Genomic DNA, 54,495 nt, shown 5'->3' on the forward strand with positions numbered 1-54,495 from the left:
CGCGCTTCCAGTTCGCGGCGGGTCTTGGCCTCGAAGGCGATGCGCTGCAAGTAGTGGCGACGGCGTTGCATCATCAGTCCCAGCAGCAACATCAACACCAACAGCGTCGCCCCACCGATGGCCACTACTGTGCGCACGGGGCGGTCGATCAAGGTTCTGGGCGCGAGGATGCTGACGCTCCAGCCGGTTTCTTCGATCTGCTGAGTCTGGATCAGCCAAGCGTCCGGGTTGAGGTTCAGCGGTTGCGGATCACGGGTCGGGTAGGGCTGGACGGCAGAGATCGCGTGGCGTTCTTCGTCAGTCAGCGGTCGGGTCGCCCTGAAGCGCCACTCCGGGCGTGAGGTGATGATGACCACCCCGTTGTGATCGGTCAGCAGCAGTTGCTCGGGGGTTTTACCCCAAAGGCTTTCAGTGTGGTCGAGGTCGACCTTGACCACCAGAACACCAATGATCTGCTCGCCATCGCGCACGGCTCCGGCAAAGAAATAACCGCGTTTGGCCGACGTCGTGCCCAGGCCGAAAAAGCGCCCGAGGCGGCCTTGCATGGCTTCGCTGAAATACGGTCGGAAGGCAAAGTTACGCCCGACAAAACTATCGTGTTTGTCCCAGTTGGACGCCGCCAGGGTCTTGCCGTGGGTGTCCATCAGGTACATGACTTCGGCGCCAGTCTGGGCGCGGATGTCCTTGAGCAGGCGATTGGCGTTGTCGGTGGCCTGCGGCTCATATGGCGCGGCGAGAACGGCACGTAGGGCCGGTAGATCACCGAGGATCTGCGGCAAGACTTCATAGCGGTGCAGGGTCCCCAGCAGGTTGGCGACGTAGAGGTCCAGCGTCTGGCGGTTTTGTCCAACCAGCTCGCTGCGGTAATAACGCTCGGCCAGGTGCTGCAGTGGCCACAACAACGGCGCCAGGCACAGGGCGAGCAGCGCCAGGCTGCGCCAGCGGGGTCTGCGGGGGAGTGTTGGGGTCATAAGCATCGGGCGCCTGAAGGTACAGGCGCATTATGCCTAGGCTTGTTCGGCAAGACACTCGCGCAACGCGTCGCGCCAGTCGGGTTGGCTGACCTGCCATTGCTGTTGCAGAAGGCGGCAATCCAGACGCGAGTTCAGTGGGCGAGTGGCGGGTGTCGGGTAGTCGCGGCTGGGGATCGCCTCCAGGCTGGCGCAGGTTTTGTGCTGCGTCTGTAAATGTTCGGCGATGGCTTGAGCAAATCCAAACCATGACGTTTCGCCCTGAGCGGTCAGGTGGTAAGTGCCCCAGGCACCGGCTTGCCCCGATTGCCAGCGCTCGATCAAGGCGCGCGTGCTGGTGGCGATGGTGCCGGCCCAGGTCGGTGCGCCGATCTGGTCGGCGACGATGCGCAAGTGCGGTTTCTCTTGCAGTAACCGTTGCATGGTCAGCAGGAAGTTGCGCCCGTGGTTCGAGTAGACCCAACTGGTGCGCAGAATCAGGTGCTGACCGTTGACGGCGCGGATGGCCTGCTCGCCGGCCAGTTTGCTGGCGCCGTAGACGCCCAGCGGGTGGGGTTCGTCGGTCTCGGTATAAGGCGAGGCTTTGCAGCCGTCGAACACGTAGTCGGTTGAGTAGTGAATCAGCGGGATACCCAGTTCCAGGGCCTGCTCGGCGAGCACTCCCGGCGCTGTGGCGTTTATCGCGAACGCCAACTCGGGTTCACTTTCCGCTTGATCGACGGCTGTGTGTGCGGCGGCATTGATGATCAGATTCGGACGTAAAGCGCGAATCTGCAGACGGATCTGCTCTGGATATGCCAGATCGAGCTGATCGCGCCCCAGCACGATCAGTTCGCCGAGCCCTTTGAGGCGGCGTTGCAGCTCGATGGAAACCTGACCGTGCTGGCCGTTGATGAGGATTTTCAGGGGCGTGCTCATGCAAATACCTGCGCCTCGCGCAGAAGCTTGCCGGCCTGGTCCTTGGCCGACAGCTGTGGTGTTTGCGTGAGTTGCCAGTCGATGGCCAGATCGGGATCGTCCCAGCGAATGCAGCGTTCGGCCGATGGGGTGTAGTAGTCGGTGGTTTTGTAGAGGAACTCGGCGTAGTCGCTCAGCACGACGAATCCATGGGCAAAACCTTCGGGAATCCACAGTTGGCGATGGTTTTGTGCAGACAAGCGCACGCCCACCCAGCGTCCAAAATTCGCCGAGCTGCGGCGGATGTCGACGGCGATGTCGAGGACTTCCCCATCAGTGACCCGCACCAGTTTTCCCTGGGTATTTTCCAGTTGGTAATGCAAGCCGCGCAGCACACCTTTCTGCGAGCGTGAGTGGTTGTCCTGAACGAACGTTGTGTTCAGCCCCGTCGCTTGCTGAAAATCCCTGGCGTTGAAGCTTTCGTAGAAAAATCCACGCTCGTCACCAAACACTTTCGGCTCGATGATCAGAACCTCGGGCAATTGGGTGGCGATGACCTTCATTGGTGTGTTCCGGCGAGGCTGAACAGGTACTGGCCGTAACCGGTCTTGCCAAAGTATTCGGCGTGCTTGAGCAAATGATCGCGATCGATCCAGCCCTGGTAGTAGGCGATTTCTTCGAGGCAGGCGACTTTCAGGCCTTGGCGATGCTCGATGGTCTGCACGTATTGCGACGCTTCCAGCAGGCTGTCGTGGGTGCCGGTATCGAGCCAGGCAAAACCCCGGCCGAACCGCTCGACGCGCAAGTCGCCACGCTGCAGGTACGCATTGTTGATGTCGGTAATTTCCAGCTCGCCACGAGCCGATGGTTTGACCGCTTTGGCGATCTCCACCACCGAATTGTCATAGAAATACAGGCCGGTGACCGCGTAACTCGATTTGGGATGCAGGGGTTTCTCTTCGATCGACAACGCGTTGCCCTGATCGTCGAAATCAATCACACCAAAACGCTGCGGGTCTTTGACCCAGTAGCCGAAAACTGTGGCGCCTCCGGTGTGCTCGGCGGCACGTTGCAACTTTTCGGTGAAGTGCTGTCCGTGAAAGATGTTGTCGCCCAGGATCAGGCACACCGAATCGTCACCGATAAACTCCTCGCCAATCAGGAACGCCTGGGCCAGGCCGTCTGGAGACGGTTGCTCGGCATAGCTGAAATGCACCCCGAACTGACTGCCGTCGCCCAACAGATTGCGGTATTGCGGCAGGTCCTGAGGGGTGGAAATCACCAGGATTTCTTTGATGCCCGCGAGCATCAGCACCGAGATCGGGTAATAGATCATCGGTTTGTCGTAGACCGGCAACAGTTGTTTGGACACCCCGAGTGTGATCGGGTGCAGGCGGGTACCAGAGCCGCCTGCCAGAACAATTCCCTTCATCATGCGATCAAGTCCTTGAAGTCAGTGAAACCCAGGCGTTGGCCTTGATAGCTGCCATCCTGGACTCGTTGGCACCAGTCTAGGTTATCGAGGTACCACTGCACGGTTTTACGCAGGCCACTGGCGAAAGTTTCTTCGGGAACCCAACCCAGCTCGCGTTCGATTTTGCTGGCGTCGATGGCGTAACGCTGGTCGTGGCCGGGGCGATCCTGGACAAAAGTGATCAGGTCGGCGAAGTGCGCGACGCCTTCAGGTTTTTGCGGCGCCAACTCCTCCAGCAGGCTGCAGATGCTGCGGACTACGTCGATGTTTTTCTGTTCATTGTGGCCGCCGATGTTGTACGTCTCACCGACCACACCGTTGGTCACCACGGTGAGCAGTGCGCGGGCATGATCCTCGACGAACAGCCAATCACGCACTTGCAGGCCGTTGCCGTACACCGGCAGTGGCTTACCGGCGAGGGCGTTGAGGATCACCAGCGGAATGAGTTTCTCGGGGAAGTGGAACGGCCCGTAATTGTTCGAGCAATTGGTCAGCAGCACCGGCAAACCGTAGGTGCGTTGCCAGGCGCGGACCAGATGGTCGGACGCAGCCTTGCTGGCGGAGTACGGCGAGCTCGGCGCATAAGGTGTGGTTTCGGTGAACAGGTCATCGACGCCATGCAGGTCGCCATACACCTCGTCGGTCGAAATGTGGTGAAAGCGAAAGGCGCTTTTCTCAGGTTCGGCCAGGCCGTTCCAGTAGGCGCGGGTGGCTTCCAGCAGGCTGTAGGTGCCGACAATGTTGGTCTGGATGAAGTCCGACGGGCCATCGATGGAACGGTCGACATGGGACTCGGCCGCCAGGTGCATGATCGCCTGCGGCTGGAACCGCGCCAGTACCGCACTGACGGTGGCCTGGTCGACGATATCGGCCTGCACGAACTCATAGCGGGTGTTGGTGGCGATACTGCTCAGTGACTCTAGATTGCCGGCGTAGGTCAGCTTGTCCAGGTTGAGCACTTCATGTTCAGTGTGGCGGATCAGGTGGCGAATCAGCGCCGAGCCGATGAAGCCGGCACCGCCGGTGATGAGAATGCGCATGTGGAGTTGCCTTTTTCGTCGAACGATTATGCGTATGGATCATAGCTTGTCGGCAGGAGGGGGGCGGCACAAGAGGGGTGTTGGTCGGATTTGGAAAAGATCCGGGATTGAGGTTCTCTTTTATCCGGCTTTCACCATTGATCCCTATAGGCGAATCCTAATTGATAGTCGTGAGCGCTCAGATCAATGGTGTGGTTAAAGTAAGGTTGAATGAGTGCTACCCACTCAGGCAGTAAATTGAAAACCCCCTGATTGACTGTGTTTTCAGGCTGCAGGCCCAATGACTCGATGACTGCGCCGTCGTCCCCGAAGTCCTGTGAGTAAATTTCCCCTTCACAAAACTCGGTAGTTTTGTTGAACCAGTGCAACTTCAATTTCAAACCCATATCGACCTCACATGTATTTTTTGATATTCCGGCCTTTTTTTGCCGGTTTAAACTGCTCGCCAGTGATGTAGTCGAATGACCCTATGTGACTGCCATCACTGGCTCGGTACGCCTCAAGCTCAGCATGCTGTGAATCCCACTCATAGATGATCCGATCCTTTGTATCTTTCCAGCGCTCGCGTATACCCGCTCCTCCTTGTTTTGGTGTTTTGCCAGGAACCCTTCTAAGCCCTGGAATTCCGGTTATCAGAGCCGTGGCAGGCGCGTCGTGATATTTGCGACCAGGCTCAAGAACACCCTTCCTCGTAGGCGCATTCACCACCACATAAAGCGGCCGCACCCCCGAGTCCGCCGGGAATACCAGGATGAAATCCTGATACTCCGGTGGATAAATCGGGTTCACGAGGATGCTGTTGCTCGCCTCGGTCGGAGGATAGACCCAGATGTTCGGCGCTTGCGGCGCGGCCTCCAGTGCCGGGATGCCGAGGGTGTCGGCGGGGTCGATAGCCGGGGTCCAGATCAGTTCCAGACCTTCGCCGAATACGGCGACCTGTTGCGCCCCGCGTGCCTGGAACTGGATCACCGGAATCCGTTGCCATTCGGCGTTGTTGCCGGTGTAGAAGCCGTAACCCATGAGGGTGCCGTCAGCCTGTTGCTCGACGCGCAGGCGCACCCGTGAGTTGGCGTGTTCAAGCGAGCGCAGTTGCTCTTCGCTATAGAGGGCGCTGTCGCCCAGTTCGGAGGGCCAGAGCAGGGCGACCAGACCGGTTAGCAAGCCGGCAGCAACAGTGCCGCCGACTGCTGTGACAGCACTGACCGATGACCCGCCCAGAGCAAGGCCGCCAAGGCCGATTGGCAATGCACTGCCACTGATTTTCTTCAGCGGCACGGCGCCAGGACTGTCGGTCTCTCGCCCGCCCAGCAGGGCGAAGTTTCCGTAATCCTTCAACGAATCCAGCGGCACGAAACCGGACGGATTGGCGTAATTGATGATGCCGTCCGGCAACTTGCAGGATTTGGCGAAAACGCAGCCCAGCGGTTTGTTGGGGGCGGGATCAGCGGGTCGATTCACCGGCAAATCGGGAATCGGCGGATACAGGTTGGGTGATGGCGGCGGCTGCAAAATACGGCGGCGCAGCTGTTCTTTGTACGTCAGCGGGTATGAGCGTTCTGGCATGTGCGGCGGGCTTCCCTGTCCATGGGAGGCAGCCTAGGGGCGTGAGAACGCGCCGAACATTCCTCGGGTTCGACACGTTTCGTGGGAAAGTTCACCGCTGTGTGGCGTGGCTTGAAGCCTCCCGCCGTTATCCATCACTGACCGGTATAAGGGGGTTGCGTATCGCGGTCAGCAGTGGCGATATAGACGCCTTATAAAAATTCCAGGGGTCGTTGTATGTCGCTCGCCACGTTGATTCACCGTGCCAGTCTGCCCAGCCCGCAAGTCACCGTGCAGCAAGCGCTGGAGCTGTTGCGCGAGCACTACGGCCTGAGCGGGACATTGCAGTCGCTGGGCAGCCAGCAGGATCTCAACTACCGGCTCGACAGCGACCAGGGCCGTTTCGTCTTGAAAATCTGCCGGGGTGACTACGCGGCGCTGGAGCTGCACGCCCAGCACGCGGCACTCAAACACCTGGGCTCGCAGCCGGGTTTGCATGTGCCACGGGCGATTCCGGCGAAAAACGGCGAGGACCTGCTGACCCTGGAACTCGCCGGGCAAGCACTGCATGTGCGTTTGCTCGATTACATCGAAGGTCAATCGCTGACCCACCTCAAGCACCTTGGCCATGAACTGGTTGCCGGCCTCGGCCAGCTCTGTGGCGAAATGGATCTGGCGCTAGCCGGGTTCGAGCATCCGGGGCTTGAGCGTGCCTTGCAGTGGGATGCCCGGCACGCCAATGCGTTGATCAATCACCTGCTGCCGGTGATCCGTGATGAGCGGCAGCGAGCATTGATCGCCGAGGCCGCGCAACAGGCCGAGCGGCGTTTGCAGCCGCTGATGGTGAAGTTGCCGGTGCAGGCGATTCACATGGACATCACCGATGACAATGTGGTCTGGAAACGGGATAAGCAGCGTCACTGGCGGTTGCAGGGCGTCATCGATTTTGGCGATCTGATTCGTACCTGGCGCATTACCGATCTGTCGGTGACCTGCGCTGCGCTGCTGCACCATGCCGATGGCGATCCACTGTGCATTTTGCCGGCGGTGCAGGCTTATCACGCGGTCAATCCGCTGAAGCACGAAGAGTTGCTGGCGCTGTGGCCGCTGATCGTCGCGCGTGCAGCGGTGCTGGTGCTCAGCGGTGAGCAACAGATCAGCATCGATCCGCAGAACCAATACAGTCGCGACAATCTGAACCACGAGTGGGAGATTTTCCGCGTTGCGACTTCAGTGCCATTTGAACTGATGGAAGCGGCGATTCTGATAGCGGTCGGCCAGTCGTTGCCGGCAATTGCCAGTCAGGGTTTTGCGCCATTGCTGCCGAGCCTGGTCGGCCGCGAGTTTGCCTTGATCGACCTCGGTGTCTTGAGCCCGCATTTCGAAGCGGGCAACTGGGAGCAGGACGGCATCGATCAACGTCTGTTGGTCGAAGCGGCGGCAGCCCATGGTTTGGCGGCCAGTCGTTACGGGCAATACCGTTTATCGCAGACGCGTCCGGACAGTGCCGTCGAGCCGGACACGTGCCCGCTGCACGTTGACTTGCAGGTGCCACAGGGCACAACGGTTGAAGCACCCTTTGCCGGTGTCGTGCACCTGTGCGCCGACGGCCGCGTGCAACTGGACAGCGCACAATTGAGTGTGCGCCTGTGGGGTGTCCATCCCTCGCTGCACACCGGTGCGGCCGTGCTCAAAGGGCAGGTGCTGGGTGAAGTCAGCGGAGCGTTGCGGGTTCAGCTCAGCCGTGGCGCGGAACTGAATCCACCACTGTTTTGCTCACCGTCCCGCGCATCTGCCTGGCAGGCGTTGTGCCCATCGCCCGCGGCGTTGTTGGGGCTGGCTTGCGACGCAGAGGCCGAACTTGATCCGCATACTTTGTTGGAACGCCGCGATGCGAGTTTTGCCCGCTCGCAAAAACACTATTACGTCGATCCGCCGCGCATCGAGCGGGGCTGGCGCAATCATCTGATCGACATGCAGGGCCGCTCCTACCTGGACATGCTCAACAACGTTGCGGTGCTCGGTCACGGTCACCCGCGCATGGCCGCCGAGGCCAGCCGTCAGTGGTCGTTGCTCAACACCAACTCGCGTTTCCACTATGCGGCTATCGCTGAGTTCTCCGAGCGTTTGCTGGCACTGGCGCCGGACTCGATGGATCGGGTGTTTCTGGTCAACAGCGGTACCGAGGCCAATGACCTGGCGATTCGTCTGGCGTGGGCCTACAGCGGCGGTCGCGACATGCTCAGCGTGCTTGAGGCGTATCACGGCTGGTCGGTGGCCGCCGATGCGGTGTCGACTTCAATTGCAGATAACCCCAAGGCTCTCAGCAGTCGTCCGGACTGGGTGTACCCGGTGACGGCGCCGAACACCTATCGTGGCGAGTTCCGTGGCCTCGACAGCGCGCCGGATTACGTGCGCAGCGTCGAACACAACCTGGCGAAGATTGCCGAGCAGAAGCGACAACTGGCCGGTTTTATCTGCGAGCCGGTGTACGGCAACGCCGGTGGAATCTCTCTGCCACCGGGTTACCTGAAACAGGTGTATGCGCTGGTCCGTGCCCAAGGTGGCGTGTGCATCGCCGATGAAGTGCAGGTCGGCTACGGTCGCATGGGCAAGTTCTTCTGGGGCTTTGAAGAGCAGGGCGTAGTGCCGGACATCATCACCATGGCCAAAGGTATGGGCAACGGCCAGCCATTGGGCGCGGTCATTACCCGTCGCGAAATCGCCGAGGCGCTGGAGGCAGAAGGCTATTTCTTCTCGTCGGCAGGCGGCAGCCCGGTCAGTTGCCGCATCGGCATGGCGGTGCTGGATGTGATGAAGGAAGAGAAACTCTGGGAAAACGCCCGGATCGTTGGCGGGTATTTCAAGGAGCGGCTTGAGGCGTTGATCGAGCGCCATCCTTTGGTAGGCGCGGTGCATGGCTCCGGTTTCTATCTGGGCGTGGAGTTGATTCGCAACCGCGAAACCCTGGAACCGGCCACGGAAGAAACCACGGCGTTGTGCGACCGCTTGCGCGAATTGGGCATTTTCATGCAGCCGACCGGCGATTACTTGAACATTCTCAAGATCAAACCACCGATGGTGACCACGCGACACAGTGTGGATTTTTTTGTCGATACCTTGTCGAAGGTGCTGGACGAAGGCCTCTAAACACACTCCCACGGGATTGCTATAAGTTCGATTGATATCGGGATTTAAAGGAGTATTTTCGACTTCGTGATTATATATCGCTTTAAAAGCCGATTTTTATCGGTTATAAAGTCGCCTAACGCAACGGCGTAGATCACCGCGCCTGGCCGTTCCCATTTCTGTCATCGGTCGATGCCACAATCGACCCTCTGAACCCGCCCGGGAGATGATTCATGAGCCGTATCGTTACCGTCGCCGCTACCCAGATGGCTTGTTCCTGGGACCTTGAAGCCAACATCGAGACCGCTGAGAAGCTGGTCCGTGAGGCCGCAGCCAAAGGCGCACAGATCATCCTGATCCAGGAACTGTTCGAGACCCCGTACTTCTGCCAGAAGCCGAACCCGGATTACCTGCAGCTGGCCACTTCAGTTGAAGACAACGTGGCCATCAAGCATTTCCAGAAAGTCGCCAAAGAACTGCAAGTCGTGCTGCCGATCAGCTTCTTCGAACTGGCGGGTCGCGCACGTTTCAACAGCATCGCGATCATCGATGCCGATGGCAGCAACCTCGGGATTTATCGTAAAAGCCACATCCCGGACGGTCCTGGCTACCATGAAAAGTACTACTTCAACCCGGGCGATACCGGCTTCAAAGTCTGGAACACCCGTTACGCGAAAATCGGCGTGGGCATCTGCTGGGATCAGTGGTTCCCGGAATGCGCCCGCAGCATGGCGTTGCAAGGCGCGGAAATCCTGTTCTACCCAACCGCCATCGGCAGCGAACCGCACGACAAGAGCATTTCATCCCGCGACCACTGGCAGCGCGTCCAACAAGGCCATGCCGGCGCCAACCTGATGCCGCTGATCGCCAGCAACCGTATCGGCAATGAAGAGCAGGACGGCTACGACATCACCTTCTACGGCTCCTCGTTCATCGCCAACCAGTTCGGCGAGAAAGTCCAGGAGCTCAACGAAACCGAAGAAGGCGTACTGGTTCAGAGCTTCGACCTCGACGAACTGGAGCACATCCGTAGCGCCTGGGGTTCGTTCCGTGATCGTCGTCCAAACCTGTACGGCGCAATCAAAACCCTCGACGGTTCCCTGGAGTCCTGATCACTATGACTACTTTGCACAGCACGCCTCGCGCTGACGGTTTTTACATGCCCGCCGAGTGGGCAACCCAAACCCAGACCTGGATGGTCTGGCCGGAGCGCCCGGACAACTGGCGCCTGGGTGGCAAGCCGGCGCAAGCCGCTCACGTTGCGGTGGCCAAGGCCATCGCGCGTTTTGAACCGGTGACCGTTGCCGTCTCGGCGGCCCAGTACGAAAACGCCCGTGCGCGTCTGGATGTGCCGAATATCCGCCTCGTCGAGATGTCCAGCGACGACGCTTGGGTCCGTGATACCGGCCCGACCTTCGTCATCAATAACAGCGGCGAAGTCCGTGGTGTCGACTGGGACTTCAACGCCTGGGGCGGCTTTGATGGCGGTCTGTATTCGCCGTGGAATCGTGACTCGCAAGTGGCCGGCAAGATCCTCGAGATCGAGCGCAGCCCACGTTACCGCACCGAGGGTTTCGTGCTCGAAGGCGGTTCGATCCACGTCGATGGCGAAGGCACGCTGATCACCACTGAAGAATGCCTGTTGAATCGTAATCGCAATCCGCACATGAGCCGTGCCGACATCGAAGCGGTGCTGAGCGCACAATTGGCTGTGGATAAAATCATCTGGCTGCCGGACGGTTTGTTCAACGACGAAACCGACGGTCATGTCGATAACTTCTGCTGCTATGTGCGTCCCGGTGAAGTGCTGTTGGCCTGGACCGACGATCCGCAGGATCCGAACTACCCGCGTTGCCAGGCTGCAATGAAGGTCTTGCAAAGCACCAAGGACGCCAAGGGCCGCCCATTTAAGGTGCACAAAATGCCGATTCCGGGGCCGCTTTACGCGACCGAGGAAGAGTGCGCCGGTGTCGACCCGGTAGACGGTACTCAGGAGCGTAACCCTTCTGTGCGTCTGGCCGGTTCCTACGTGAACTTCCTGATCGTCAACGGCGGCATCATTGCGCCGAGCTTTGACGATCCGCTGGACGCGCAAGCCAAGGAAATCCTCCAGAACCTGTTCCCGCAGCACGAAGTGGTGATGGTGCCGGGGCGTGAACTGTTACTGGGTGGCGGTAACATCCATTGCCTTACCCAACAACAGCCGGCACCGCACAAAGGTTGAGTGAAGTTGTAACAATCGGTGGCGCTGGATTGATCCGCGTTTTATCCGGTTCATGTGAGTGACCCCTTATCTAACCCGCAGCTCCTATGGACTGCGGGTTTTTTTATATCCACATGCTGGCCTGGCAGGCACTTTGGCATAGCTCTTGTATCTGTCTGAGAGCAATTCTCGGGAATGTAGAACCGCGTTGTTCTGTCATAAACCTTGGATAAGTTAGCCGCTCACGAACCAGGAGAGAGCGCCGGAAATGAATATGGTCAGCGAGCGGACATCGCATCCCTTGGCAATGAATGGCGAATCGCTTCAGGTGCTGGCGCAATGGTTGAAATCCAACGGAACGCGACAGGTCAGAGAACCTGACCCGCGCAGGATGATGATCGAGCGTTATCCCGCTGGTTTATTCAGTGAGGCAGAACTTGAAGCCTTGTGGGATGTGATTGAAGGATAGAAAGCAAAGGATTGGTAAAGCGCTGCCCGGATGGCAGCGCTTTTTTTTTTTGCCCTTGGAAAAGCGGGTTCAGGTTTGGTCCAGCCTGTCGTAGCCCAAACACACCATTTGACCGATCTGCGAAACAGACTAAAAGCCATTACGGCGTTTTTCCCTCTCCGTCATAGGAATAGTCTGCCGGCATCGAATTCCTACGACTTTGCTGGAGCTTTCCATGTCTACCGCGACCCTTCATTACATCTACGACCCACTGTGCGGCTGGTGCTACGGCGCCAAACCATTGGTGCAAGCGGCGCAGGCTGTTTTGCCGGTGATCGCCCATGGCGGCGGCATGATGACCGGCGCCAACCGGCAGACGGTTTCACCTCAACTGCGTGATTACGTGATGCCTCACGACCGACGCATCGCCGAGTACACCGGGCAGCCATTTGGTGAGGCGTATTTCGAAGGCCTGTTGCGCGATCACACTGCCGTGTTTGATTCCGCGCCACCGATTGCTGCCGTGCTGGCCGCTGAACAACTCGCCGGACGTGGGCTGGAACTGCTGGGGCGTTTGCAGAGCGCGCACTACGTGGAAGGTCGGCGGATTGCCGATGAAGCGGTGTTGTTGGAACTCGCTGCATCGATTGGCCTGGAAGCTGAGTCTTTCAAGCGCGAGTTCAAGGACGCACTGGCGAACGAAACCCAAGACCACATCAAGAAAAGCCGCGCACTGTTGGCGCAGGTTGGTGGCCAGGGCTTCCCGACCTTGGTGCTGGAGCAGGACGATCAATTCACCGTGGTCGACATCAGTCCATGGCTCGGTAAGCCTGAAGCATTTGCGGCCTGGTTGAGCCAATCAGTCGTCGCCCATCCGAACGAATCCACTTCCCCGGTTCAAGCCTGTGGCCTGGACGGTTGTGCTCACTGATCTCATCGACTACGCGGAGCGACCCATGGATAACCTGAGCCTGATCAAAAGCACCTATGAAGGTGCCAACTCCCAGGAGAACGCGCGCAACACCGCCGCAGCGTTAGCCACTGATGCACAGTGGACCGAATCGGCGGGGTTTCCGTATGCGGGGACGTACGTTGGTTTCGACGCCATCGTCGAGAATGTCTTCAAGCGACTGGGCACTGAATGGGAAAATTTTCAGTTCAAGGTCGAGAGCTACGTCGCGCAGGGTGACAAGGTATTCGCCTATGGAAATTACAGCGGAATCTACAAGGCCACGGGTCGTTCGATGAACGCCCGAGTCGCGCATTTGTGGACTTTGGCGAACGGTAAAGTCACTCATTTCGAGCAGTTTGTGGACAGCCACACGGTGCAATTGGCGATTGCCGAGCAGTAAGTTCTTAGACGATTTTCGCCTAATTACAGAAGATTCACGAAATTGACACATGCTTAAGGGCGCGGCTAGGATTCGCCCCAACGCCTGTGGCCAACCGCCACGACTCCAAAAAATAATAAGGGCCTGCCTCGCTTTTGCGTGGGCGGGCCTTTTGTTTTGGAGTGAAAAAAGAGCGCAATAGCAGCCATTTCAGCCAGCGGTCACAGCGCGTATCAACCCGTAATAAGGAAAATAACATGTTGAATAAGCGGATCGGTCTGATCGCTCTGGGGATTTTTAGCGCCACTCAAGCCATGGCTAACGACCAGGCGGAGTCCAAAGGTTTTGTTGAAGACAGCAGCCTGAAAGTGCTGTTGCGCAACGCCTACATCAATCGTGATTACAAGAACGGTAAAGAAGACAAGGCCGAGTGGGGCCAAGCTGCCATTGGCACCTTCTCCTCGGGTTTCACCCAAGGCACCGTGGGTGTCGGCGTTGATGCCTTCGGTCTGTACGCCCTGCGCCTCGATGGCGGCAAGGGTCGTAGTGGCGCCGGCGGTATCGACTTCTTCAAGCAAGGCGACAGCGGCGAAGCTGCCGATGACTTGGCCAAGGCTGGCGCGGCGGTAAAATTCCGCCTGTCCAACACCGTGCTGACCTATGGCGACCAGATGCCGGAGCTGCCGGTGCTGAACTACGACAACTCGCGCCTGCTGCCTGAAAGCTACACCGGCACCTTGATCACCTCCAAGGAGATCAAAGGCCTGGAGCTGAACGCTGGTCGTTTCACCGCCGAATCGCGCAAGAGCGCCGAAGGTCGTGACAGCGGTGGCCTGAAATCGATCAACGTCTTGGGCGGTCGCTACCAGTTCACGGAACAATTCAAAGGTGCGTTCTACGCGTCCAACGTAGAAGACGTTCTGAAGAAACAGTACGTGAACCTGAACTACGTGTTCCCGCTGGCCACCGATCAGTCCCTGACCTTCGACTTCAACGGCTACCAGACAAAGCTGGACAAGTCCTACGCCCTTGATAACAAAACCGAAGGCCAGGACAACAAAATCTGGAGCCTGGCAGCGACCTACGTCACTGGCCCGCACTCGTTCACCCTCGCGCACCAGCGCAGCACCGGTGACAGCAACCTCGGCTACCCGTACGGCGGCTACCAGAACGATGGCAGTCGTTTCGGTGACGGTGGCAACACCATCTACCTCGCCAACTCCTACTGGTCCGACTTCAACGCTGAAGACGAACGCAGCTGGCAGCTGGGCTACGGCCTCGACTTCGGCGCTTTCGGTGTGCCTGGCCTGACCTACAACGTGGCGTATGTGCGTGGCGACAACATCACCACCGCCACCAGCACTGGCGGCACCGAGCGCGAAATCTTCAACCAGTTCAAGTACGTGGTCCAAAGCGGCCCGGCCAAAGACTTGAGCGTGAAAGTACGCAGCTCGGTCCTGCGCGTGTCGCAGAAATCCAGCGACTACAACGTCAGCGGCAACGAAGTCCGTGTGTTCGTGGATTACCCGATCAACATCTTCTGATGATCGGTTGCGTGGTTGAGGCCTGAAGCAAGGCCGAAATGAGAAAGCCCCGACTGGTTCGGGGCTTTTTCTTGCGTGCGGATCAGGTTCAGACAGCGACGTTACTGGCTGCGGTTGTTACCTGGCGCGGCCAACACCTTCACCACGTCATCGATCACCGCCTTACTCATCTCCCGCAAATAGTGCGACGCCCAGGCATCGCGGTCCGTATTGCGCTCCATCGCCGCGTCTTCGGCCAGCAGTTTGGAAAGGTGGAGCAAGTCGGAAACGTGGGACAGGGCTTCGCGGATCGGGACGCCACTGTTGACGCGGAAGAGGGGTTGGTCGGAGTGGATGGAGAAGGGCCGCAAGCGTGGCGAATTGGAAGCTTTGGTCGGGGGAGTTTTAGTGAAAAACCTGGCGACGACCTTATCAGTGCGAGTAAACCGGGCATTGGATATGGCCCATAAACACGCTCAAAATCAGCGTTCTTCCAGGGGTTTTCAGGGGCGGAAAGTTGGTTTAGACATATCAATATCCTGCCTATATTCATTACATCACGTCACTAATGATGTGCTTGAACCCATCTTTATCCCGCCAAGGCAACGCCATACAGTCGACTCCACCACCTGCCCATCATCCCGAAGGGAAGGTCACTGGAGAGTCGTCATGCCTTTCGTCAGCGTACGCATTACCCGCGATGGCGTTACCTCGGAGCAGAAAGCTCAGGTGATCGCCGAAATCACTGAAACCCTGGAGCGGGTCCTCAACAAACGCCCGGACCTGACCCACATCGTGATCGAAGAAGTCGACACCGATAACTGGGGCTATGCCGGGATCACCACCACCCAGTACCGAAAACAACTGGCAGAGGGGCAGTCATGAGTCAGCCCGTCACCATCGATTTCATCTCCGATGTGGTGTGCCCGTGGTGCGCCTTGGGTGTGACGGCGCTGGAGCGGGCTATCGAGAATCTGGCCGGTGAAGTATCGGTCAAGCTGACCTTCAAACCCTTCGAGTTGAACCCGGACATGCCGGCCGAAGGTGAGAACGCGGTCCAGCACTTGATGCGCAAATACGGGCGCAGCGCCGAGGACATCGCGGCCGGCAAAGCGATGCAGATCGCCCGTGGTCAAGCCATCGGTTTCACGTTCGATCTGCAGAAACGCAGCCACTTCTACAACACCTTTGATGCTCACCGCCTGTTGTTCTGGGGATTGCAGGAAGGGCGGCAGATTGAACTGAAGAAAGGCTTGCTGCGCGCTTATTTCAGCGACGGCCAGAACCCGAGCGATCGCCAGACGCTGGTACGCCTGGCGGCTGATGCGGGCCTGGATGCGGCGCGTGCGCGTGAGGTGCTGGCGTCCGGAGCGTTTGCCACAGAGGTGCATGAGCTTGAAGCGTTTTACCGCGATCACGGCATCAACTCAGTACCGGCCATGATCCTCAACGATCGTCACCTGGTGTCCGGTTCGCAATCGGTCGAGTACTACGAACAGGTGCTGAGGCAAATGACGCAGGCTCCTGCCGAAGCCTGATTGATCACGTTTAAAACTCCATTATTTTGTAGAGGTTCATCATGAGCAATTCGAAAAAAGTCATTGTTATTACCGGCGCATCCCAAGGTCTCGGCGCGGGCATGGTCAAGGCTTTCCGTGATCTCGATTACCGGGTGGTTGCCACCTCGCGCTCGATCAAACCGTCCACCGACCCGGACATCCTCACCGTGGCGGGCGACATCGGCGACCCGGCGATCGCCGAGCGGGTGATTCGTGAAGCGATCGCACGTTTTGGCGGTATCGACACCCTGGTCAACAATGCCGGGATTTTCGTTGCCAAACCGTTCACCGCCTATACCCACGAAGACTACGCCGCTGTGCTGTCGGTGAACCTGAATGGCTTCTTCTACATCACCCAACTCGCCATCGCGCAGATGGAAAAACAAGGCCGCGGCCACGTCGTCAACATCACCACCAGCCTGACAGACCACGCCGTCGACGGCGTGCCGTCGGTACTGGCGTCGTTGACCAAAGGGGGCCTCAACGCCGCAACCAAATCCCTGGCCATCGAATACGCCAAGCGTGGCATTCGAGTGAACGCGGTCAGCCCCGGCATCATCAAAACGCCAATGCACGCCGAAGAAACCCACGAAGCGCTGGGCAATTTGCACCCGGTCGGGCACATGGGCGAGATCAGCGACATCGCCCAGGCCGTTGTGTATCTGGACTCCGCCGGATTCGTCACCGGCGAAATCCTGCACGTCGATGGCGGTCAGAGTGCCGGTCACTAAGACCTGCTTTTCCAAACCCCGGAAACAACAAAGCCCTCGCATTACTGCGGGGGCTTTGTTTGATAACTCCAAGCATTTAGTGGTCTGTCATTGCGCCAAAAAAGTCTAAATCCATCCTGTTGTTTCTACGATATTTAAGGATTCCTTGCCTGGAGTTGTCCTGCTGCCGGCTCTGGCATGGCCGCCAGCGAACTAAACTAAGTTGTACCTCTGGTGTAGATGTCTCCAGAGAGGTAAGGAGGTGCCAAATGGCCATTCGTGATACCTATCGGGAAATTGAGCAGACCCTGGGTCAGGTACCGGAGTGGATCAAGCAGATGCCGGAAGGTGCAGCGAACGGATTCTGGGTCGTAGCCAAGGATTTCTGGCTGGCAGAAACCAAGATTCCTAACAAGTACAAGGAGTTGATAGGTCTGGCAGTGTCCGGGGCGACTCGTTGTAAGTATTGCGCCCTGTTCCATACCGAAGCCGCGCGCTTGTTTGGCGCGACTGACGAGGAAATTTCCGAAGCCAGCTTTATGGGGTCGCTGACCATGATGGGCAGCACCTTTATTAACGCCCAGCAGATCGACTACGAGCAGTTCCGGCAGGAAACGCTGAGTATCGTCCGGTATGTCAAAGAACACTCGCAACCCAAAGCCGCATAAGCCGTTGCGGGAACCCGCCCTTCGCCAACTGACGGAGGATAAGTTGATTGCAATCACCGGCGATGGTCTTAGGACCACCGCTCGGTGGCAAGCGGCAGTGATGCGCGCCATCAGCGAACTCATGCAATACAGCGACAGCGCCCACGAAGAAAACCAGGACTTGCGCATTCCCTTCGCCAAAGCACTGCATGACCTCTATGCGGGACAGAAGTCCGACGCCGAATTGACGGAAATGGTGTTGCTGATGCTGGAAGTGGAAACTGCGCCTTTTCTTGGCAAAGGGGTCTAGGCGGGAGCGCGGGTTTTTCCAAACCCCGGAAACAACGAAGCCCTCGCATCGCTGCGGGGGCTTTGTTTGTAGGAGGCGGAAGAAAAAATTGGGACAGACCACGATTTATTCAGCATCTGCATATTCATTTAAGTCAGAAATCGTGGTCTGTCTCCGAATTACTCGTCAATCAGGAGCATTGTCAAGGAGGTGTCCATAGTGAGTGTCACTCGACAATCATATCAAGCTCGTTGTGAGCTTTTGATAGAGGCTTACTCGGCGGGTAGTGAATGCCGCATGTATAGTCAATAAGCAAATGCTCTGAATTTTCTTGTTGGGCAATATTATATTTTTGAAAGGGGAACATTGCTCTGCGCACAGGTGACTGATTCAATATGTTTTTAAATGTGACTTGTGAATCATCAGCAATCCAAAGTCTTCTTACTTTTCTTTTCTTGCTGCCATCAACGAACTGATGGCGTGCGTGTAAAACTCTAAGGTTATCCATGACCAGAATGTCCCCAGGGTCAAGGCTTATATTAATGATGTAGTTCTCGTTAGTGGAGTAATTGTTTTGGATGTAATTGAATGCAGCGCTAGCCCACTGAGGAATAAAGGCAGTGCTGTCATATCTATAACGAATTCTTAACCGGTTATCATTAATTTTTTCGAATACAGAACAATCCATGGATAATAAGTCGTCTCGACAGTAGGTGACACTGCCGCTGGTCATCAATACCTTTAATATGTCAGCTTGATTTGCAAGCAAATCATTGTAGATTTTTTGCCCGTCAATCAAAAAATTATCTCCGCCAGTCTCCGGCTTTGATACGCATTGGAGAATTACAAATTTGGGAGGTGTGATTTTTCTTGCCACGCCGCCAACGTAAGCCATCCCATTCAAAAAAGACCCATCAGTATGAGGAAAAAAATCACTTGATAATTCACCGTGGTAATCATCTTTGAAGTTTTGCCAGTCCTTGTTTATTGATTCTCCACCTCCCACCACTCCATTTTTATCGGATTTTGTATGGAATTGAATTGATCCAAACTTGCCGGCGATATCCCTAAATGCCTCCAAAGAGTTATCTTGAGGTTTGACAACACAATATCCATGCTCATTAAGAAAAGCTGAGATTCCTTTGATGTCAGAACAATCGATTTTTTTGCTTTTCGCCATTTCACACTCCTTGTTGTGATGAGATAAATTTCAAACGCTCTGAATGAAATGATCCAGAATCATTTTAAAACCAAAAAACGTAACGCCAACTTTCAAAAGCATGGCGCCTACACGCTGCGATATTCGATCTCTAAGAAATCCACCGAAATACGAGCCGCCAGTGGAGGCTATGATCATGATGGTGATGAGGTATGCGTAGTCCATGAATGCAAAGCCAGCCATAACAAAAGCAGCGACCTTCAAACCGTGCAGTACACTCATTTGCATTGCATGGGTGACGATCACTTCATCTTTTTTAATATTCATCCTCATCAAAATAGGCTGTGATATCAAACCGGTTACAGCCACAAAGAGTGAAAGAAATGTTTGAACAAACCCAACGATTGCAAAGTTTTTAAATATGAACCCCAGGTGTGACACGATCTTGGTCCATGTTATTGCCAGAATGAAAAAACCAAGCGCGAGTGATAGATATTTCTCAGGGAATTTCCCTATAAAGAAATATCCAATGAGTGCTCCCGCCAGACAGCCGATGATGTATTTAGGAAGAATTTCTATTTTTGCACTCTTGTAATCAAAAGCAAATCGACTGGCATTGCTCACCATTTGAATTAAACCGTGAACCGGTACAACCGCTGATATAGGTAAAAATTGAGGCATCACTGCAAGCAATCCAATTCCGCCACCAACGCCAATGGCGGCAGTCATAAATGAAGTTATAAAGCTGACGCCCACCAAGACATATAAGCTGGAAAAGTGTTCAATCATTTTTAATTCCTGTTGAGTTTTCTTAAAATTACAATGTGTATCTCGGTGCGGTGGCTTCTCGCATGGCTGTTTTTTCACTGCATAAGTGTCTGTGGACGGTCATAACATAATGATGAGTTTTCAGTTGGCCTCAGTCGTCATTGCTTTTAAAGGCAATAAGATGATCACGCGTGCACAGATCATCCGTCTCACCATTTGAGCTGCATGCTTTTTCAAGGGTGATAAAATTCTGCCCCTGCTCAAGGGCTCGTAGATAACAATGAGTAAAGTCGGGCTAGTACGTGAGTGCTGGGGCTGGTGTAATAAACAGCTGGCCGATCACTTCTTTCATAGGGAAAATTTTGATGTCATAAATAATTAGGCCGGTGGTGCGCTGCAGTGAAGCGCTAAAGAGCTGACTCCCCTTGCGGGTCATGATCTCCTTTATATCAATATCCATCCAGTTCGCCGAGGCGCCGTCTGCTGTTTAAGTTGCTGGGAGACGGTGTCTAGGACACTATTGGATTTTTGGTAGTTGCTATCGCTCTTTGCGAAAAGTTTCTGAATGCCGGCGTGATAGTGTGCCAGTTCTTATAATTTGGTAAGGGCGTTGATGCATGAGGGTCAAGGTGTTGGAGAGCTTGCCTTCGAAAGTTCTTGAGGTGTTACCAGGCTCTCCACCATCACTGAAGCTTTCCTCGTTACCAGGCGAGGCTATTCGAATATCCATATATTTACCTCCCTGTCCGACAGTGTTACGGAGAGTCTTTTCAGGCGGAGTGCGATTTACTTCTCGGGCAGGGCCCAAGCGATGATGCTGTCACCCAACTTGGTTGGAATTCGGTCATGACCGCCGACTACTGCCACGACGTACTGTCGGCCCTGGCTCATGTAGGTCAAGGGTGAAGCCTGATTGCCCGCGGGAAGGCGTTCTTCCCACAGTAGTTCTCCACTTTCACTGTCGTAAGCCCGCATGAAACGATCAATGGCGGCACCGATGAACGTCACGCCCCCAGCGGTTGTTACACCTGTTGCGTCACTCGGCGTGCCGATTTCGAAGCGCGTACGAGAGGCGATTCCCCAAGGCCCGCTGTCGTACCCCGTACCGAACGGACGACTCCAGACTACGTCGCGTGTACGCAGGTCTATGCCAGCAATGAAGCCCCAAGGTGGCGCAATGCATGGTTGGTCAAGGGATGACATCCATGGATCTTTGATGGCGCCGTAAGGCAGTCCGGCCTGGACGCGAAAGCCTTGGCTTTTACCCGGCGCTTCTTGGAATGACTTGGCATTGATGGCGTCGAGTTGTTCGCGAGGAACTAGCCCCTGCATGTAAGGGATCCGCTGGTTATTAATGATCAGTAGGCCTCGTTTGAGGTCTACCATCACGCCTCCCCAGTTCAAGCCGCCATGATGGCCGGGGAAAATCAGGCTTTGTTGGCCTACGACTGGCGGTGTGAAGATCCCTTCGTAGCGTGCCTGGCGAAACTCGATGCGACATTGCAACTGATCGAATGGAGTTAAGCCCCAGGCATTTGCCTCCGTCAGTACTTCCGGCGTTTTCGAAGGGCGTCCCATGGTGCTCGGCATATTGGGCGAAAGCGGCTGGGTGGCCGAAGTGTAGTCTCCAGGAGCGGTTCCCTGTGGGACGGGAGATTGCACGATATCCACCAAAGGCTCGCCGGTGGCGCGGTCAAGTACGAACAGCTGGCCGGATTTGGTAGCTTGAATGACGGCGGGGCGTGTGCCCGTTGATGTGGGGAAATCAATCAGATTGGGTTGTGGGCTCAGGTCGTAGTCCCATAGATCGTGGTGAACTGTCTGGAAATGCCATCTGACCTTGCCTGTGGCCGCATCCAGTGCAACCAGGGAGGAGCTGAACGTGTCTTCTTGTTCCGTGCGAGTACCCCCATAGAAGTCGCCGGCAGCGTTGCCGGTGGTGACATACACCAATCCCAGTTCATCGTCGGCGGATAGCGGTGCCCAGGAGTTGGGTGTGCTGAGCGTGTAGGTTTCGTCGTCGCGAGCGGGGGCATTGGTGTCTGGACGGCCTAAGTCCCAAGCCCATTTTTGTTTGCCGGTAACCGCGTCGTAGGCACGAACCACTCCCGAGGGTGCTGGGCGCACATCTGAATCAAGGACTCGGCCTCCGGTGATCACCACCCCGCGGATTACAATGGGGGCGGAGGTAATACCGGTCGACCCTTTTCTGAAGGTGCCTAACCCGTCTTTCAAATCCGCAAAACCTGCATTACCGAAGCCGGGGCACGTTTGGCCAGTCAAGGCATCTACCGCTCCCAAGCGAATATCGTTGGTGCCCCAGATAATGCGCGAAGCGCACAGGCCACTGGCATTTGGCACTTCGAAATAGGAGACACCGCGACAGTATGCGCCGCCATTGTCGAAGTAGGCTGGGTCGACTTTGGAGTCAAACCGCCAGTTTTCCTTCCCGGTGGTGGCATCCAGAGAAATGATGATTTGCTTTGGGGTGCAGGTATAGAGCGAGTTACCCACCTTGATCGGAGTGGCCTCGTTCAAGTATTTGGTTTTTTCACCTGGTTGCTTCACGTCGCCGTGGTGGTATTCCCAGGCTTTCACCAAGCCCGACACATTCGAAGGAGTGATTTGCGATGCTGCGGAATAGTGGTTGCCCAAGTTGGAGCCTGCATAAGCGGTCCAGTTGGTTTCGTCGTGTGACGCGGCAACATTACCGTCCGGTGACGTCACCGTGTTGCGACTGAAGGGTTGTTCGGGGCGCGTCGTTGCAAGCGTCGAGTCGGCAAGGTGAACGGCTGTCGGGAAGAACAGGGGCACCAGGATGGTGACTGCCATGAGTATCGGCAGTAGACCCATGATGGTGAAGTAATGACTTCTTCTGGCGTTTGCAAAGTCACGACGCACCAAGGGCCAAAAAGCCAGAAATGGAACGCTGAGAACAGCCAGCCAGGCTAAGCGTGGAATGAAGGCCCAACCATCGTACCCGGACTCCCAGATCGCCCAAGCGTAGGTGGCCAGGGAGGCCGCACCATAGAGGTAGATGCCGAGAGACTGTTTCAGGCCAATGAGAATGGCCGATAGCAACAGGGCGGTGCCCATCATGGCGTAATAGGGTGACCCGCCTGCTGCCACCAGAGCGCCCCCTTGATAGGCCAGTGTCACTCCAAGCAGGGCAACACATATTGTGTACACACCGAACAGAAGGTTCGAGACTCCCGCTCCTCTACTCAACGTCCTTCCGTTCATTACGATCATCCCTGTGCGTTTGGATATGGCTTCGCGTCCGAGCGGTGCGCATAATTGATCATTGTTGCAATGAAATACAATATCCGAAGTTAATATTAACTATTTAGTGCGGATGAAATGTGTTTCTGTATATTACGTCGATGAAAAACAATCGTGCCAAGCTGATCAGAGAACTATTGGAGCGCGCGCTGACGAAGCTTCGATCAGTAATAGGGGGCTAGTGGTGCGCTCTATATCCCATCATCTTCTGGCATGACGTCCTGATGGGTCTTGAGTCGGCCCACTTCGTCCAGATGCCTCCAGAGAAATTGCGCGGCTTCTTCACGGCGATCAGACTCGATGAGGTCGAGCAAATGGATGTGTTCCTGGCATTGCGCCATAAGACGCGTGCGATCGACGTTGGCTTTGTAGCCCACGAAACGTCTGAGTTGGTTTTGCTGGCGGATGGCATCGATGAAAAAGACATTTCCGGAGCACTGCACGATCAGTTCGTGAAACTGGGCGCCGACTTGGAACAGTTGGGCACGTGACAAGGTGTGGATATCCCCATCGAGCATGGCCTGCTGTTGCTGCCTGGCCTTGGCAAACGCGGCGTGATTGATCTGATAACCGGGCTCAAGCAGAGCGGCCGGCTCGATGGCCATACGGAAGCGGTAGCTTTGGATGTATGTCTGGGCGTTATGCACGAAGTCCTTGAGACCCCATCCTTGCCCTGGCTTGCGCTCCACCATGGCTTCGCTGGCCAGCCTGTTCAATACCTTGAGCAATTGTCCACGGGGCACTTCGTAACGGCGCAACAACTGCGCTTCGAAAAAGTGGGCCGGTATTTCGCCGCCAAGAATGTCGTCGACTACACGAAGGTAAAAGTCTTCGAAAGGATCACTGGCGAGAGGGAATGTTGTTTCCTGAATCTGCCCAGCGCCTTGTTTCAGAAAGTAGCCACGATTGGGTTCCTGGATGGCGAGATCCCACTCGGCGAGCAAGGCAAAAACCCGCCGAATAGGCGAGCGCGAAACACCAAGCGCTTGTGCGAACGTCTGCTCGCGCAACGGCTCACCGGCTTTCATCGACCGGGCGCGAACCATGTCGATGACGCGTGGGGCCAACTGCAAGGCGAGGTCTTTCTTGATCACAGGCTCTATCTCGAATGGTTAGCTTCAGTCCGTTCCCGTTGGGGTAGATACCCCCATCGGACTGGAGTTGGAAAATACCATACGAAGAGGATGTGGGTGTCTGTACAAAGAGCGTTGGTGGACTTGTCGAACAACCTTGTCGAGGCACATGAGCATGAAGGCTCCACGCATTTTTCTGATCCACGCGACCGCGTTGGCGATCGATCCCATCATGGCGGCCTTTGCCCGGCAATGGCCGGAGGCACAGATCATCAATCTGCTCGAAGACTCGTTGTCCCGAGACCGAGTGGAGGAGGGAGAATTAACCACGAGTATGAAGGCGCGTTTTCTGACACTTTCCCAGTACGCAGTACAATGCGCAGCGGACGCCATACTTTTTACCTGCTCGGCTTTTGGCGATGCCATCGACCTTTGCAAGCCTGACATTGCCATTCCAGTACTCAAGCCGAACGAAGCTATGATCAACCTGGCTCTAACGCAAGCATCGCGTGTTGCCGTGCTGGCGACGTTCGAGCCTACCATCACCTCGATAATCACCGAGTTCAAGCAAGTGGCTGAGCGTAGTGGTCGGGCGATGGAGGTGGTGCCCTATTTTGTCCCTGGTGCAATGCAGGCATTGAGTGAAGGGAACAAAGACGGTCACGATACCGCCATCGCGGAAATGGCTGCTCAGGTCGGAGCCTGCGATCTGATCTGTTTCGCACAGTTTTCGATGACGAGCGCCGCAGGGCAAGCACAGGCTCGATCGGGTCTACCTGTATTGACCACTCCCGATAGTGCAGTGCTGGAGCTGCGAAAGATGTTCCAGGCTGATGATTTTGTTTCTTTCCAGGATGGATGGTTACCCAATGCTTAAGTTCAATGCTCATCTCGGTTTTCAATTCAATGAGTTGCCTTTTCTGCAACGCATCGAAGCCGCTGCCGCAGCTGGTTTTCGGGCGGTGGAGTTCCCGTCGCCCTATGAATTCGACGCGAGTCTCCTGGCCGACAACCTGGCTCAATACGGTCTGCCGTTGATTCAGTTTGCCGCGCCAGCTGGCGTTACCAAAGGCATCGCTGCCTTGCAGGGCAAGGAAGAAGAGTTTCGCAACGGGTTGGTCCAGGCCGCCAGCTATGCAAAGACGCTGGCGTGTTCGGATGTCCACATCATGTCCGGGGTTACGACGCAGGATGAGGCAGCGCTTATCTTCGGGGGCAACCTGGAGTATGCCGTCAAGTATTTCGAAGATCAGGGTTTGCGGCCGCTTATTGAGGTGATCAGTTCGCAGGCGATGCCGGGCTATTACATGTCTGACTTTAGCAAGGCGCAACAGGTGCTGGAGACCTTCCCGAGTGTTGGGCTGATTCTCGACCTTTACCATGCCCAGCTTCTGACCGCAGACGCAGCAGATGTTCTGGCCCGGTTTTATGACAGAACCGTCCATGTACAAATTGCCGACTGCCCGGGTCGTCACGAACCGGGAACGGGGAGCATCGACTTTGCTGACTTATTCGCGGCGCTGGAGCAGCGTGGCTACACAGGATGGATCGGGTGTGAATACCATCCTTCCGGTTCTACCGTTGCGAGCCTTGATTGGATTAAGCAGCTAAGTGCTTAGTGTTTGCGACGCTCGAACGGGATTCGGAGTTCACGTATGAGCGTCCATGCGACCGACTTTTGAACCCATTTTGGCTGGTGTCGAGCCGTAGCGACTTTTTCAACAGAGTCTGTTGATTACGGCAGGGGAAAAGGGCGCGCCCATTAGCCGGCCTCCCCACCTCCGTGAGGTGGGGAGGCCGGATAGATGATTCTGGGGGGCGCAGCTTGCAATCTTTTCCAAGGGCAAGCAGATCTGCGTTGAAGATCAAAAGATCGCAGCCTTCGGCGGCTCGTGCAGAGGGGTGTGTGGCAGTTGGATTTCTGGATGCCAGAAACAACAAAGCCCTCGTATTTCTACGAGGGCTTCGTTTTGTATGGTGCCGGCACCAGGAGTCGAACCCGGGACCTACTGATTACAAGTCAGTTGCTCTACCAACTGAGCTATACCGGCGTGTTGGGCGACGATTATAGCGATTGGCGTGGTTCTGTAAACCCCTGATTACTGACTATTTTTCAGCAGGACTCTGACAAGGTTCGCGCCCTTGTGTGTGCTTGAGCGCTCCGGGGCTGGTTTCGATCAGCCTGTGGTTATCGTGCATTGTAAAAAGTGCTGTCCGCCGGGATGCTTTTGTTGACGAATGACATGGCTCCGATTGTGACGTTGTCACCGATTGAGAGGCTGTCGGCGATGATGCAACTGTTCGCCCCGACGCTGACGTTGTCGCCAATCACCAGGTTGTACTTGTCCAGGCCCATGGTTTTTATGCCAATCGTTGTGTTTTGGCGAATGAAGAAATTCCGCCCGATTTTGACGTAACCGGTGATGACGACGCCAGGCAGGTGGCCGATGCGAAAACCTGGCCCTATCTCGGCATCAATGCTGATGTCGACCCCGTACTTGAGGTTGATTTTCCTCTCCATGCGTTTGGCATAGAGCCGCGCGAACGCATTTCCGCTATTCAGATACTGGGCAAGCCTGAACCAGAACAAATACCTGAGGGTATTGTTCCTTCTGATTCTTCTGAGGATGTTGCTGATCAGCCCGATGCGACTTCCGGGTTTTTTCTTGTTCGAGACTTCTGAGCGCCAGTGCAGGATCAAGGTGTCGAGAGTCATTGCGTTGTTTCCGCCCGATGTGAGGTCTGAAGCGTCAGGTGCGAACCAGCACATTTTTGAGTGTCTGAATTGCCCGCCACGAGCGGCTGTTGCGCAGAGCGTGCAGCTCGGCCTCGTTGCGTGGGTTGTTTGTCGCAGCGTGCAAGATGGCGGAGTGTAGCGATCTTCAATCAGAAAGTGTGTGGGCATAGCAGCCAAATACGGGAGGGATTGGCAGGCCTGTCGAGGGGGCGACGGGTAGCTTTGCGGCACGGGGCCTTCCATGGTCGAGCCGTACGCGCCAGAGATTTCTGGCGCCTGGCAACGATAGTTCAGAATGTGGAGGTTGGTTATGACCTTTCGGATTAATGCTTATGCACAGCGGGAGGTGGTTTCGCTGCGTTTACGGCCTATTTTGTGGAGCAGTTCTCAACAAATCGCAACTGGCTGTTTTTTCGCCTGTTTTTTAATGTGAACAAAAAATGACCAAGCGCTTTTATGGCCTATAAGCCATGGATCCAAAGGCTTTTATCAAGTTTCATCAACAGACTTATCCACAGGCTGTTGATCGAAATTGAGGAGGGTTATCGACGCTCGGCGAGCAGCATCAGATTGCGCGGTGTCAGTGGGGTTTCGCAGAACAATCCCAGGCGCACCGAGTAACCCTGTTCTTCGAGAAACAGCGCTCGGTCGAGTACCAGCCACAGCTCCAGGGGGCGTCGGAACAGGCCGCGTAGCAGTTCAAGATTACGCACCTGGGCCAGGCGTTCCCAACCAGAGGCTTCGAGCGCCACCCAATCCTGCGCTGGGACTGTGGATAAGTCTTTTAGCGCCGCGAGGTCGCGGCAGTAATCGGCGAAGGGTTTATCCAGCCAGGCGCTGGGCAACGACGGTGTGGGCAGGTAGTTGTCACAACTGCGCAGTTGTCGTTGCAGCAGGTCGAATGCCAGTCGGCGGGCCATGGACGTGTCGCGTTGACGTCGGACGCGGGCACCGGCGGTGACGGTTTCACTCAGCGGCAGGGCCAGATCGTCGAGGGAAAGCTGTAGGTCGGAACCTTTAGCTGCGTCGGACAGCGGCTGGTACTGGCGAGCGCTGATGCGGTTATAACAGCACGGCGCAATGGCCAGTTGTTTACAGCCGGCCGCGCTGGCCAGTTGCATCAATCGTACATGCAGATCGCCGCAGGCGTGCAGGGCGACCGGTGTCTGATCGGTGCTCAGACGCGCCGTCGCATCGGCGGCCATCACGTCTTGTTGAAGATGATTGACTGCGAGGTGATGGTGATGACTCAGCGCCTGACCGCTGGCGATCAGCGCCGGGTCATTTTCCAGGCAGGTCAGTTGTTGGTCGGCTTGCAGCAGGCGTCGGCCCAAATGACCCTTGCCCGAGCACCAGTCCAGCCAGTGTCGGGTTTTTTCGGCAAATTGCAGGCAACCGGCGAAGGCTTCGATCTGCTGCCATTTGCGACCGGGCACGTCGACATTCAGTCGTCGGGTTGCAGGCTCAGTCGTATGAACGGGAAGGTTGCCTACAGCGCTGAGGGCAATGGCCCGCGCGGCCAGTCCTGGAAAAGGTGCGGGCGCCAGAAGGTGCTCAGGATGGTTATGGCTGTTTTCCGCGTCTTCCAGCGAACGCTGGCGTAGCCAATCTGCCAGTTCGGGATAGGCCGTTTCCCACGGCAGTTGCCGATGGGTAAACGGACGCGGTCGCCAGAGTGCCTGGTGTTCGCTCAGGAACTCGTCCAGCGCTTTGAAGCGGGCGAGCAACTGTTCGCCCGCAAGCACCGGCCGATCAGCGTCCCTGGCAGGCATCGACGCGCAACCAGCGCTCCAGCAGCTTGAAGCCACGCACCAGAATGTAGGCCATCAACAGGTAGAACATGCCGGCCGCGAAGAAGATCTCCACGGGCAGGTAGGTCCGGGCAATGATGGTGCGGGCCATGCCGGTCAGTTCCAGCAAGGTCACGGTGCTGGCCAGGGCGCTGGCCTTGAGCATCAGGATCACTTCGTTGCTGTAGGCCGGCAGGCCAATGCGCGCGGCACGCGGCAGGATGATGTAGAACAGCGCCGTGGGGCGCGACATGCCCAGTGCCCGTGCGGCTTCGATCTCGCCCTTCGGGATGGCCTGGATCGCCCCGCGCAGGATCTCTGCGATGTAGGCCGCAGTGTGCAGGGTCATGGTGGCGGTGGCACACCAGAACGGATCGCGCAGGTATGGCCACATTGCGCTCGCGCGGACCGCATCGAACTGCGCCAGGCCGTAATAGACCAGAAACAGCTGCACCAGCAACGGCGTGCCACGGAAGAAGAAAATGTACGCGTAAGGCAGTGCGCGCACGTACCACAGGCGCGACGAGCGGGCGATGCCCAGCGGAATCGCCAGCAGCAAGCCGAGGACGACGGCGATGGCCACCAGTTCCAGGGTCAGGGTCGCGCCCTGCGCCAGTTTCGGCAGCCACTTGATGATGACTTCCCAGTTCATTGTGTGCTCCTCGCGAAGCCGCGAGCGGCGCGTTTTTCCAGCAGGTGCATGCCGGTCATGGCCAGAATCGTCAGGCCCAGGTACATGAAGGCTGCGACCATGTAGAAGGTGAACGGCTGCTTGGTCATGGTGACGCCGTTTTGCGCATGACGCATGATTTCTTCCAGGCCGATCACCGACACCAGCGCGGTGTCCTTCATCAGGATCATGAACAGGTTGCCCAGGCCCGGCAGGGCGATGCGCCACATCTGCGGCAGAATCAGCCGGGTGAAAATCCGCAACTTTGACAAGCCCAGTGCCACGCCGGCTTCACGGTGACCCTTGGGGATCGCCAGAATCGCCCCGCGAAAGACTTCGGTGGCATAGGCGCCGAAGCACAGGCCCAGGGCAATCACGCCGGCGGCGAAGGCATTGAGCGCGAGATCGGGGTTGCCGAAAAACTCGCCCAAGGCACGCATCAGGTTGACCGTGCCAAAGTAGATCAACAGCACCCAGAGCAATTCCGGGATACCGCGAACCAGGGTCGAGTAGGTGCCGCCAAGCCATTGCAACGGCTTATACGGGGAAGTCTTGGCCAAGGCGCCGAGCAGGCCGAGCACCAGTCCCAGGCATAACGCCGAGAGGGCCAGTTTGACGGTCATCAGCGCACCAGCGGCGAGCGCCGGGCCGAATCCGTAGAGGTCGATAGTCATGGATTTCTATTCAAGTTGCCGCAGGCATTGCCAAGGACCGGCACCGTCAGAAAGCGGTGCCGGTCAGGCCAGTCAGAATCAATAGATGCTGAACGGGAAGTACTTGTCGTTGATCTTCTTGTAGGTGCCGTCAGAGACGATTTCTTTCAATGCGGCATTCAGCTTGTTACGCAGCTCGTCCTGACCCTTGCGCACGGCGATGCCGATTTTGTCGCTGGCTACCACCGGTTCGCCTTTGAACTCGTAGTTTTTGCCGGCGTCGCTTTTCAGCCAGTCGTAGTTGGCGTATTTGTCGGCGAGGATCGCATCGACGCGCCCGGAGGTCAGGTCCAGGTAGGCGTTTTCCTGAGTGTCATACAGCTTGATGGTGACGTCGTTGCCGTAATTGTCCTCAAGCCAGGTGCCGGCCAGGGTGGCGCGCTGAGTACCGATGATCTTGCCTTTGAGCGAGTCCTTGTCGGTTTTCAGGTCGACGTTCTTCGGTGCGATGAATTGCAGTTTGTTCGAGTAGTACGGGTCGGTGAAATCAACGGCCTGCTTGCGTTCCTCGGTGATCGACAGCGAGGAAACCAGGAAATCGAATTTCTTGGCGTTCAGTGCCGGAATGATGCCGTCCCAGTCAGAGGTGACGACTTCGCATTCGACCCGCATCTTGGCGCACAGGGCGTCGCCGATGTCTTTGTCGAAGCCGACCACCTGGCCGCTGGCATCTTTATTGTTGAACGGTGGGTAAGCCGCTTCGATACCCATCTTCAGTTTTTCGGCAGCCATCGCATTGGCCGAAAACACCAGTGTAGCGGCCGCAGCCAGGAGGAGTTTTTTGTAAGTCTGCATGTAGGTAGCTCCGTTAGCGGTTGCTGGACATGAATTGTTTGCAGCGCGCCGAAAGCGGGTTTTCGAACACCTGCTGGGGCGATCCTTGCTCTTCGATGAGCCCCTGGTGAAGGAACACCACTTCACTGGACACCTGACGGGCGAAGCCCATTTCGTGGGTGACCAACAGCATGGTGCGACCTTCTTCGGCCAGGGCGCGGATCACGTTTAGTACTTCCTGAACCATTTCCGGGTCAAGCGCGGAAGTCGGCTCATCAAACAGAATGACTTTGGGTTGCATTGCCAAGGTGCGGGCGATTGCGGCGCGTTGCTGCTGGCCACCGGAAAGTTCTGCAGGGTAGGCGTGACGTTTGTCGGCGATGCCGACCTTGGCCAGCAAGGCTTCTGCCACTTCGATGGCTTCGGACTTGCTTTGCCCGAGGACGCGGCGCGGCGCTTCGATGATGTTGTCGAGCACGCTCATGTGCGGCCACAGGTTAAAGTTTTGAAATACAAAACCGATTTCGCTGCGCAGTCGATTGATCTGCTTGCCGTCGGCGGCGATCAGTTCGCCGTTTTTCGCAGGCTTGAGCTTGAGCTCTTCGCCGGCCACCAGAATCTGGCCCTGGTGCGGGTTTTCGAGCAGGTTGATGCAGCGCAGGAACGTGGACTTGCCGGAACCGGAGGAACCCAGGATCGAGATCACATCGCCGTCGCGTGCGGTCAGCGAGACGCCCTTGAGCACCTCAAGCGTCCCGTAGCGTTTGTGCAAGTTGCGGATTTCAAGCGCGGGCGTGGCCTCAGCCATGTGCGGTCCTCATTGAGTTCTGTTGTGCTCCTGCTGTTGGGCGGGCTTTTCTATCGAAGCGCCAAGCTAGCATAGCGGTCGAATGGCGGCCAACAGCCCCACGGGGCGTAGACGGGCAGTGCGTGACCGGTTGTCGCTTCAGCGCAGCAGACTGTCGCGCCATCAACAACCGATCCCACGTTTGAAGCCATGTCTGTGTGGGTGTCGCGTAAAAAAAGGCGCGATGGTGCCAGCTTTGGCCGGGTGTTGGAAGCGCTAACCGGACAAACGTTCCCGATCCGCACTTTTATTGTGCGTGAGCCGTTTTTCTGGTGTGTTTCTGGTGCGTGAATTCGTTTGTGAAGTGGGTGGCAGGGTAACGCTCTGGCGAAGTGCCATTAATTTCAATGGCTTGCGATGACTGTCCGGTAAAGGCGAGATCGCCGGGATAGAGGCGTATGAAACATTTTGGCGCAATTATTGCGTGCAGAATCCAGAACGCCCCGTTGGCTTCTTTTTACGAGAAGGATGCCAAGCGGGATGGAGGCAATCGCTTTTCCTTACAAAGGTAGTTTCAATGAGCAGCACCCAAAGCTCTAATGGCCTCGAACAGGGGCTCAAACCGCGCCATGTGACCATGCTGTCGATTGCCGGTGTTATCGGCGCCGGCCTGTTCGTTGGCTCGGGTCACGCCATCGCCGCCGCAGGCCCGGCCGTGCTGTTGGCCTACGCCGCCGCCGGTATGCTGGTAGTGCTGGTCATGCGCATGCTTGGCGAAATGGCCGTTGCTTCTCCAGACACGGGCTCTTTCTCGACCTACGCCGATCGCGCTATCGGTCACTGGGCCGGTTTCACCATCGGCTGGCTCTACTGGTGGTTCTGGGTGCTGGTAATCCCGCTGGAGGCCAACGCTGCCGCGACTATCCTGCATGCCTGGTTCCCTAATGTGGCCATCTGGGCATTTACCCTGATCATCACGTTGCTGCTGACAGTGACCAACCTGTTCAGCGTGAAGAACTACGGTGAGTTCGAATTCTGGTTCGCTCTGATCAAAGTCCTGGCGATCATCGGTTTCATTGTCCTCGGTGTCATGGCGATCTTCGGCTTCCTGCCAGGCAGCCAGGTCAGCGGCGTTTCGCACTTGTTCGACACCCAGGGCTTCTTGCCAAACGGCATGGGCGCTGTACTGGGCGCGATCCTGACCACCATGTTTTCCTTCATGGGCACCGAGATCGTGACCATCGCGGCCGCGGAGTCGAAGAACCCTGGCCAGCAAATCTCCAAGGCTACCAATTCGGTGATCTGGCGGATTGGCTTGTTCTACCTCGTATCGATCTTCATCGTTGTGGCCCTCGTGCCATGGAACGACCCGGTTCTGGCCAGCGTCGGTTCCTATCAGACCGTGCTTGAGCGCATGGGTATCCCGAATGCCAAGCTGATCGTCGACCTCGTGGTGCTGGTTGCTGTGACCAGTTGCCTGAACTCGGCGCTGTACACCGCATCCCGCATGATGTTCTCCCTGGGCAAGCGCGGTGATGCACCGGCCGTTTCCCAGCGCACCAACAAGAGCGGCACGCCGTACTGGGCCGTCATGTTGTCGACCTGTGCGGCGTTCCTCGCGGTGTTCGCCAACTACGTGGCCCCGGCTGCGGTGTTCGAATTCCTGCTGGCCAGCTCCGGCGCTATTGCGCTGTTGGTGTACCTGGTGATCGCGATTTCGCAACTGCGCATGCGCAAACAGCGCATGGCCCGCGGTGAAAAAATCGCCTTCAGCATGTGGCTGTTCCCGGGCCTGACCTACGCGGTGATCGTATTCATCGTGGCGGCCCTGACCATCATGCTGTTTCAGGATGCCCATCGCGTGGAAATCCTTGCCACGGGGCTGTTGAGTCTTTTGGTGGTGGCTGCCGGTTTGTTTGTGGCTCGCCGTCGCAAGCTGGAACAGCGTGGCGCGGTCGTGTTGAGCTGATTGGTCCCGCGTAATGAAAACGGCCGCTGTCAGGGATGACAGCGGCCGTTTTTGTTTCTGATGCCGAGTTCAATCGAGGTGTACCCAATCCTCTACGCGCAATCCGGGAACACGCTCAAATTCCCGAAGATTATTCGTCACCACAATGAACCCTTGTGAGCGCGCGTGTCCTGCGATCATGTGGTCGTAAGGGCCTATCGGTGTGCCCGCCTTTGCAAGTTCCGAGCGAATCATTCCGGTGTGGGCAGCGGCTTCGTAGTCGAAGGGCAGGACTTCAAGACGAGCTACAAAACCTTCGATGACGGCCAGGTTCTTTTCCGGCGCCGCCGATTTTTCAGCGCCGTAAATCAATTCCATCAGCGTGACTGCGCTTATACACAGCTGGCCGTGATGGCGATTGAACGCTTCGCGTACGACCTGTGGTTTGTTCTTGATGGTAAAAATGCAGATGTTGGTATCGAGCATGTATTTGATCATCAGAACGACTCGCGCTCCTGATCGGCCGGTTGCTCGCGGTCGGCCATAAAATCGGCAGTGACGTTATCGCCATCGAACCAGCTATCCCAGGCTTCATCGGCCGGCGTGATGATGCGAGCGCGGCCAATGGCTACAACGTTGACGCGCTTGACGTCTTCAGGCATTGCCACGGCTTTGGGCAAGCGGACGGCCTGGCTTCGATTGCTCATGAAAAGGGTGGTCTGTTCCATTGGGGTGTCCTCCGCTTTTGGTGCGCTTAGAGCCCAAGAATAGGCTGTGCCGGGGATATGTCAACGGGATATACGCTGAGGCTGATGAAGGGTAGTGCCAGCTCTTCGATAGGGTGATGACCTTCAAAAAAAACGGCCGCTGTCAGGAATGACAGCGGCCGTTTTTGTTTTCGCAGGCTTCAGGGGCGGGTTATTCGGCTTTTGCCTCAGGTTCTTCCAGCGACTCTCGGTAGCTGTCCAGCGCATTGCCGAAGTCGGTGATGAACTGCGGGTCTGTCAGCCAGGCCTGGGCGGCTTCACGGTCCATGCCATCGGTCCACATGCGGTAGTCGATCAGCATGTCGGCGGCCAGGTGAGTGGCGGCCATGGCTTCGTTCTCGGCGTTTTCCATGTCCAGCAGTTCTGGGTGGTCGTTGATGATTTCGCTGAGGTTCGACAGCAGGGTCAGCAGCATGTCGTTGCGGCTGATGGCCTCGGCCTCACGCATTTTGCTGAACATCGCCAGGGTGTACTCAGGCATCTGCTCGGCTGGCGCGTTCGGGTCGTCATGCATGGCGATGGGTTTTCTGCCGCTGATACGAATCTGCTTGGCTTTGATCTTGGCGCGTTTGGCGCGTTTCTGTTGCTTGTTCGTGGCGGCCATCTACTTCGTTCCGTATTCGTGTGGGAGAGCGCAGTCAGGTGGGTACGCTGCGCGGTACCAACCGTCCTGGCGTGTCGGGGTGCAATTCGCCGTTCTGTAGCCAGGACAACGCAATGGGCCATAGTGTGGCTTGGTACGGGCTGCGAAAAAAGGCGAAATGTCCGACCTCCACTTCGCCGATGTCTTCTGGTGCGATTCGCAGGTGCGTGTTGGAACTGGCCTTGAAGTAGCCGAGCAAGCGCTCGATGGCAGAAATCGTCCCGTACGGATCGTCGCTAAGGCTGATAGCCAGGGTTTGTGCGGTGACGGTGGCGAAGGGCAGGCCTTGGGCTTTTGCGGCGATTACACGGCCACTGGGCCGCTCTTCGTAGCGAGCGGCCGGCGTGCTCCAGTCGTGGACGACGCCGGCTGGCGTATCTTCGAGCCAGCCGAGACGTTTGCCGGGAAAGTAACCGTAGAACTTCGTCATCAGCGGCATGAACAGATGCCACTTGATGAACATCCGCCAGCGGCTGGCCGAGGCGTAGTCTCGCCAATAAGCGAACTGCGCACCCACGGTCACCAGGCGCCGGATCGCCTCTGCGGAAGCGGCCAACCCTGCCGCGCAGCCACCGAAGCTATGAGCGACTACATCGATCGGTTGACCTGGAAATTCCCGTGTCGCCCGTTGCAGCATGGCTTCGAAATCCAGCGCGCCCCAGTCCGACCAGGACGCCTTGAATCCGCGCAGCGAGTCAGGCCGGGATTCGCCGATGCCGCGGTAATCGTAAACCATGACATCGAAACCGTTGGCAAACAGGTAGTCGGCGAATCGAAAGTAATGCCGGCAGCGCACCGAAGTTGCCGCGTTGATGATCACCACCGGGCGATTGGTATTTTGAAGGGAATGGCGCCAGGCAAAACCGCCAAGGACAAAACCATCGGCGGCTGGCTCTTTGAATGATTCACTGGGGCCGGTGGTTGGCAGCGGCAATTCAATCCGGGCTGGTGACGACGGTGCCAGTGAGGGCGTGTTCGACAGAGTCATTGGATGAAGACCTGGGCGCGGTTTGCTGCCAACGATAGACGTCATATTGCGGGGTAACAATCTGCTGGTATTTCCCGGTGCTAGCGCGCCATAAAAAAACGGCCATTGTCATCGCTGACAGCAGCCGTTCTTTCGGTTCGCAGAAATTACCGTGGCGATTTCACCAGCGCCTCGGAGGCGGCCACGTAGTCCGCCTGGAACTGCGGGCTTTCGATCCAGGCCAGGGCTTGGGCTTCGTCCGATTCAGTCGACCACTGGCGATACTCGATCAGTGCCGCGAGGATGAAATCGGTGGCGCCTTCTTCGCCTTCCTGTTCAAACACGATTTCGAGCAGCGGGTCTTCCAGGAATGCCGTGCACAGCGCTTGTTGGCTGGTCTTTTCGGCATCGCGCATTTTTATGAACAGCTCGGTCAGGTCTACTGACTCAAAGTCGATACGCTCATCGTTCGGGTCCAGTTCGACCGGAGCACTCGCGCGCTGCACGCGATTTTGTTTGGCCTTGGCTTTCGCGCGTTGGGTTCTTTTGTGCTGCTTGTTCGCCGATGCCATGGGCTTCGATCCTTAGTTCAGGCGCAAGGGGAGGGTGCTATTGAAGCGCAGGTCGGCGAATTTCCCAAGGAGCGATTGCTCGGTGGTCCGCGATAGTGGCTTGGTGGGTGAATTGGCTGACAACCGGGAGTCGTATCGGCGCCGGCTTTCACAACCAATTGATCTAAACGAAGGATCCGAGCGGGAAGTCATAAAAGTGTAAGCAGTATTCTTACCGGTTTTTCGGTTTGAGCTGTGATGTTGGGGATAGCACTGGGTGTCACCGTTTTACGGCATCGGCTTCATGGGTGGCATCGCATTCGTTGGACCCGTAACGGGTCCGGGAGTCGTCATCATGAGATCCTTGCGTTTACTCACGCTATCCGGCGTTGCTCTGCTCGGGCTCGCTGGCTTGCCTATTTCCAGTGTTCAGGCGGAGGTCTGTCGTGACCCGATTGACCCGCAGGGCGTACAGCTGGAACAGCAACAACAGAACGGCGTTAACTTCATGTCCGGTGGTATCGGTCAGGATGAGTCGTGCGCAATCCAGCGGATGGGTGGCTATAACTTGCACATGACTTTTTCCACTGGACCGTCCAATGAGTACGTGCCTGACGTCAAGGTAGCCATTCAGGGGCCGAAAGGTCATGAAGTGTTGTCGCTGGACCAGGCGGGCCCGATTGTTTTGACTCGGTTGCCCGCAGGTAAGTACGTCGTCGTGACGGAGCGTAATGGCCGCGAATTACGTCACACGATTGACCTCAGCGGTGGTGGAGTTCGTACGCTGAACATCCATTGGGCTGATGCAAGCTGACCACAAGGATTGCAGGTCAATCAAAAAACGCAGACAACAAAAAACCCGCACGAGGCGGGTTTTTTGTTGGGCTTTCACGTGATGTTGACACCACATGAAAGCTGAATGTGGTGCCCAGAGACGGAATCGAACCGCCGACACGGGGATTTTCAATCCCCTGCTCTACCGACTGAGCTATCTGGGCAACGGGGCGCATTAAACGGGTTTTTCAGGGGGTCGTCAAGCAAGTTTTCAAAAAATATTTAATTATTACCGTCGCTTACGATCCAACCCCCGTTTTTACGGGATTACTCGGCGGGTGGAACGTAGCCTTCGGCCTTGGCGTATTCCTCGCCGGAGAAGTACTTGTCCATCTCGCCCTGAAGATATTTACGGTCTTCGGCGTTCATCATGTTCAGGCGTTTTTCGTTGATCAGCAGGGTCTGGTGTTTTTGCCAGTCGGCCCAGGCCTTGGCCGAGACGTGGTCAAAAATGTCCTGACCTTTGGCGCCCGGGAACGGGGCGCGCTCCAGGCCTGGCAGTTCTTCTTTGTACTTGCGGCACATGATGGTGCGGGTCATGACGACTCTCCTGCGTTCAATACATCGGCCGCGCGCTTCAGCAGTTTTTTCACCGGGGCGGCAAGGCCCAGGCGCGGCGGGGTGGCGAGGTTATACCAGAGCCAGTCGGCCTCGGCCACGTGATGGCCGGCCTCCTGGACCTGGACCAGCCAGGGTTCGATAGCCAGTTGGAAATGGCTGAAGGTGTGGACCAGGCTCGGCAGTTCAACGTGCTTGCCCAGTTCCAGCGAGTGTTGCAGTGCCAGATGTTCCAGATCGCCAAGGTCGTCGAGTTCCGGCAGGCTCCACAAACCGCCCCACAAGCCCGTGGAAGGACGGCGGTAAAGCAGAATGGCGCCATCGCGGTTGGCGAGCATCGGCATCAGCGTGCGCTTTTGTGGCACGGATTTACGCGGTTTGGGGATCGGGTAGCGGGTCTCCAGGCCGAGCATGTGCGCTTCGCAGCCCTTTTCCAGCGGACATAGCAGGCAACTCGGCTTGCTGCGGGTGCAGAGCGTAGCGCCCAGGTCCATCATCGCCTGGGTGTAGGCGTTGACCCGATCATAAGGCGTGAAGCGCTCAGCGTTGGCCCACAGCTGCTTGGCAACCTTCGGTTCGCCGGGGTAGCCCTCTTGCGCGGTAAAGCGCGCCAGCACCCGTTTGACGTTGCCGTCGAGGATCGGTGCGCGCAGGCCCATGCTCAGGCTGGCGATGGCGCCCGCAGTGGACAGGCCGATGCCCGGCAAGTCGGTGAGCTTTTCGACATCCCGGGGAAACTCGCCGCCGTACTCGGCAACGACGATCTTCGCGGTTTTTTGCAGGTTGCGCGCACGGGTGTAGTAACCCAGCCCGGTCCACAGGTGCAGCACTTCATCTTCCGGCGCGGCGGCCAGGGCTTCGACCGTTGGCAGCGACGCCATGAACCGATCGAAGTAGTTCAGCACCGTGCTGACCTGGGTCTGCTGCAACATGATTTCCGAGACCCACACCCGATACGGGGTGATGCCCTGTTGCCAGGGCAGGTCGTGGCGGCCGTGGCGGTCATACCAGTCCAGCACCGCGGTTGAGAACTGCTCGGCTTTCATCGCTTGAACAACCCCTTGAGGGCGTTTTTCAGTTCCGGACTGACTTTGTCGCCGAGTTTCTCATCGATTTTTTCGCCGAGCTTGTCGCCCGCCAACTTGCCCGCGACCTGACCGAGACGCTCGTTATCCAGGCGGCAGGCCTTGGCACCGAGTTCCAGCGGGCCACGGCAGCGCAATGGCCACTCGATGCCAGCGTAACGCTCGTTGACCTGGCAGGCCGGGTCCGGCATGTCGCTCTTGTCGCCTTCGACGATGATGCCGATGCGGTAATCCATGCCCAGCACACGCAGGTCGACGTCACCGTTGCCGTTGACGGTCATGCCCGGAATGCGGACTTTCAGGTCTGGATTGCTGGCCACGCCATTGCGCAACGTCAGGTTGCCCTTGAGTTCCTGAAAAGGGGTGTCCTTGCCATGCGGTTCGCCACTGAGGGTTTTGTGGTTCAGGGTGGCGATGCCTTTGCACAGTTGTTGCTCAAGGTTGGCGTTGAGCAGCACGCCGTTATTGAGCACGAAACTGGCCGTGCCGTTGAGGCTGTCGATCAGTGCTTTCTGGCTGTTGCCGCTGGCGGTCAGGTTGCTGTTGAGCGTGACCAGACCTTTGACTGGCGGTTTTTTTCCTTGGCTTTCGAGAATGTTCTCCACCGGGACCTTGCTGATCTGCGTTTGCAGGCTCAGCAACGGCACGGGCTGACGAACATCGAGCGTGCCCTTGGCAGCGAAGTTGCCGTTGTAGAGATCGCCACGCAGGTTTTCCAGAGTCAGCAGGCCGCCCTGGCCAGTGGCTTTCAGCGCGGCGTTCTGGATCGACAGCTTGTCGAGGGTCAGTTGGCCGAAGGTCAGGTCGGCGTCCAGATCAAGCTTGCTCAGGCGTTCCGACGGAATCAGTTTGTCGCTGCTCCAGGCGCCTTTGGTCGGGGCGTTCGGCAGTGGTGTGCTGCCAGCGCCGGCCAGCGCGTTGGTCTCGGTGCTGCTGACTTCCGACTGACGAGCCACTGCAGCGCTGTTGGCTTCGGCGGATTTTGGCGGCAGGTAGCGATCAGCGTTGAAGGTGTCGCCCTTGAGCTGCACGCGCAATGATTGCTTGGCGAAATCCTCGACAGCGATACGCCCGCTGAAGCTGCTGTCGTCGACTTTCAGGTTGAGATCGTCCAGCACCACACTGCTCGGGGTGCCCGCGAGACGGCTGACCAGTTCGACTTTGCTCAGGCTGCCCTCGGCCATGGCCGGGAGTTTCTGGCCGATGCTGTCGACAAACTTCGCCAGGTCGAATTGCGCAATCGACACTCCGCCGCTGATTTGCGGGGTTTTGTCCAGGTTGTTGACTTTCAGCTCGCCAAGCGCACGCAACTGGTTGGCAGAGATCTTGATGCCGGTCCATTCGGCGACGTTCGCTGCTCTATCCAGCAACAGTTGACCTTGAGCGGCATAGGTCACGATCTTGCCTTGCAGCGGTTCGCCGGAGATTTCGCCTGCCAGTTTCATGTCTTCGAACTGGTAGCGCTGGAGGGCGCGTTCGAAACGCAACTCGCCATTGAGTTCAGTGCGCACCCGTACGTCCGGCTGGTTGCTGGCCAGAAATGCCGTCAGCTTGACCTGAATGTTGGTCGCGTCGTGCACCGGGCCGGTGCTCAGCTGGATGCTTTCGGCGCTGAATTGCTTGCCGGTTTGCTCATCGTTGTATTCAACCCGGGCGTTGTTCACGGTCAGGCTGTCGATGTCGAGACGAATCGGTTGGGCCGGTTTTTCCGCAGTGGTGGGTATTTCGGCAACCGGTTCGCTGGTGCTGCCGGTAGCTGGCGCATCCGCCTTGGCGGCGACGGGCGGGACCTTGCCAATGTCTTCCCAGTTACCGTGGCCATTCTTGTCACGGTTGAGGCGCAGGTTCAGGCCCTCGACGCGGACATCGCTCATCTGCACTTCACGGCGCAGCAACGGCAGCACCCGCACGGACAGGCCAAGCATTTGCAGGTCGGCAAACGGCTGGGTCGGGTTGGCCAGGGTCGCGACGCCGGCATCGTGCAGTTCAAGGCCGAGCCAGGGGAACAGGCTCCAGCCGATATCGCCATTGAGCGTCAGCTCGATGTGGGCCTTGTCGCGGGCAATTTGGCGGATCTCGTCTTTGTAGTCGTTGGGATCGAAGAAGTGGGTCAGGGCAAAGCCCAGCGCCACAATGATCAGCAACAACCCGAGAAGTACCAAACCCAGGATTTTGCCGAACGCTTTCATGGGCGAGTCCTTGTAATGAGTCAATGTCGAATTTAGCCAGGGAGTATAGCGCCCCGAAACCGACGACTGGTCAGTGATCGCTCTAGAGCTGGTCCAGCGGCAGTTTGAGCTTGGCAGCCAGTGCCTGGGCTTCGAGGTGCCCGGCCGGAGCCTGCAAGTGCAATTTGGCCCCCGCGAGCTCGGCCATTTTTTGCGCTTCGCTGACCAGGCGTTCAGCCACGCCACGGCGCCGGGTGATTTTTCGCACGCACAAATGGGATAGCTGCCAGATGTCCTGCTGTCGGTGCAGGCGTGCCGCGCCAAGCAGTCGGTCATTGAAGCGTCCAGCGATCAGCGAGCCGTCGCGCAGGCTGTGTTCAATCAATTGCAGTTCATCGTTGAACGGAGCAATCAGCCAGCGCGGAGCATCGTGGTAGATCTTCTGCAGATCCTGCTGATCCTGATAGCTGGGTTCGTTCAGCGATTCGACGACGATGGGCATAGGGTTTCCTGTGAAAGGGTTGTCCGGGTAATACCCGTCAATGGGTGAAACGGTTTTTTAGTGTGTGATCGGAACAGATGTCACACAAAAGGTGATATCAGTTTGGTTTTTCTGTCACGGGCAAATGGTAATCTTTGCCGTTCGTCGGTCCTTCTGCGACCTGTCGTCGCGCCGAGCGGAGCTCTACTCGATAAAACGGTCATGCCTGCGTGCAACAAGGCCGAGAGTGAAGAGTGTCTGGCGAACCATACTAATAATTGGGGGAAACACAAATGAGCACGAGTACCGAGGCGGGGATTATTCCCGCCCAGTCAGCGTTCCTGTCCAAGGAGCGGATCATCGCCAAGCCCGGTTTCAACCGTTGGCTGGTTCCACCGGCCGCGTTGGCCATTCACCTGTGCATCGGCATGGCCTATGGTTTTTCGGTGTTTTGGCTGCCGTTGTCCAAAGCCCTCGGCGTGACCGCGCCGGTGGCCTGCGCGCCAGACATGAGTTTTATTGCGCAGATTTTCTCGTCCCAGTGTGATTGGCCGATCTCGATGCTCGGCTGGATCTACACCTTGTTCTTCATCTTCCTCGGCTGCTCGGCAGCGATCTGGGGTGGCTGGCTGGAACATGCCGGGCCACGCAAGGCCGGTGTTGTTTCGGCGTTGTGCTGGTGCGGCGGTCTGCTGATTTCCGCGCTTGGGGTGTATACCCACCAGATCTGGCTGATGTGGATCGGCTCCGGCGTCATCGGCGGGATTGGCCTGGGGCTGGGCTACATCTCTCCGGTCTCGACGTTGATCAAGTGGTTCCCGGACAAGCGCGGCATGGCGACCGGCATGGCGATCATGGGCTTCGGCGGTGGTGCGATGGTCGGTGCTCCGCTGGCAGCAGCGCTGATGGGCCATTTCGCTTCGCCGGCTGGCGTCGGCGTGTGGCAGAGCTTCCTGGTGATGGCTGCGATCTACTTCGTGTTCATGATCGGCGGTGCGCTGTCGTACCGCGTTCCGCCGACCGGCTGGAAGCCTGAGGGCTGGACCGCCCCGGCGAAAAAAGCCGCGAACGCGATGATCACTCACCGTCACGTGCACGTTAACGTTGCGTGGAAAACCCCGCAGTTCCGTCTGGTGTGGCTGGTGCTGTGCCTGAACGTGTCGGCGGGTATCGGCATCCTCGGCATGGCGTCGCCGCTGTTGCAGGAAGTATTCGCCGGTAAATTGCTCGGCAACGATCTGACCTTTGGTCAGCTGGATGCTTCGCAATTGGCGTCGATCGCGGCAATCGCTGCCGGTTTCACTGGTTTGCTGAGTCTGTTCAATATCGGTGGGCGGTTCTTCTGGGCGTCGTTCTCCGACTACCTGGGCCGCAAAAACACCTACTTCGTGTTTTTCGCCCTGGGGTTTGCCCTGTATGCGTTGATCCCGAACCTTGGCCATCTGGGCAACATCGCGCTGTTCGTGGCGGCGTTCTGCATCATCCTGTCGATGTACGGCGGTGGTTTTGCGACGGTTCCGGCGTACCTGGCGGACCTGTTCGGTACGCAAATGGTCGGTGCGATCCACGGTCGTCTGCTGACTGCCTGGGCCGCTGCCGGCGTGCTCGGCCCGGTGTTGGTGAACTACCTGCGTGAGTACCAGTTGAGCATCGGCGTCGAACGCGCGGCTGCGTATGACATCACCCTGTACATCCTTGCGGGCCTGCTGGTGCTGGGTTTCCTCTGCAACCTGCTGGTGCGTCCGGTGGCGGATAAATACTTCATGAGCGATGCCGAGCTGGCCGTCGAACAGGCGCTGGGTCACGACAAAGGCGCGGACAGCACCACCGTGCTGGAGTGGAAAGCTTCCTCGGGCAGCGTGCCGTTGGCCATTGCCGCATGGCTGGTGGTGGGCATTCCGCTGGCGTGGGGCGTTTGGGTGACGTTGCAGAAGACAGCCGTCCTGTTCCACTAAACACATGACTCCCTTGTAGGAGCAAAGCTTGCTCGCGATGAACGATAACGCGGTGTGTCAGGCGTACTGTCATCGCGGGCAAGGACTCGGCGTCCCCCCGCTCCTACATGTCATGACAGGTATGCCCCCGGCGGCATTGGGTTCAGCCCGTCAGGGATATCACCTCGCGTGTTTCTGTTTGGCGTCCGCGCCCCTATAATGGTTGCCTTTTTCGCCCAATGATTTTGCGGAGCTGGTGATGGCCGAACGTAAGGCGTCAGTCGAGCGCGACACTCTGGAAACCCAGATCAAAGCCTCGATCAACCTGGATGGCACCGGAAAGGCCCGATTCAATATCGGTGTTCCCTTCCTTGAGCACATGCTGGACCAGATCGCCCGTCACGGGCTGATCGACCTGGATATCGAGTGCAAGGGTGACCTGCATATCGACGACCACCACACGGTGGAAGACGTCGGTATCACGCTGGGTCAGGCTTTCACCAAAGCCATCGGCGACAAAAAAGGCATCCGTCGTTACGGCCACGCCTATGTGCCGCTCGATGAAGCGCTGTCGCGCGTGGTCATCGACTTCTCTGGCCGTCCTGGCCTGCAGATGCATGTACCGTATACCCGCGCCACTGTCGGCGGCTTCGATGTCGACCTGTTCCAGGAGTTTTTCCAGGGCTTCGTCAACCACGCCAACGTCAGCTTGCACATCGACAATCTGCGTGGGCACAACACCCACCACCAGATTGAAACCGTGTTCAAGGCCTTCGGTCGCGCATTGCGCATGGCCGTCGAGCTTGATGAGCGCATGGCCGGGCAAATGCCTTCGACCAAGGGCGTTCTGTAATGCAGACGGTCGCGGTTATCGATTACGGCATGGGCAACCTGCACTCGGTGGCCAAGGCCCTCGAGCACGTCGGTGCCGGCAAGGTGCTGATCACCAGCGATGCCAGCGTGATTCGCGAAGCCGACCGGGTGGTTTTCCCCGGTGTGGGCGCGATTCGCGATTGCATGGCGGAGATCCGTCGCCTGGGCTTCGACTCGCTGGTGCGTGAAGTCAGCCAGGACCGTCCGTTCCTCGGCATCTGCGTGGGCATGCAAGCCTTGCTCGAACGCAGTGAAGAAAACGACGGCGTCGACTGCATCGGCCTGTTTCCCGGCCAGGTGAAGTTCTTCGGCAAAGGTCTGCATGAAGACGGCGAACACCTGAAAGTCCCGCACATGGGCTGGAACGAAGTGAAGCAGACGGTGAGTCATCCGCTGTGGCACAACATTCCGGACCTGGCGCGTTTCTACTTCGTGCACAGCTACTACATCGCCGCCGGCAATCCGCGTCAGGTCGTGGGTAGTGGTCACTACGGCGTCGACTTCGCCGCAGCGCTGGCCGAAGGTTCGCGTTTCGCTGTGCAGTTCCACCCGGAGAAGAGCCATACCCATGGCCTGCAATTGCTGCAGAACTTCGCTGCGTGGGACGGTCGCTGGTAATGGCCGTCAAGAAAAAGCCGCCGATCCTCACGCTCACACCCGAGCAAGAGAACGAGGCCAACAGCAAGATCAAGCGTTTCATGGAAGACCGCTTCGAACTTGACCTTGGCTCGTTCGAGGCAGCTGAAATTCTTGAGCTGTTTACCCGCGAAATTGCTCCGCACTATTACAACAGGGCGATTTTCGATGTGCAGGCGCACCTCAAGGAGAGGTTCGAAAGCATCGAAAGCGACCTGTGGGCGCTCGAGAAAAACTGATTTCCGAGCAACGCTGAAAAATCGAATTTAAAGGTTTGCCAGATGCTGATTATTCCCGCTATCGATCTTAAAGACGGTGCCTGCGTACGTCTGCGCCAGGGCCGCATGGAAGATTCCACAGTGTTCTCCGATGACCCGGTGAGCATGGCTGCCAAGTGGGTGGAGGGCGGTTGCCGTCGCCTGCATCTGGTCGACCTGAACGGCGCCTTCGAAGGCCAGCCAGTCAACGGCGAAGTGGTCACTGCGATCGCCAAGCGCTACCCGAACCTGCCGATTCAGATCGGTGGTGGTATCCGCTCGCTGGAAACCATTGAACACTACGTGAAAGCGGGCGTGAGCTACGTGATCATCGGCACCAAAGCCGTTAAAGACCCGGCCTTCGTCGCCGAAGCCTGCCGCGCCTTCCCGGGCAAAGTTATCGTTGGTCTGGATGCGAAGGACGGTTTTGTCGCCACCGATGGCTGGGCTGAAATCAGCACTGTGCAGGTTATCGACCTGGCGAAGCAGTTTGAAGCCGACGGCGTGTCTGCGATCGTTTATACCGACATCGCCAAAGACGGCATGATGCAAGGCTGCAACGTGTCGTACACCGCAGCACTGGCCGCCGCCACGCGGATTCCGGTGATTGCGTCCGGCGGTATTCACAACCTCGGTGACATCAAGTCGCTGCTCGACGCCAAGGCGCCGGGGATCATCGGCGCCATCACCGGCCGGGCGATTTACGAAGGCACCCTCGACGTCGCTGAAGCGCAAGCTTTCTGCGATTCGTACAAAGGCTGAGGACTTACCATGGCGCTGGCCAAACGCATCATTCCTTGCCTGGACGTGGATAACGGCCGGGTCGTCAAAGGTGTGAAGTTCGAGAACATCCGTGACGCCGGCGATCCGGTGGAAATCGCCCGTCGCTACGACGAGCAGGGTGCCGACGAGATTACTTTTCTCGACATCACCGCCAGCGTCGATGGCCGCGATACCACGTTGCATACCGTCGAGCGCATGGCCAGCCAGGTGTTCATCCCGCTGACCGTCGGCGGTGGCGTGCGCACCGTGCAAGACATCCGCAACCTGCTCAATGCCGGCGCAGACAAGGTCTCGATCAACACCGCGGCGGTGTTCAATCCAGAGTTTGTCGGCGAAGCGGCGCAGCATTTCGGCTCGCAGTGCATCGTTGTCGCCATCGACGCCAAGAAGGTTTCACTGCCGGGCGAAACCCCGCGCTGGGAGATCTTCACCCACGGCGGTCGCAAACCTACCGGGCTGGACGCGGTGGAGTGGGCGAAGAAGATGGAAGGTCTGGGTGCCGGCGAAATCCTGCTGACCAGCATGGACCAGGACGGCATGAAAAACGGCTTCGACCTGGGCGTCACGCGTGCCATCAGCGATGCACTGGGGATTCCGGTGATCGCTTCGGGCGGCGTCGGCAATTTGCAGCATCTGGCTGACGGCATTCTTGAAGGCCACGCCAGTGCGGTGCTGGCAGCGAGTATTTTCCACTTCGGCGAATACACCGTACCGGAAGCCAAGGCCTACATGGCGCAACGCGGTATCTGCGTCCGATAAAGGCCAGTGGACAGCATGGCGGGCTCAGGGCAAGCTTGGGCACGCCATGGATTCCGGTAAACCGTCATGCTCAAACGTCTTCTCCTGGTACTCGCCAGCGCCTCGTTACTACTGGCTGGCGCTGCACGTGCTGCAGAAAAAACCGGCCCCGATCTGGTGCTGCTGACGGAAAACTTCCCGCCGTACAACATGGCGAAGAACGGCAAGAACTTCGCTCAGGAAGACAACATCGATGGCATCGCCGTGGACATCGTCCGCGAGATGTTCAAGCGCGCCGAAATCACTTACAGCCTGACACTGCGTTTCCCTTGGGAGCGGATCTACAAACTCGCCCTGGAGAAACCCGGGTATGGCGTGTTCGTCATGGCGCGACTGCCGGACCGCGAGAAACTCTTCAAATGGGTCGGCCCGATTGGTCCGGACGACTGGATCATGCTGGCCAAGGCTGACAGCAAGATCACCCTCGAGTCGCTGGCGCAGGCGCGCAAATACAAGATCGGCGCCTACAAAGGTGATGCGATCGCCGAAACGTTGGCCAAGCAGGGTCTGAAACCGATCGTGGTGCTGCGCGATCAGGACAACGCGAAGAAGCTGGTCAATGGCCAGATCGACCTTTGGGCGACGGGAGATCCTGCTGGCCGTTACCTCGCTCGGCAGGATGGCGTGACGGGCCTCAAGACCGTGCTGCGTTTCAACAGTGCCCAGCTTTATCTGGCGCTGAACAAAGACGTGTCCGACGAAATCGTCGCCAGGCTTCAGGCCGCGCTGGATCAGTTGCGCAAGGAAGGCGTGGTGGACGACATCATGGCGCGGTATCTGTAAGGTCCTGTGGCGAGGGGGCTTGCCCCCGTTTGGGCGCAAAGCGGCCCTAAAACCAAGCACCGCAGTGATTCAGACAGAACGAGTGGGTATCTTTTACGACTGCTTCGCCCGAGCGCGGACCGGCCGACGTGGGCAAGCCCCCTCGCCACAAGAGCGAATCCTTTTCAGCGGTAAACCCCGTCCTTCCCGTGCCCAACCATCGCCTTGTTGCTGCGCACGCTGATCATCAACTTGATATCGATCCAGTCGATGCCCTGGGCCTTGAGCTTGGGCAGTTCGCGCTCAAGCACCGCCAGGGTTTGTGGATAGGGGTGGCCGATCATCACCGCAGAGCCTTGCTTGTGGGCCAGGCTGATGGCGGTCTGTAGCTGAGTGAAGATTGCGTCCTCGGTGCGCTCGTCATCGAGAAACACATCTCGCGAAACACTCGCCAAACCGATCTTCTGCGCCTCGGCGGCGGCGACGGTCTGGGCGCTGGTACGGCTGTCTACAAAGAACTTGTGCCGACGTTGCAGTTCGGCCATCAGCCAGGTCATGGCCGGTTGCTGGGCGGTCATGCGGCTGCCCATGTGGTTGTTGATGCCGCTGGTATAGGGCACGGCGTTGAACGCCGCACTCAGGCGTTTTTCCAGCTCTTCGATGGGGAGTTCGGGATGCCAGGCGAACGGGCCGGTGGCCGGGTCCATGGGCATGTGCAGTATGACGATCTTGCCGGCGTGGTGGGCCTCGCGGGCAAATTCGGCAGCGTGGGGAGTGTCGGGCATGATTGCCGTGGTCACCGGTCCGGGCAGCGCCAGCACACGGCGGTCGCGCGGCAGGTTTTGCCCGAGGTCATCGATGATCAGGCTCAGGTAGGCCTTGTGTGGTGCCGCCGTCTCGGCAGGCGCCGCGTGAGCAGCACCCGCCAGACAGCACAGCAGGCTGAGGATGACCCGCAAGCGCATCTCAGTGGCCGCGGGTGATGCTCAGGCCTTTGAGCAGGCTCAGGGCCTGGGCCAATTGGTAATCGTCGTCCTGTGGCATCGGTTTGGCTTTGCCGCTGGACTTGGTTGGCTTGTCGGCGCCGCCGTTGCCATTGCCCAGGTGACCTTGCAGATCGGCTTCCTTGAAGTATTCGCCGTCCTGCTCGTTGGTGATCTTGGCCTTGCGCACTTCGATGTCCGGAACGATGCCCTGGGCCTGGATCGAGCGCCCGTTCGGCGTGAAGTACAACGCGGTGGTGATCTTCAGCGCACGGTCGTTGTTCAGTGGCAGCACGGTTTGCACCGAGCCTTTACCGAAGCTGGTGGTGCCCATGACCACTGCGCGTTTTTGATCTTGCAGGGCGCCGGCGACAATTTCCGAGGCCGAGGCGCTACCGCCGTTGATCAGCACGACCATTGGCACCGCTTCGCTTTCGTCCTTGCCGGTGGCAGTGAAGCGCAGCTCAGAGTTGGCGATACGGCCCTTGGTGTAAACGATCAAGCCTTTGGTGATGAAGTGGTCGACCACTTCGACCGCTGCTTGCAGCACGCCGCCCGGGTTGTTGCGCAGGTCAAGCACGATGCCGCTGAGCTTCTTGCCATTGTCCTTGCGCAACTTGGCCAGGGCCTTGGAGACCTCTTCACCGGTCTTGACCTGGAACTGGGTGATGCGGATGTAGGCGTAGCCCGAATCCAGCAACTGGCTCTTCACGCTCTTGACCTGGATGGTCGCGCGGGTCAGCGTCACGTCGAACGGTGCACCACCATCGCGCACCAGAGTCAGAGTGATCTTCTCGCCGATCTTGCCGCGCATCTTGTCCACGGCTTCGGTCATGCTCTGGCCGCGGGTTGGCTGGCCGTTGATCTTGACGATGAAGTCACCCGCCTGGATGCCGGCTTTTGAGGCAGGGGTGTCATCGATCGGCGAAACGACTTTGATGAAACCGTCTTCGGCGCCGACTTCGATGCCCAGGCCGCCGAATTCGCCGCTGGTGCTTTCCTGCAACTCGGCAAAGTCTTCCGGGCCGAGGTAGGCGGAGTGTGGGTCAAGGTTGCTGAGCATGCCCTTGATGGCATTTTCCAGCAGGGTCTTGTCGTCAACCGGTTCGACATAGGCAGCCTTGATCCGGTCCATGACCTCGGCAAAGGTGCGCAGCTCTTCCAGCGGCAATGGCGCCTTGGTGGTCGCAGCAGTGCCCGCAGGCGCAACCGCCGGGGCCGGTTGAGCGGCAAACGCCAACGGCGCACCGATCACCAGAGCGATCGTCAGGGCCAGCGAATTGAGGCGGGACAAATGCAGCATGTCGAACGAACTCCTAATGTAGGTGACTCAACGCCTATCCTTGCGCGCGGCACCATTGTGCTGGATCACTCGGGTGACCCTGCTGACGAATAGCGAAATACAGTGCAGGAGTGTCCTGGCCACCACTGTTACCGACAGTGGAGATGGATTCACCGGCCTTGACCACATCACCGGCCGCTTTAAGCAGCGTCTGGTTGTGGCCGTACAAACTCAAAAAACCATTGCCGTGGTCGAGGATCACCAGCAAACCGGCACCGCGCAACCAGTCGGCAAACACCACGCGACCGCCGTGTACGGCATGCACCTGGCTGCCTGCAGAGGCGCTGATCATCACGCCGTCCCACTTGGTTCGGGCATCGTCACCACGGGTTTCACCAAAACGCGCAAGCAATCGACCATCGACAGGCCACGGAAGTTTTCCGCGGGCGGAAGCAAAGGGCCCGCCGAAGGACTCGCCGGCACTTGAAACCAGTGCGCCGGGTGTCGACTTGACGGGCTTGCGTGGGGCATCAGTAGGGGCCTCAGCCCGGGCCTGAGCCTCACGTAAACGCTTTTTTTCGGCTTCCTGCTGGGCGATCAGCGCTTTTTGTCGCGCTTCTTCTGCCTCACGGGCCTGGCGGGCCAGGGTTTCCTCGATGGTTTTGAGTACTTTAGACAGATCGGCCTGATCCTGCTCGCGGGCTTGTAGCTTCTGGTCGCGGGCTTTCACGTCGTCGTTGAGCTTGGCCAGGACTTGCTGACGCTCCTTGCGGACTTTGTCGAGTTCGTCACGCTGGCTGTCGAGGCTGCTTTTCTGCACCAGCAACTGGGCTTGTTGCTGGGCGATATCCTGCTCGACGTTGGCCAGCTGGCGCAGGGTTTCGTTGAAATTCTTCAACTGCTCCAGGCGTGCCTGGCTCAGGTAGTCGTAATAGGTGAGGGTGCGGGCGAATTTTTCCGGGTTCTGCTGGTTGAGCAGCAGCTTCAGGTACTCCTGACGGCCGTTCTGATAGGCCGCGCGGGCCTGAATGGCGATCAGTCGTTGCTGTTCAATGCGCGCGCTCTGGAGTTTTTTTTTCTCACCATCGAGTCGCTGTATCTCGGATTCGCTTTTCTTCAGCTCTTTTTGCAGTGCATCGACCTGCTTTTCGAGCTTGCCCATCTCGGTCTCGGTGCCTTTGAGGTCCTTTTGCACGCCGGACTTTTCTTCCTGCAACTTGCCCAGCAGCTTTTTCAGCTCGGCAATATCCTGACGCGTGGCGTCCAACTGTTGTTGGGTTTGCGCGCGTTCATCGGCAAACGCCGGATGGAGCAGGCAGGTCAGGGCAAGGGCAATCAGGGCGCGAAGCATAAAGGCGGGCGACACCAGGGGAAAAAGGACAGCCTAGTATGCCCGGCCAAGGCTGTAAAAAAAACGTCCATTTCTGGCTGTGTGATAACTGGACTGAAAAACGCCGAAAACCAATGTGGGAGCAGCCGGGCGACGTTCGTTTGCTCGGGATGGCGCCTTAACATTCAACTGTGAAGTTGGTGTCAGATTGCTATCGCGATCAGGCGAACGTCGCCCGGCTGCTCCCACAGGGTTTAGCAGCGTTTGAAAGCCTTGATCACACCAGAATCGACGTACCCGTCATTTCGGCAGGCTTCGCAAGGCCCAGCAACATGAGCATGGTCGGTGCCACATCCGCCAGTACACCGCCTTCGCGAACCTTGAGGTTGCGTTTACCGACGTAGATGAACGGTACTGGTTCCGTGGTGTGAGCGGTGTGCGCCTGGCCGGTGGATTCGTCGGACATTTGCTCGACATTGCCATGGTCGGCGGTGATCAGCGCTTCGCCGCCGACCTTTTCCAGGGCATCGACGATGCGACCGACGCACAGGTCCAGGCACTCGACGGCTTTCACCGCGGCATCGAACACGCCGCTGTGGCCGACCATGTCGCCGTTGGCGTAGTTGACCACGATCACGTCGTAGCGCTGGTTTTCGATCGCGTCGACGATCCTGTCGGTGACTTCCGGTGCGCTCATTTCTGGCTGCAAGTCATAGGTGGCGACTTTCGGCGACGGGATCAAGATGCGTTCTTCGCCCGGGAATGGCTCTTCGCGACCACCGGAGAAAAAGAAGGTTACGTGAGCGTATTTTTCGGTTTCGGCGATGCGCAGTTGGGTTTTGCCGTTTTTCGCCAAATAGTCGCCCAGCACGTTTTCCAGGCTGCCCGGCGCAAAGGCTGCCGGTGCAGGAATGCTGGCGGCGTATTGGGTCAGCATGACGAAACCGGCCAGTTTCGGCTGGCGCGCGCGCTCGAAATCCTTGAAATCGTCTTCGACGAATACCCGGGTCAGCTCACGGGCGCGGTCGGCGCGGAAGTTCATGAATATCACGGCGTCGCCGTCTTCGACCTTGACCGGTTCACCGATGGTGGTGGCTTTGACGAATTCGTCGCTTTCGCCACGCTCGTAAGCGGCTTCCAGGCCTTGCTGGGCGGTGGCGGCGTTGAATTCGCCGTTACCGTCAACGATCAGGTTGTAGGCCTGGGACACGCGATCCCAGCGGTTGTCGCGGTCCATGGCGAAGTAACGGCCAATGATGCTGGCGATCCGGCCTTTGCCCAGCGTCTTGAACGCTTCATCCAGCAGCTCGATCGACGACTGTGCGCTTTTTGGCGGCGTGTCGCGGCCGTCGAGGAAGGCGTGCAGGTAGATCTTCTCGGCGCCGCGCTTGAAGGCCAGTTCGGCCATGGCGATCAGGTGATCCTGGTGGCTGTGCACGCCGCCTTCGGACAGCAGGCCCATGAAGTGCACGGCTTTGCCGGCAGCAACGGCTTTATCCACGGCAGCGCAGATGGTCGGGTTCTCGAAGAATTCACCATCGCGGATCGCTTTGGTCACGCGGGTGAAGTCCTGATACACCACGCGGCCTGCGCCGAGGTTCATGTGGCCGACTTCCGAGTTGCCCATTTGCCCGTCCGGCAGGCCGACGTCCATGCCCGAACCCGAGATCAGGCCGTTCGGTACGGTGGCGTACAAACGGTCGAGGACCGGCTTTTTGGCCGTGAACACGGCGTTGGATTCCTGGCTTTCACTGTGACCGAAGCCGTCGAGAATAATCAGGACCAAAGGTTTAGGCGTGGTAGTCATGGATTCCACTCTGGCTTAAGTTAAAGGTGCGATGGAAAAAGGGAGTGGCAGTTTAAAGCGAAGTTCAGACCGCGTCACCGCCGGACGGGGTTTGGCCCACCATAGTGGCTGTGTATACTGGCCGACATTTTAACGCCCTGGAACCTCCTTGATGGTTGCTCACCTGATTGAATTTGCCACTAACCACTATCTGCTCGTCGGTATCTTCGTCGTACTGCTGGCGTTGTTGATCGCTCGCGAGATGAGCCGTGGCGGCCGTAGCCTCAGCACCGCTGAGCTGACTGCGCTGGTCAACAAGGACCAGGGCGTGGTTGTCGATATCCGTACCACCAAGGATTTCGCCGCCGGTCACATCGTTGGCGCGCTGAACATTCCGCAGGACAAACTGACCGCTCGCGTTGGCGAACTGGAAAAGCACAAGGCCAAGACCATCATTCTGGTCGACGCCCTGGGCCAGCATTCCGGTACTCACGCTCGCGAGCTGTTGAAGTCCGGTTTTACCGCAGCCAAGCTGTCCGGCGGGATCTCCAGCTGGAAAGCCGACAATCTGCCGCTGGTGAAGTGATATGAAAAACGTCGTCGTCTACTCCAGCGATTACTGCCCCTACTGCTCCCGAGCCAAGTACCTGCTCGAGAACAAGGGCGTAGCCTTCGAAGAGATCAAGGTCGATGGCAAGCCGCAGGTGCGTGCCGAGATGGCCCAGAAAGCCGGACGTACGTCCGTGCCGCAGATCTGGATCGGCAGCACCCACGTTGGTGGTTGTGATGATTTGTTTGCCCTGGACCGCGCCGGCAAGCTCGACGCGCTGCTCACGGCCTGACTGAACCCTTAAGATCAGCAAACCCTACAAGACCCCAAGATCAGAAAGGATCTGAGATGACTGACCAACAGAACACTGCTGCTACTGAAGAAGAAACTGCACCGCAATTCTCCTTGCAGCGCATTTATGTGCGTGACCTGTCCTTTGAAGCTCCGAAAAGCCCGGCGATCTTCCGCCAGCAGTGGGAGCCGAGCGTTGGTCTGGACCTGAACACCCGTCAGAAAGCGCTGGAAGCCGACTTCCACGAAGTGGTGCTGACCCTGTCGGTTACCGTGAAAAACGGTGACGAAGTGGCGTTCATCGCTGAAGTTCAACAGGCCGGTATCTTCCTGATCAAGAACCTCGACGAAGCCTCGATGAGCCACACCCTCGGTGCTTTCTGCCCGAACATCCTGTTCCCGTACGCTCGCGAAGCCCTGGACAGCCTGGTGACCCGCGGTTCGTTCCCGGCCCTGATGCTGGCCCCGGTGAACTTCGACGCCCTGTACGCGCAAGAAATGCAACGCATGCAGCAAGACGGCGCCCAGACCGTTCAGTAAGCGTTCGATGCCGCAACGAAAAAAGCGCCGTAACAGGCGCTTTTTTTATGGTGTCGAGTATTGATCGTTCCCACGCTGTGGGAACGATCATGTACGGGGGGTCGAGGGTTATTTGAAGCCTAGCTGGCGCCAGCCTTCGTACACGGCCACCGCCACGGTGTTGGACAGATTC

The 54,495-nt window shown here is 57.7% G+C and carries 59 protein-coding genes and 2 tRNA genes (2 of these 61 cut by a window edge); 26 read left to right on the plus strand and 35 right to left on the minus strand.

Annotation, left to right across the window (positions count from 1 at the left end):
- The 7 genes from AABM55_RS01270 to AABM55_RS01300 all read right to left on the minus strand — a co-directional run.
- Positions 1 to 971, minus strand: partial view of an ATP-binding protein gene (locus AABM55_RS01270; RefSeq protein WP_054595119.1) — the 5' portion only. 838 nt of this gene lie to the left of the window's left edge; the window shows 971 of its 1,809 coding nt (coding positions 1-971); its start codon is at positions 969 to 971; its stop codon lies off the left edge, out of view.
- Positions 972 to 1,007: 36 nt separating this feature from the next.
- Entirely contained in the window at positions 1,008 to 1,889 is an 882-nt protein-coding gene (gene rfbD, locus AABM55_RS01275) for a dTDP-4-dehydrorhamnose reductase (protein ID WP_347928611.1), read from the minus strand.
- On the minus strand, positions 1,886 to 2,431 hold the full coding sequence (rfbC, locus tag AABM55_RS01280) for a dTDP-4-dehydrorhamnose 3,5-epimerase (RefSeq protein ID WP_347928612.1): 546 nt from the start codon (positions 2,429 to 2,431) through the stop codon (positions 1,886 to 1,888). Before rfbC ends, rfbD begins: the two co-directional genes overlap by 4 nt.
- Entirely contained in the window at positions 2,428 to 3,303 is an 876-nt protein-coding gene (gene rfbA, locus AABM55_RS01285) for a glucose-1-phosphate thymidylyltransferase RfbA (protein WP_054595122.1), read from the minus strand. The genes rfbC and rfbA overlap by 4 nt, the downstream gene beginning before the upstream one ends.
- Positions 3,300 to 4,382, minus strand: coding sequence for a dTDP-glucose 4,6-dehydratase (gene rfbB, locus AABM55_RS01290; protein ID WP_347928613.1), 1,083 nt, complete (start codon positions 4,380 to 4,382; stop codon positions 3,300 to 3,302). Before rfbB ends, rfbA begins: the two co-directional genes overlap by 4 nt.
- Positions 4,383 to 4,513: 131 nt before the next feature.
- Complete coding sequence (locus tag AABM55_RS01295) at positions 4,514 to 4,768, minus strand: colicin E3-like toxin immunity protein (protein WP_347928614.1); 255 nt, start codon at positions 4,766 to 4,768, stop codon at positions 4,514 to 4,516.
- A 7-nt stretch (positions 4,769 to 4,775) separates the two neighbouring features.
- Complete coding sequence (locus AABM55_RS01300) at positions 4,776 to 5,945, minus strand: S-type pyocin domain-containing protein (RefSeq protein ID WP_347928615.1); 1,170 nt, start codon at positions 5,943 to 5,945, stop codon at positions 4,776 to 4,778.
- 216 nt (positions 5,946 to 6,161) lie between these two features.
- On the opposite strand from AABM55_RS01300, the gene AABM55_RS01305 reads away from it, so the two are divergent.
- The 7 genes from AABM55_RS01305 (at position 6,162) to AABM55_RS01335 (ending at position 14,579) form a co-directional block, all read left to right on the plus strand.
- Entirely contained in the window at positions 6,162 to 9,074 is a 2,913-nt protein-coding gene (locus tag AABM55_RS01305) for an aminotransferase (RefSeq protein WP_347928616.1), read from the plus strand.
- A gap of 212 nt (positions 9,075 to 9,286) precedes the next feature.
- A complete protein-coding gene (gene aguB / locus AABM55_RS01310; RefSeq protein ID WP_054595128.1) occupies positions 9,287 to 10,165 on the plus strand; it encodes an N-carbamoylputrescine amidase in 879 nt (292 codons plus the stop codon).
- Positions 10,166 to 10,170: 5 nt separating this feature from the next.
- Positions 10,171 to 11,277 carry an agmatine deiminase gene (gene aguA, locus AABM55_RS01315; RefSeq protein WP_054595129.1) on the plus strand — a complete coding sequence of 369 codons (1,107 nt, stop codon included), beginning with the start codon at positions 10,171 to 10,173 and terminating at the stop codon, positions 11,275 to 11,277.
- Between the two features lie 247 nt (positions 11,278 to 11,524).
- Complete coding sequence (locus AABM55_RS01320) at positions 11,525 to 11,725, plus strand: hypothetical protein (protein WP_054595130.1); 201 nt, start codon at positions 11,525 to 11,527, stop codon at positions 11,723 to 11,725.
- A 214-nt stretch (positions 11,726 to 11,939) separates the two neighbouring features.
- The gene (locus tag AABM55_RS01325) at positions 11,940 to 12,635 is read left to right on the plus strand and encodes a DsbA family protein (RefSeq protein WP_347928617.1); all 696 of its coding nucleotides are present in this window, start codon (positions 11,940 to 11,942) and stop codon (positions 12,633 to 12,635) included.
- Positions 12,636 to 12,660: 25 nt separating this feature from the next.
- The gene (locus AABM55_RS01330; RefSeq protein ID WP_347928618.1) at positions 12,661 to 13,056 is read left to right on the plus strand and encodes a nuclear transport factor 2 family protein; all 396 of its coding nucleotides are present in this window, start codon (positions 12,661 to 12,663) and stop codon (positions 13,054 to 13,056) included.
- Between the two features lie 236 nt (positions 13,057 to 13,292).
- A complete protein-coding gene (locus AABM55_RS01335) occupies positions 13,293 to 14,579 on the plus strand; it encodes an OprD family porin (RefSeq protein ID WP_347928619.1) in 1,287 nt (428 codons plus the stop codon).
- A gap of 101 nt (positions 14,580 to 14,680) precedes the next feature.
- On the opposite strand, the gene AABM55_RS01340 is transcribed toward AABM55_RS01335, so the two are convergent.
- Positions 14,681 to 14,929 (minus strand): DUF3077 domain-containing protein, encoded by a 249-nt coding sequence (locus AABM55_RS01340; protein WP_347928620.1) that lies wholly within the window; start codon positions 14,927 to 14,929, stop codon positions 14,681 to 14,683.
- A gap of 298 nt (positions 14,930 to 15,227) precedes the next feature.
- Here AABM55_RS01340 and AABM55_RS01345 point away from each other — a divergent pair, with 298 nt between their 5' ends.
- The 5 genes from AABM55_RS01345 to AABM55_RS01365 all read left to right on the plus strand — a co-directional run bounded on the left by AABM55_RS01345 (position 15,228) and on the right by AABM55_RS01365 (position 17,784).
- A complete protein-coding gene (locus tag AABM55_RS01345) occupies positions 15,228 to 15,443 on the plus strand; it encodes a 4-oxalocrotonate tautomerase family protein (RefSeq protein WP_019691259.1) in 216 nt (71 codons plus the stop codon).
- Positions 15,440 to 16,096, plus strand: coding sequence for a DsbA family oxidoreductase (locus AABM55_RS01350; RefSeq protein ID WP_347928621.1), 657 nt, complete (start codon positions 15,440 to 15,442; stop codon positions 16,094 to 16,096). The genes AABM55_RS01345 and AABM55_RS01350 overlap by 4 nt, the downstream gene beginning before the upstream one ends.
- A gap of 41 nt (positions 16,097 to 16,137) precedes the next feature.
- Positions 16,138 to 16,848: an SDR family NAD(P)-dependent oxidoreductase gene (locus AABM55_RS01355; RefSeq protein ID WP_347928622.1), complete on the plus strand. Its 711-nt coding sequence runs from the start codon at positions 16,138 to 16,140 to the stop codon at positions 16,846 to 16,848.
- 248 nt (positions 16,849 to 17,096) lie between these two features.
- Complete coding sequence (locus tag AABM55_RS01360) at positions 17,097 to 17,495, plus strand: carboxymuconolactone decarboxylase family protein (RefSeq protein ID WP_054595137.1); 399 nt, start codon at positions 17,097 to 17,099, stop codon at positions 17,493 to 17,495.
- 43 nt (positions 17,496 to 17,538) lie between these two features.
- Entirely contained in the window at positions 17,539 to 17,784 is a 246-nt protein-coding gene (locus tag AABM55_RS01365; protein WP_347928623.1) for a hypothetical protein, read from the plus strand.
- A 205-nt stretch (positions 17,785 to 17,989) separates the two neighbouring features.
- Here AABM55_RS01365 and AABM55_RS01370 read toward each other — a convergent pair whose 3' ends face one another.
- The 5 genes from AABM55_RS01370 to AABM55_RS01390 all read right to left on the minus strand — a co-directional run bounded on the left by AABM55_RS01370 (position 17,990) and on the right by AABM55_RS01390 (position 24,066).
- Complete coding sequence (locus AABM55_RS01370; protein ID WP_347928624.1) at positions 17,990 to 18,943, minus strand: TauD/TfdA family dioxygenase; 954 nt, start codon at positions 18,941 to 18,943, stop codon at positions 17,990 to 17,992.
- A gap of 30 nt (positions 18,944 to 18,973) precedes the next feature.
- Complete coding sequence (locus tag AABM55_RS01375; RefSeq protein WP_347928625.1) at positions 18,974 to 19,711, minus strand: TSUP family transporter; 738 nt, start codon at positions 19,709 to 19,711, stop codon at positions 18,974 to 18,976.
- Positions 19,712 to 19,985: 274 nt separating this feature from the next.
- Positions 19,986 to 20,150: a hypothetical protein gene (locus AABM55_RS01380; protein WP_347928626.1), complete on the minus strand. Its 165-nt coding sequence runs from the start codon at positions 20,148 to 20,150 to the stop codon at positions 19,986 to 19,988.
- Positions 20,151 to 20,476: 326 nt separating this feature from the next.
- The gene (locus tag AABM55_RS01385) at positions 20,477 to 22,933 is read right to left on the minus strand and encodes a membrane-bound PQQ-dependent dehydrogenase, glucose/quinate/shikimate family (protein ID WP_347928627.1); all 2,457 of its coding nucleotides are present in this window, start codon (positions 22,931 to 22,933) and stop codon (positions 20,477 to 20,479) included.
- Positions 22,934 to 23,163: 230 nt separating this feature from the next.
- The gene (locus AABM55_RS01390; RefSeq protein ID WP_347928628.1) at positions 23,164 to 24,066 is read right to left on the minus strand and encodes a GntR family transcriptional regulator; all 903 of its coding nucleotides are present in this window, start codon (positions 24,064 to 24,066) and stop codon (positions 23,164 to 23,166) included.
- Between the two features lie 154 nt (positions 24,067 to 24,220).
- On the opposite strand from AABM55_RS01390, the gene AABM55_RS01395 reads away from it, so the two are divergent.
- Positions 24,221 to 24,922, plus strand: a complete 702-nt coding sequence (locus AABM55_RS01395) for an arylsulfatase (RefSeq protein WP_347928629.1) — start codon at positions 24,221 to 24,223, stop codon at positions 24,920 to 24,922.
- Positions 24,915 to 25,664, plus strand: a complete 750-nt coding sequence (locus AABM55_RS01400) for a TIM barrel protein (protein ID WP_347928630.1) — start codon at positions 24,915 to 24,917, stop codon at positions 25,662 to 25,664. Before AABM55_RS01395 ends, AABM55_RS01400 begins: the two co-directional genes overlap by 8 nt.
- A 356-nt stretch (positions 25,665 to 26,020) precedes the next feature.
- Here AABM55_RS01400 and AABM55_RS01405 read toward each other — a convergent pair.
- The 7 genes from AABM55_RS01405 to AABM55_RS01435 all read right to left on the minus strand — a co-directional run bounded on the left by AABM55_RS01405 (position 26,021) and on the right by AABM55_RS01435 (position 31,537).
- A tRNA-Thr gene (locus tag AABM55_RS01405) sits at positions 26,021 to 26,096 on the minus strand.
- 137 nt (positions 26,097 to 26,233) lie between these two features.
- Positions 26,234 to 26,761 (minus strand): serine acetyltransferase, encoded by a 528-nt coding sequence (locus tag AABM55_RS01410; RefSeq protein WP_347928631.1) that lies wholly within the window; start codon positions 26,759 to 26,761, stop codon positions 26,234 to 26,236.
- Between the two features lie 563 nt (positions 26,762 to 27,324).
- Positions 27,325 to 28,554 carry a methyltransferase gene (locus AABM55_RS01415; RefSeq protein ID WP_347928632.1) on the minus strand — a complete coding sequence of 410 codons (1,230 nt, stop codon included), beginning with the start codon at positions 28,552 to 28,554 and terminating at the stop codon, positions 27,325 to 27,327.
- Positions 28,535 to 29,224, minus strand: coding sequence for an ABC transporter permease (locus AABM55_RS01420; RefSeq protein ID WP_071552393.1), 690 nt, complete (start codon positions 29,222 to 29,224; stop codon positions 28,535 to 28,537). The genes AABM55_RS01415 and AABM55_RS01420 overlap by 20 nt, the downstream gene beginning before the upstream one ends.
- Entirely contained in the window at positions 29,221 to 29,916 is a 696-nt protein-coding gene (locus AABM55_RS01425) for an ABC transporter permease (protein WP_347928633.1), read from the minus strand. Before AABM55_RS01425 ends, AABM55_RS01420 begins: the two co-directional genes overlap by 4 nt.
- Before the next feature lie 78 nt (positions 29,917 to 29,994).
- Positions 29,995 to 30,750 carry an ABC transporter substrate-binding protein gene (locus tag AABM55_RS01430; RefSeq protein ID WP_054595143.1) on the minus strand — a complete coding sequence of 252 codons (756 nt, stop codon included), beginning with the start codon at positions 30,748 to 30,750 and terminating at the stop codon, positions 29,995 to 29,997.
- A 13-nt stretch (positions 30,751 to 30,763) separates the two neighbouring features.
- Positions 30,764 to 31,537, minus strand: a complete 774-nt coding sequence (locus AABM55_RS01435; RefSeq protein ID WP_347928634.1) for an ABC transporter ATP-binding protein — start codon at positions 31,535 to 31,537, stop codon at positions 30,764 to 30,766.
- A gap of 556 nt (positions 31,538 to 32,093) precedes the next feature.
- Between AABM55_RS01435 and gabP the strand changes: the two genes are divergently transcribed.
- The gene (gabP, locus tag AABM55_RS01440) at positions 32,094 to 33,485 is read left to right on the plus strand and encodes a GABA permease (protein WP_347928635.1); all 1,392 of its coding nucleotides are present in this window, start codon (positions 32,094 to 32,096) and stop codon (positions 33,483 to 33,485) included.
- 69 nt (positions 33,486 to 33,554) lie between these two features.
- Here gabP and vapC read toward each other — a convergent pair whose 3' ends face one another.
- The 5 genes from vapC to AABM55_RS01465 form a co-directional block, all read right to left on the minus strand.
- Complete coding sequence (gene vapC, locus AABM55_RS01445) at positions 33,555 to 33,962, minus strand: tRNA(fMet)-specific endonuclease VapC (RefSeq protein WP_054595146.1); 408 nt, start codon at positions 33,960 to 33,962, stop codon at positions 33,555 to 33,557.
- Positions 33,962 to 34,192, minus strand: a complete 231-nt coding sequence (gene vapB / locus AABM55_RS01450; RefSeq protein WP_054595147.1) for a type II toxin-antitoxin system VapB family antitoxin — start codon at positions 34,190 to 34,192, stop codon at positions 33,962 to 33,964. The genes vapC and vapB overlap by 1 nt, the downstream gene beginning before the upstream one ends.
- 190 nt (positions 34,193 to 34,382) lie before the next feature.
- On the minus strand, positions 34,383 to 34,835 hold the full coding sequence (locus tag AABM55_RS01455; RefSeq protein ID WP_054595148.1) for a hypothetical protein: 453 nt from the start codon (positions 34,833 to 34,835) through the stop codon (positions 34,383 to 34,385).
- 34 nt (positions 34,836 to 34,869) lie between these two features.
- The gene (locus tag AABM55_RS01460) at positions 34,870 to 35,862 is read right to left on the minus strand and encodes an alpha/beta fold hydrolase (protein ID WP_347928636.1); all 993 of its coding nucleotides are present in this window, start codon (positions 35,860 to 35,862) and stop codon (positions 34,870 to 34,872) included.
- Positions 35,863 to 36,008: 146 nt separating this feature from the next.
- Positions 36,009 to 36,413, minus strand: a complete 405-nt coding sequence (locus AABM55_RS01465) for a hypothetical protein (protein WP_054595150.1) — start codon at positions 36,411 to 36,413, stop codon at positions 36,009 to 36,011.
- Positions 36,414 to 36,747: 334 nt separating this feature from the next.
- On the opposite strand from AABM55_RS01465, the gene AABM55_RS01470 reads away from it, so the two are divergent.
- On the plus strand, positions 36,748 to 37,206 hold the full coding sequence (locus AABM55_RS01470; protein WP_347928638.1) for a hypothetical protein: 459 nt from the start codon (positions 36,748 to 36,750) through the stop codon (positions 37,204 to 37,206).
- Between the two features lie 108 nt (positions 37,207 to 37,314).
- Here the strand turns inward: AABM55_RS01470 and AABM55_RS01475 are convergent.
- The 5 genes from AABM55_RS01475 to AABM55_RS01495 all read right to left on the minus strand — a co-directional run bounded on the left by AABM55_RS01475 (position 37,315) and on the right by AABM55_RS01495 (position 41,539).
- Positions 37,315 to 37,390: transfer RNA gene (locus AABM55_RS01475), tRNA-Phe, on the minus strand.
- Between the two features lie 103 nt (positions 37,391 to 37,493).
- On the minus strand, positions 37,494 to 37,766 hold the full coding sequence (locus AABM55_RS01480; RefSeq protein WP_054595151.1) for an oxidative damage protection protein: 273 nt from the start codon (positions 37,764 to 37,766) through the stop codon (positions 37,494 to 37,496).
- Positions 37,763 to 38,830, minus strand: coding sequence for an A/G-specific adenine glycosylase (gene mutY, locus AABM55_RS01485; protein ID WP_347928639.1), 1,068 nt, complete (start codon positions 38,828 to 38,830; stop codon positions 37,763 to 37,765). The genes AABM55_RS01480 and mutY overlap by 4 nt, the downstream gene beginning before the upstream one ends.
- Positions 38,827 to 41,058, minus strand: a complete 2,232-nt coding sequence (locus AABM55_RS01490; RefSeq protein WP_347928640.1) for an AsmA family protein — start codon at positions 41,056 to 41,058, stop codon at positions 38,827 to 38,829. The genes mutY and AABM55_RS01490 overlap by 4 nt, the downstream gene beginning before the upstream one ends.
- Before the next feature lie 82 nt (positions 41,059 to 41,140).
- Positions 41,141 to 41,539: an acetyl-CoA sensor PanZ family protein gene (locus AABM55_RS01495; RefSeq protein ID WP_054595154.1), complete on the minus strand. Its 399-nt coding sequence runs from the start codon at positions 41,537 to 41,539 to the stop codon at positions 41,141 to 41,143.
- A 272-nt stretch (positions 41,540 to 41,811) separates the two neighbouring features.
- Here AABM55_RS01495 and AABM55_RS01500 point away from each other — a divergent pair, with 272 nt between their 5' ends.
- From AABM55_RS01500 to AABM55_RS01530, 7 genes are all read left to right on the plus strand, one after another.
- Positions 41,812 to 43,473, plus strand: a complete 1,662-nt coding sequence (locus AABM55_RS01500) for an OFA family MFS transporter (RefSeq protein ID WP_054595155.1) — start codon at positions 41,812 to 41,814, stop codon at positions 43,471 to 43,473.
- Positions 43,474 to 43,711: 238 nt separating this feature from the next.
- Positions 43,712 to 44,305: an imidazoleglycerol-phosphate dehydratase HisB gene (hisB, locus tag AABM55_RS01505; RefSeq protein ID WP_019691294.1), complete on the plus strand. Its 594-nt coding sequence runs from the start codon at positions 43,712 to 43,714 to the stop codon at positions 44,303 to 44,305.
- Positions 44,305 to 44,943, plus strand: a complete 639-nt coding sequence (gene hisH / locus AABM55_RS01510) for an imidazole glycerol phosphate synthase subunit HisH (protein ID WP_347928641.1) — start codon at positions 44,305 to 44,307, stop codon at positions 44,941 to 44,943. Before hisB ends, hisH begins: the two co-directional genes overlap by 1 nt.
- Complete coding sequence (locus tag AABM55_RS01515; protein ID WP_046815284.1) at positions 44,943 to 45,200, plus strand: DUF2164 domain-containing protein; 258 nt, start codon at positions 44,943 to 44,945, stop codon at positions 45,198 to 45,200. The genes hisH and AABM55_RS01515 overlap by 1 nt, the downstream gene beginning before the upstream one ends.
- Before the next feature lie 42 nt (positions 45,201 to 45,242).
- Positions 45,243 to 45,980: a 1-(5-phosphoribosyl)-5-[(5-phosphoribosylamino)methylideneamino]imidazole-4-carboxamide isomerase gene (hisA, locus tag AABM55_RS01520; RefSeq protein ID WP_054595157.1), complete on the plus strand. Its 738-nt coding sequence runs from the start codon at positions 45,243 to 45,245 to the stop codon at positions 45,978 to 45,980.
- 9 nt (positions 45,981 to 45,989) lie between these two features.
- Positions 45,990 to 46,760 (plus strand): imidazole glycerol phosphate synthase subunit HisF, encoded by a 771-nt coding sequence (gene hisF, locus AABM55_RS01525; RefSeq protein WP_054595158.1) that lies wholly within the window; start codon positions 45,990 to 45,992, stop codon positions 46,758 to 46,760.
- 66 nt (positions 46,761 to 46,826) lie between these two features.
- Positions 46,827 to 47,582, plus strand: a complete 756-nt coding sequence (locus tag AABM55_RS01530) for an ABC transporter substrate-binding protein (protein WP_347928642.1) — start codon at positions 46,827 to 46,829, stop codon at positions 47,580 to 47,582.
- A gap of 164 nt (positions 47,583 to 47,746) precedes the next feature.
- Here AABM55_RS01530 and AABM55_RS01535 read toward each other — a convergent pair whose 3' ends face one another.
- The 4 genes from AABM55_RS01535 to gpmI form a co-directional block, all read right to left on the minus strand.
- Entirely contained in the window at positions 47,747 to 48,526 is a 780-nt protein-coding gene (locus AABM55_RS01535; RefSeq protein ID WP_347928643.1) for a divergent polysaccharide deacetylase family protein, read from the minus strand.
- A gap of 1 nt (position 48,527) precedes the next feature.
- Complete coding sequence (locus AABM55_RS01540) at positions 48,528 to 49,847, minus strand: S41 family peptidase (RefSeq protein ID WP_054595161.1); 1,320 nt, start codon at positions 49,845 to 49,847, stop codon at positions 48,528 to 48,530.
- A 34-nt stretch (positions 49,848 to 49,881) separates the two neighbouring features.
- Positions 49,882 to 51,177 carry a murein hydrolase activator EnvC gene (locus tag AABM55_RS01545; protein WP_347928644.1) on the minus strand — a complete coding sequence of 432 codons (1,296 nt, stop codon included), beginning with the start codon at positions 51,175 to 51,177 and terminating at the stop codon, positions 49,882 to 49,884.
- Positions 51,178 to 51,433: 256 nt separating this feature from the next.
- Positions 51,434 to 52,963 (minus strand): 2,3-bisphosphoglycerate-independent phosphoglycerate mutase, encoded by a 1,530-nt coding sequence (gene gpmI / locus AABM55_RS01550; RefSeq protein WP_347928645.1) that lies wholly within the window; start codon positions 52,961 to 52,963, stop codon positions 51,434 to 51,436.
- 151 nt (positions 52,964 to 53,114) lie between these two features.
- On the opposite strand from gpmI, the gene AABM55_RS01555 reads away from it, so the two are divergent.
- The 3 genes from AABM55_RS01555 to secB are packed head-to-tail and all read left to right on the plus strand — an operon-like array spanning position 53,115 to position 54,323.
- Positions 53,115 to 53,528, plus strand: a complete 414-nt coding sequence (locus tag AABM55_RS01555; RefSeq protein WP_054595164.1) for a rhodanese-like domain-containing protein — start codon at positions 53,115 to 53,117, stop codon at positions 53,526 to 53,528.
- Between the two features lies 1 nt (position 53,529).
- Positions 53,530 to 53,784, plus strand: a complete 255-nt coding sequence (gene grxC / locus AABM55_RS01560; RefSeq protein WP_019691307.1) for a glutaredoxin 3 — start codon at positions 53,530 to 53,532, stop codon at positions 53,782 to 53,784.
- Positions 53,785 to 53,840: 56 nt separating this feature from the next.
- Positions 53,841 to 54,323, plus strand: a complete 483-nt coding sequence (gene secB, locus AABM55_RS01565) for a protein-export chaperone SecB (RefSeq protein WP_054595165.1) — start codon at positions 53,841 to 53,843, stop codon at positions 54,321 to 54,323.
- A 108-nt stretch (positions 54,324 to 54,431) separates the two neighbouring features.
- Here the strand turns inward: secB and AABM55_RS01570 are convergent, their stop codons facing one another.
- Positions 54,432 to 54,495: the 3' end of a tRNA (cytidine(34)-2'-O)-methyltransferase gene (locus tag AABM55_RS01570; protein ID WP_054595166.1), read on the minus strand. Its footprint extends 392 nt past the window's final position; the window shows 64 of its 456 coding nt (coding positions 393-456); its start codon lies off the right edge, out of view; it ends in the stop codon at positions 54,432 to 54,434.

The organism is Pseudomonas helvetica (assembly GCF_039908645.1).
Classification (GTDB): Bacteria; Pseudomonadota; Gammaproteobacteria; order Pseudomonadales; family Pseudomonadaceae; genus Aquipseudomonas; species Aquipseudomonas helvetica.

Excerpts from the sequence above, each read along its gene's own strand:
- rfbD (WP_347928611.1), bottom strand. The coding sequence starts at position 1,889 with ATGAGCACGCCCCTGAAAATCCTCATCAACGGCCAGCACGGTCAGGTT.
- rfbC (WP_347928612.1), bottom strand. The coding sequence starts at position 2,431 with ATGAAGGTCATCGCCACCCAATTGCCCGAGGTTCTGATCATCGAGCCG.
- rfbA (WP_054595122.1), bottom strand. The coding sequence starts at position 3,303 with ATGATGAAGGGAATTGTTCTGGCAGGCGGCTCTGGTACCCGCCTGCAC.
- rfbB (WP_347928613.1), bottom strand. The coding sequence starts at position 4,382 with ATGCGCATTCTCATCACCGGCGGTGCCGGCTTCATCGGCTCGGCGCTG.
- AABM55_RS01295 (WP_347928614.1), bottom strand. The coding sequence starts at position 4,768 with ATGGGTTTGAAATTGAAGTTGCACTGGTTCAACAAAACTACCGAGTTT.
- AABM55_RS01300 (WP_347928615.1), bottom strand. The coding sequence starts at position 5,945 with ATGCCAGAACGCTCATACCCGCTGACGTACAAAGAACAGCTGCGCCGC.
- AABM55_RS01305 (WP_347928616.1), top strand. The coding sequence starts at position 6,162 with ATGTCGCTCGCCACGTTGATTCACCGTGCCAGTCTGCCCAGCCCGCAA.
- aguB (WP_054595128.1), top strand. The coding sequence starts at position 9,287 with ATGAGCCGTATCGTTACCGTCGCCGCTACCCAGATGGCTTGTTCCTGG.
- aguA (WP_054595129.1), top strand. The coding sequence starts at position 10,171 with ATGACTACTTTGCACAGCACGCCTCGCGCTGACGGTTTTTACATGCCC.
- AABM55_RS01320 (WP_054595130.1), top strand. The coding sequence starts at position 11,525 with ATGAATATGGTCAGCGAGCGGACATCGCATCCCTTGGCAATGAATGGC.
- AABM55_RS01325 (WP_347928617.1), top strand. The coding sequence starts at position 11,940 with ATGTCTACCGCGACCCTTCATTACATCTACGACCCACTGTGCGGCTGG.
- AABM55_RS01330 (WP_347928618.1), top strand. The coding sequence starts at position 12,661 with ATGGATAACCTGAGCCTGATCAAAAGCACCTATGAAGGTGCCAACTCC.
- AABM55_RS01335 (WP_347928619.1), top strand. The coding sequence starts at position 13,293 with ATGTTGAATAAGCGGATCGGTCTGATCGCTCTGGGGATTTTTAGCGCC.
- AABM55_RS01345 (WP_019691259.1), top strand. The coding sequence starts at position 15,228 with ATGCCTTTCGTCAGCGTACGCATTACCCGCGATGGCGTTACCTCGGAG.
- AABM55_RS01350 (WP_347928621.1), top strand. The coding sequence starts at position 15,440 with ATGAGTCAGCCCGTCACCATCGATTTCATCTCCGATGTGGTGTGCCCG.
- AABM55_RS01355 (WP_347928622.1), top strand. The coding sequence starts at position 16,138 with ATGAGCAATTCGAAAAAAGTCATTGTTATTACCGGCGCATCCCAAGGT.
- AABM55_RS01360 (WP_054595137.1), top strand. The coding sequence starts at position 17,097 with ATGGCCATTCGTGATACCTATCGGGAAATTGAGCAGACCCTGGGTCAG.
- AABM55_RS01370 (WP_347928624.1), bottom strand. The coding sequence starts at position 18,943 with ATGGCGAAAAGCAAAAAAATCGATTGTTCTGACATCAAAGGAATCTCA.
- AABM55_RS01375 (WP_347928625.1), bottom strand. The coding sequence starts at position 19,711 with ATGATTGAACACTTTTCCAGCTTATATGTCTTGGTGGGCGTCAGCTTT.
- AABM55_RS01380 (WP_347928626.1), bottom strand. The coding sequence starts at position 20,150 with ATGGATATTGATATAAAGGAGATCATGACCCGCAAGGGGAGTCAGCTC.
- AABM55_RS01385 (WP_347928627.1), bottom strand. The coding sequence starts at position 22,933 with ATGAACGGAAGGACGTTGAGTAGAGGAGCGGGAGTCTCGAACCTTCTG.
- AABM55_RS01395 (WP_347928629.1), top strand. The coding sequence starts at position 24,221 with ATGAAGGCTCCACGCATTTTTCTGATCCACGCGACCGCGTTGGCGATC.
- AABM55_RS01400 (WP_347928630.1), top strand. The coding sequence starts at position 24,915 with ATGCTTAAGTTCAATGCTCATCTCGGTTTTCAATTCAATGAGTTGCCT.
- AABM55_RS01410 (WP_347928631.1), bottom strand. The coding sequence starts at position 26,761 with ATGACTCTCGACACCTTGATCCTGCACTGGCGCTCAGAAGTCTCGAAC.
- AABM55_RS01415 (WP_347928632.1), bottom strand. The coding sequence starts at position 28,554 with ATGCCTGCCAGGGACGCTGATCGGCCGGTGCTTGCGGGCGAACAGTTG.
- AABM55_RS01420 (WP_071552393.1), bottom strand. The coding sequence starts at position 29,224 with ATGAACTGGGAAGTCATCATCAAGTGGCTGCCGAAACTGGCGCAGGGC.
- AABM55_RS01425 (WP_347928633.1), bottom strand. The coding sequence starts at position 29,916 with ATGACTATCGACCTCTACGGATTCGGCCCGGCGCTCGCCGCTGGTGCG.
- AABM55_RS01430 (WP_054595143.1), bottom strand. The coding sequence starts at position 30,750 with ATGCAGACTTACAAAAAACTCCTCCTGGCTGCGGCCGCTACACTGGTG.
- AABM55_RS01435 (WP_347928634.1), bottom strand. The coding sequence starts at position 31,537 with ATGGCTGAGGCCACGCCCGCGCTTGAAATCCGCAACTTGCACAAACGC.
- gabP (WP_347928635.1), top strand. The coding sequence starts at position 32,094 with ATGAGCAGCACCCAAAGCTCTAATGGCCTCGAACAGGGGCTCAAACCG.
- vapC (WP_054595146.1), bottom strand. The coding sequence starts at position 33,962 with ATGATCAAATACATGCTCGATACCAACATCTGCATTTTTACCATCAAG.
- vapB (WP_054595147.1), bottom strand. The coding sequence starts at position 34,192 with ATGGAACAGACCACCCTTTTCATGAGCAATCGAAGCCAGGCCGTCCGC.
- AABM55_RS01455 (WP_054595148.1), bottom strand. The coding sequence starts at position 34,835 with ATGGCCGCCACGAACAAGCAACAGAAACGCGCCAAACGCGCCAAGATC.
- AABM55_RS01460 (WP_347928636.1), bottom strand. The coding sequence starts at position 35,862 with ATGACTCTGTCGAACACGCCCTCACTGGCACCGTCGTCACCAGCCCGG.
- AABM55_RS01465 (WP_054595150.1), bottom strand. The coding sequence starts at position 36,413 with ATGGCATCGGCGAACAAGCAGCACAAAAGAACCCAACGCGCGAAAGCC.
- AABM55_RS01470 (WP_347928638.1), top strand. The coding sequence starts at position 36,748 with ATGAGATCCTTGCGTTTACTCACGCTATCCGGCGTTGCTCTGCTCGGG.
- AABM55_RS01480 (WP_054595151.1), bottom strand. The coding sequence starts at position 37,766 with ATGACCCGCACCATCATGTGCCGCAAGTACAAAGAAGAACTGCCAGGC.
- mutY (WP_347928639.1), bottom strand. The coding sequence starts at position 38,830 with ATGAAAGCCGAGCAGTTCTCAACCGCGGTGCTGGACTGGTATGACCGC.
- AABM55_RS01490 (WP_347928640.1), bottom strand. The coding sequence starts at position 41,058 with ATGAAAGCGTTCGGCAAAATCCTGGGTTTGGTACTTCTCGGGTTGTTG.
- AABM55_RS01495 (WP_054595154.1), bottom strand. The coding sequence starts at position 41,539 with ATGCCCATCGTCGTCGAATCGCTGAACGAACCCAGCTATCAGGATCAG.
- AABM55_RS01500 (WP_054595155.1), top strand. The coding sequence starts at position 41,812 with ATGAGCACGAGTACCGAGGCGGGGATTATTCCCGCCCAGTCAGCGTTC.
- hisB (WP_019691294.1), top strand. The coding sequence starts at position 43,712 with ATGGCCGAACGTAAGGCGTCAGTCGAGCGCGACACTCTGGAAACCCAG.
- hisH (WP_347928641.1), top strand. The coding sequence starts at position 44,305 with ATGCAGACGGTCGCGGTTATCGATTACGGCATGGGCAACCTGCACTCG.
- AABM55_RS01515 (WP_046815284.1), top strand. The coding sequence starts at position 44,943 with ATGGCCGTCAAGAAAAAGCCGCCGATCCTCACGCTCACACCCGAGCAA.
- hisA (WP_054595157.1), top strand. The coding sequence starts at position 45,243 with ATGCTGATTATTCCCGCTATCGATCTTAAAGACGGTGCCTGCGTACGT.
- hisF (WP_054595158.1), top strand. The coding sequence starts at position 45,990 with ATGGCGCTGGCCAAACGCATCATTCCTTGCCTGGACGTGGATAACGGC.
- AABM55_RS01530 (WP_347928642.1), top strand. The coding sequence starts at position 46,827 with ATGCTCAAACGTCTTCTCCTGGTACTCGCCAGCGCCTCGTTACTACTG.
- AABM55_RS01535 (WP_347928643.1), bottom strand. The coding sequence starts at position 48,526 with ATGCGCTTGCGGGTCATCCTCAGCCTGCTGTGCTGTCTGGCGGGTGCT.
- AABM55_RS01540 (WP_054595161.1), bottom strand. The coding sequence starts at position 49,847 with ATGCTGCATTTGTCCCGCCTCAATTCGCTGGCCCTGACGATCGCTCTG.
- AABM55_RS01545 (WP_347928644.1), bottom strand. The coding sequence starts at position 51,177 with ATGCTTCGCGCCCTGATTGCCCTTGCCCTGACCTGCCTGCTCCATCCG.
- gpmI (WP_347928645.1), bottom strand. The coding sequence starts at position 52,963 with ATGACTACCACGCCTAAACCTTTGGTCCTGATTATTCTCGACGGCTTC.
- AABM55_RS01555 (WP_054595164.1), top strand. The coding sequence starts at position 53,115 with ATGGTTGCTCACCTGATTGAATTTGCCACTAACCACTATCTGCTCGTC.
- grxC (WP_019691307.1), top strand. The coding sequence starts at position 53,530 with ATGAAAAACGTCGTCGTCTACTCCAGCGATTACTGCCCCTACTGCTCC.
- secB (WP_054595165.1), top strand. The coding sequence starts at position 53,841 with ATGACTGACCAACAGAACACTGCTGCTACTGAAGAAGAAACTGCACCG.